The sequence below is a fragment of the Bradyrhizobium genosp. SA-3 genome, from assembly GCF_004212635.1.
Classification (GTDB): domain Bacteria; phylum Pseudomonadota; class Alphaproteobacteria; order Rhizobiales; family Xanthobacteraceae; genus Bradyrhizobium.
In genome coordinates, this window is the sequence record NZ_PSRT01000077.1 from 1 (window position 1) to 41,696 (window position 41,696).

The 41,696-nt window shown below is 63.8% G+C and carries 35 protein-coding genes and 5 pseudogenes; 15 read left to right on the top strand and 25 right to left on the bottom strand.

All coding sequences use genetic code 11. The annotated features are described in order from the left end of the window. Together groEL and CWO91_RS25185 are read right to left on the bottom strand one after the other, a co-directional pair. The coding region (gene groEL, locus CWO91_RS25180) for a chaperonin GroEL (protein ID WP_130217252.1) at positions 1–932 on the bottom strand (932 nt) is incomplete at its 3' end. A gap of 45 nt (positions 933–977) precedes the next feature. Further along, positions 978–1,292 carry a co-chaperone GroES gene (locus CWO91_RS25185; protein WP_091888887.1) on the bottom strand — a complete coding sequence of 105 codons (315 nt, stop codon included), beginning with the start codon at positions 1,290–1,292 and terminating at the stop codon, positions 978–980. 381 nt (positions 1,293–1,673) lie between these two features. Between CWO91_RS25185 and CWO91_RS25190 the strand changes: the two genes are divergently transcribed. Beyond that, on the top strand, positions 1,674–1,961 hold the full coding sequence (locus CWO91_RS25190) for an usg protein (RefSeq protein ID WP_091888885.1): 288 nt from the start codon (positions 1,674–1,676) through the stop codon (positions 1,959–1,961). A 7-nt stretch (positions 1,962–1,968) separates the two neighbouring features. On the opposite strand, the pseudogene CWO91_RS25195 reads toward CWO91_RS25190, so the two are convergent. Continuing rightward, positions 1,969–4,098, bottom strand: a pseudogene (locus CWO91_RS25195) (tetratricopeptide repeat protein). Between the two features lie 220 nt (positions 4,099–4,318). On the opposite strand from CWO91_RS25195, the gene CWO91_RS25200 reads away from it, so the two are divergent. Continuing rightward, on the top strand, positions 4,319–4,846 hold the full coding sequence (locus CWO91_RS25200) for a cupin domain-containing protein (RefSeq protein ID WP_130217254.1): 528 nt from the start codon (positions 4,319–4,321) through the stop codon (positions 4,844–4,846). A 142-nt stretch (positions 4,847–4,988) separates the two neighbouring features. Here the strand turns inward: CWO91_RS25200 and CWO91_RS25205 are convergent, their stop codons facing one another. Further along, a complete protein-coding gene (locus tag CWO91_RS25205; protein WP_130217256.1) occupies positions 4,989–6,239 on the bottom strand; it encodes a NupC/NupG family nucleoside CNT transporter in 1,251 nt (416 codons plus the stop codon). A 172-nt stretch (positions 6,240–6,411) separates the two neighbouring features. Here CWO91_RS25205 and CWO91_RS25210 point away from each other — a divergent pair, with 172 nt between their 5' ends. Further along, positions 6,412–7,650: an MFS transporter gene (locus CWO91_RS25210; protein ID WP_130217304.1), complete on the top strand. Its 1,239-nt coding sequence runs from the start codon at positions 6,412–6,414 to the stop codon at positions 7,648–7,650. Positions 7,651–7,774: 124 nt separating this feature from the next. On the opposite strand, the pseudogene CWO91_RS25215 reads toward CWO91_RS25210, so the two are convergent. The 5 genes and pseudogenes from CWO91_RS25215 to CWO91_RS25235 form a co-directional block, all read right to left on the bottom strand. Continuing rightward, positions 7,775–8,532, bottom strand: a pseudogene (locus tag CWO91_RS25215) (SDR family oxidoreductase). Positions 8,533–8,556: 24 nt separating this feature from the next. After that, on the bottom strand, positions 8,557–9,315 hold the full coding sequence (locus CWO91_RS25220) for a proteasome-type protease (protein ID WP_128932974.1): 759 nt from the start codon (positions 9,313–9,315) through the stop codon (positions 8,557–8,559). A 208-nt stretch (positions 9,316–9,523) separates the two neighbouring features. After that, positions 9,524–10,366 carry a transglutaminase family protein gene (locus tag CWO91_RS25225; protein WP_130217258.1) on the bottom strand — a complete coding sequence of 281 codons (843 nt, stop codon included), beginning with the start codon at positions 10,364–10,366 and terminating at the stop codon, positions 9,524–9,526. A 197-nt stretch (positions 10,367–10,563) separates the two neighbouring features. Next, complete coding sequence (locus CWO91_RS25230) at positions 10,564–11,508, bottom strand: alpha-E domain-containing protein (RefSeq protein ID WP_130217260.1); 945 nt, start codon at positions 11,506–11,508, stop codon at positions 10,564–10,566. A 4-nt stretch (positions 11,509–11,512) separates the two neighbouring features. Then, positions 11,513–12,931, bottom strand: coding sequence for a circularly permuted type 2 ATP-grasp protein (locus CWO91_RS25235; RefSeq protein ID WP_130217262.1), 1,419 nt, complete (start codon positions 12,929–12,931; stop codon positions 11,513–11,515). Positions 12,932–13,152: 221 nt separating this feature from the next. Between CWO91_RS25235 and CWO91_RS25240 the strand changes: the two genes are divergently transcribed. From CWO91_RS25240 to CWO91_RS25250, 3 genes are all read left to right on the top strand, one after another. After that, positions 13,153–13,890, top strand: coding sequence for a competence/damage-inducible protein A (locus CWO91_RS25240; RefSeq protein ID WP_130217264.1), 738 nt, complete (start codon positions 13,153–13,155; stop codon positions 13,888–13,890). Positions 13,891–13,932: 42 nt separating this feature from the next. Further along, positions 13,933–14,460, top strand: a complete 528-nt coding sequence (gpt, locus tag CWO91_RS25245; protein WP_128932978.1) for a xanthine phosphoribosyltransferase — start codon at positions 13,933–13,935, stop codon at positions 14,458–14,460. Between the two features lie 181 nt (positions 14,461–14,641). Beyond that, the gene (locus CWO91_RS25250; RefSeq protein ID WP_130217266.1) at positions 14,642–15,259 is read left to right on the top strand and encodes a hypothetical protein; all 618 of its coding nucleotides are present in this window, start codon (positions 14,642–14,644) and stop codon (positions 15,257–15,259) included. Between the two features lie 20 nt (positions 15,260–15,279). Here CWO91_RS25250 and CWO91_RS25255 read toward each other — a convergent pair whose 3' ends face one another. After that, complete coding sequence (locus CWO91_RS25255) at positions 15,280–16,302, bottom strand: methionine synthase (protein WP_130217268.1); 1,023 nt, start codon at positions 16,300–16,302, stop codon at positions 15,280–15,282. Positions 16,303–16,407: 105 nt separating this feature from the next. Between CWO91_RS25255 and CWO91_RS25260 the strand changes: the two genes are divergently transcribed. Further along, on the top strand, positions 16,408–17,016 hold the full coding sequence (locus CWO91_RS25260; protein ID WP_130217270.1) for a 2-hydroxychromene-2-carboxylate isomerase: 609 nt from the start codon (positions 16,408–16,410) through the stop codon (positions 17,014–17,016). Continuing rightward, positions 17,016–17,993 carry an NADPH:quinone oxidoreductase family protein gene (locus tag CWO91_RS25265; RefSeq protein ID WP_130217272.1) on the top strand — a complete coding sequence of 326 codons (978 nt, stop codon included), beginning with the start codon at positions 17,016–17,018 and terminating at the stop codon, positions 17,991–17,993. Before CWO91_RS25260 ends, CWO91_RS25265 begins: the two co-directional genes overlap by 1 nt. 148 nt (positions 17,994–18,141) lie before the next feature. Here CWO91_RS25265 and CWO91_RS25270 read toward each other — a convergent pair whose 3' ends face one another. The 8 genes from CWO91_RS25270 to CWO91_RS25310 all read right to left on the bottom strand — a co-directional run bounded on the left by CWO91_RS25270 (position 18,142) and on the right by CWO91_RS25310 (position 28,580). Then, on the bottom strand, positions 18,142–19,032 hold the full coding sequence (locus CWO91_RS25270) for a crotonase/enoyl-CoA hydratase family protein (RefSeq protein ID WP_130217274.1): 891 nt from the start codon (positions 19,030–19,032) through the stop codon (positions 18,142–18,144). 178 nt (positions 19,033–19,210) lie between these two features. Continuing rightward, entirely contained in the window at positions 19,211–20,632 is a 1,422-nt protein-coding gene (locus CWO91_RS25275) for an amidase (RefSeq protein WP_130217276.1), read from the bottom strand. Further along, entirely contained in the window at positions 20,625–21,797 is a 1,173-nt protein-coding gene (locus tag CWO91_RS25280) for a M20 aminoacylase family protein (RefSeq protein WP_130217278.1), read from the bottom strand. Before CWO91_RS25280 ends, CWO91_RS25275 begins: the two co-directional genes overlap by 8 nt. Positions 21,798–21,810: 13 nt before the next feature. Continuing rightward, a complete protein-coding gene (locus tag CWO91_RS25285) occupies positions 21,811–23,316 on the bottom strand; it encodes a M81 family metallopeptidase (protein ID WP_130217280.1) in 1,506 nt (501 codons plus the stop codon). Between the two features lie 292 nt (positions 23,317–23,608). Then, positions 23,609–25,258, bottom strand: a complete 1,650-nt coding sequence (locus CWO91_RS25295; RefSeq protein ID WP_130217282.1) for an ABC transporter ATP-binding protein — start codon at positions 25,256–25,258, stop codon at positions 23,609–23,611. Between the two features lie 128 nt (positions 25,259–25,386). Next, complete coding sequence (locus tag CWO91_RS25300) at positions 25,387–26,274, bottom strand: ABC transporter permease (protein ID WP_130217284.1); 888 nt, start codon at positions 26,272–26,274, stop codon at positions 25,387–25,389. A 19-nt stretch (positions 26,275–26,293) separates the two neighbouring features. Then, on the bottom strand, positions 26,294–27,235 hold the full coding sequence (locus CWO91_RS25305; RefSeq protein WP_165405692.1) for an ABC transporter permease: 942 nt from the start codon (positions 27,233–27,235) through the stop codon (positions 26,294–26,296). A 214-nt stretch (positions 27,236–27,449) separates the two neighbouring features. After that, on the bottom strand, positions 27,450–28,580 hold the full coding sequence (locus CWO91_RS25310) for a M20/M25/M40 family metallo-hydrolase (protein ID WP_130217286.1): 1,131 nt from the start codon (positions 28,578–28,580) through the stop codon (positions 27,450–27,452). A 270-nt stretch (positions 28,581–28,850) separates the two neighbouring features. Between CWO91_RS25310 and CWO91_RS25315 the strand changes: the two genes are divergently transcribed. After that, the gene (locus tag CWO91_RS25315) at positions 28,851–30,461 is read left to right on the top strand and encodes an ABC transporter substrate-binding protein (RefSeq protein WP_130217288.1); all 1,611 of its coding nucleotides are present in this window, start codon (positions 28,851–28,853) and stop codon (positions 30,459–30,461) included. A 110-nt stretch (positions 30,462–30,571) separates the two neighbouring features. On the opposite strand, the gene CWO91_RS44480 is transcribed toward CWO91_RS25315, so the two are convergent. Beyond that, entirely contained in the window at positions 30,572–30,856 is a 285-nt protein-coding gene (locus tag CWO91_RS44480; RefSeq protein ID WP_245471361.1) for a hypothetical protein, read from the bottom strand. Between CWO91_RS44480 and CWO91_RS25320 the strand changes: the two are divergent. Then, positions 30,752–31,997 (top strand): annotated as a pseudogene (locus CWO91_RS25320) (hypothetical protein). The gene CWO91_RS44480 and the pseudogene CWO91_RS25320 overlap by 105 nt on opposite strands. 17 nt (positions 31,998–32,014) lie before the next feature. Here the strand turns inward: CWO91_RS25320 and CWO91_RS43225 are convergent. The 4 genes and pseudogenes from CWO91_RS43225 to CWO91_RS25335 form a co-directional block, all read right to left on the bottom strand. Next, positions 32,015–32,152, bottom strand: a complete 138-nt coding sequence (locus CWO91_RS43225; protein ID WP_165405693.1) for a hypothetical protein — start codon at positions 32,150–32,152, stop codon at positions 32,015–32,017. A 53-nt stretch (positions 32,153–32,205) separates the two neighbouring features. Then, positions 32,206–32,340: pseudogene (locus tag CWO91_RS25325) on the bottom strand (MFS transporter); the annotation flags it as partial. Further along, positions 32,340–32,783 carry a phosphatase PAP2 family protein gene (locus CWO91_RS45510; RefSeq protein ID WP_130217290.1) on the bottom strand — a complete coding sequence of 148 codons (444 nt, stop codon included), beginning with the start codon at positions 32,781–32,783 and terminating at the stop codon, positions 32,340–32,342. The pseudogene CWO91_RS25325 and the gene CWO91_RS45510, both read right to left, overlap by 1 nt. A gap of 889 nt (positions 32,784–33,672) precedes the next feature. After that, positions 33,673–34,923, bottom strand: a complete 1,251-nt coding sequence (locus CWO91_RS25335) for a multidrug effflux MFS transporter (protein WP_130217292.1) — start codon at positions 34,921–34,923, stop codon at positions 33,673–33,675. A gap of 345 nt (positions 34,924–35,268) precedes the next feature. Between CWO91_RS25335 and CWO91_RS25340 the strand changes: the two genes are divergently transcribed. The 4 genes from CWO91_RS25340 to CWO91_RS25360 all read left to right on the top strand — a co-directional run bounded on the left by CWO91_RS25340 (position 35,269) and on the right by CWO91_RS25360 (position 39,335). Beyond that, positions 35,269–36,567, top strand: a complete 1,299-nt coding sequence (locus tag CWO91_RS25340; RefSeq protein ID WP_245471360.1) for a hypothetical protein — start codon at positions 35,269–35,271, stop codon at positions 36,565–36,567. A gap of 412 nt (positions 36,568–36,979) precedes the next feature. Beyond that, positions 36,980–37,705 carry a phosphatase PAP2 family protein gene (locus CWO91_RS45080; protein WP_130217296.1) on the top strand — a complete coding sequence of 242 codons (726 nt, stop codon included), beginning with the start codon at positions 36,980–36,982 and terminating at the stop codon, positions 37,703–37,705. Beyond that, positions 37,702–38,052, top strand: a complete 351-nt coding sequence (locus CWO91_RS45085) for a phosphatase PAP2 family protein (protein ID WP_165405695.1) — start codon at positions 37,702–37,704, stop codon at positions 38,050–38,052. Before CWO91_RS45080 ends, CWO91_RS45085 begins: the two co-directional genes overlap by 4 nt. 854 nt (positions 38,053–38,906) lie before the next feature. Further along, the gene (locus CWO91_RS25360) at positions 38,907–39,335 is read left to right on the top strand and encodes a twin-arginine translocation pathway signal (RefSeq protein ID WP_130217300.1); all 429 of its coding nucleotides are present in this window, start codon (positions 38,907–38,909) and stop codon (positions 39,333–39,335) included. A gap of 20 nt (positions 39,336–39,355) precedes the next feature. Here CWO91_RS25360 and CWO91_RS25365 read toward each other — a convergent pair whose 3' ends face one another. Both CWO91_RS25365 and CWO91_RS25370 read right to left on the bottom strand, forming a co-directional pair. Then, the gene (locus CWO91_RS25365; protein ID WP_130217302.1) at positions 39,356–40,558 is read right to left on the bottom strand and encodes an FAD-dependent monooxygenase; all 1,203 of its coding nucleotides are present in this window, start codon (positions 40,556–40,558) and stop codon (positions 39,356–39,358) included. 19 nt (positions 40,559–40,577) lie between these two features. Continuing rightward, positions 40,578–40,823, bottom strand: coding sequence for a zinc-finger domain-containing protein (locus tag CWO91_RS25370; protein ID WP_007602543.1), 246 nt, complete (start codon positions 40,821–40,823; stop codon positions 40,578–40,580). Between the two features lie 307 nt (positions 40,824–41,130). Between CWO91_RS25370 and CWO91_RS25375 the strand changes: the two are divergent. Then, positions 41,131–41,696 (top strand): annotated as a pseudogene (locus CWO91_RS25375) (hypothetical protein); the annotation flags it as partial.

A 41,696-nucleotide genomic window follows, 5' to 3' on the forward strand; every position in this document is an offset into this window, starting at 1 on the left:
TTCTCGAGCTTGATGCCGAGATCTTCCGAGATCGCCTGGCCGCCGGTCAGGATCGCGATGTCCTGCAGCATGGCCTTGCGGCGATCGCCGAAGCCCGGAGCCTTGACGGCCGCGACCTTCAGACCACCGCGCAGACGGTTCACGACCAGGGTCGCGAGGGCTTCGCCTTCGACGTCCTCTGCGACGATGACCAGCGGCTTGCCGGTCTGCACCACGGCCTCGAGCAGCGGCAGCAGCTCGTTGAGCGAGGAGAGCTTCTTCTCGTTGATGAGGATGTAGGCGTCGTCCATCTCAACGCGCATCTTGTCGGCGTTGGTGACGAAGTAGGGCGAGATGTAGCCGCGGTCGAACTGCATGCCCTCGACGACGTCGAGCTCGGTCTCCAGCGACTTGGCTTCCTCGACGGTGATCACGCCCTCGTTGCCGACCTTCTTCATGGCGTCGGAGAGGAACTTGCCGATCTCGGCGTCGCCGTTGGCGGAGATGGTGCCGACCTGGGCGATTTCGTCGTTCGAGGTGACCTTCTTCGAGTTCTTCTGGAGGTCCGCAACCACGGCTTCGACCGCGAGGTCGATACCGCGCTTGAGGTCCATCGGGTTCATGCCGGCGGCCACCGACTTGGCGCCTTCCTTCACGATTGCCGCCGCGAGCACGGTGGCGGTGGTGGTGCCGTCGCCGGCCGCGTCAGCGGACTTGGAGGCGACTTCGCGCACCATCTGGGCGCCCATGTTCTCGAACTTGTCGTCGAGCTCGATCTCCTTGGCGACGGTGACGCCGTCCTTGGTGATGCGCGGAGCGCCGAACGACTTGTCGAGCACAACGTTGCGGCCCTTCGGGCCGAGGGTGACTTTCACCGCATTGGCGAGGATGTCGACGCCGCGCAGCATCTTGTCGCGCGCTTCAACCGAGAATTTGACTTCTTTGGCTGCCATCTGGAATTTTCCTTGAGGTGTTTGACTGGAGGGAAAGAGAGGCTCTTAGGCCGCCTTCTTCTTGGAAGCGGGGACGTCGAGGACGCCCATGATGTCGCTTTCCTTCATGATCAGCAGGTCTTCGCCGTCGATCTTGACTTCGGTGCCGGACCACTTGCCGAACAGCACGCGGTCGCCGATCTTGAGGTCGATCGGGATCAGCTTGCCGGCTTCGTCGCGGCCACCGGGGCCGACGGCGATGACTTCGCCCTGGGAGGGCTTTTCCTTGGCAGTGTCGGGAATGATGATGCCGCCAGCGGTCTTCTCTTCTGCGTCGATGCGCTTGACCACGACGCGGTCGTGAAGCGGACGGAATTTCATGCAGTCCTCCTAAGCAATTGCACGAGTTGAGGATTTTTAGATGGTTAGCAGTCGTTGCCCGCGAGTGCTAGCACGGGCGAGGCAGAAATAGAACGGGAATTTTGCGGGGGCAAGGCCTTCTAGCAAAAAAATTAGCACCCGGAAGCGCGGACTGCCAGAATCTCTTTTCCATCGTTAACGGCGCGCCGGGCCCGTATTAGCACGGAGCTGCATCTGCTGCTAACGCATTGAATTTCAACAGCTTGTTAAACTTTTGGGCTTGAGATGAATTGTCAGTTTGCGTCACATTTCTCTCATGTGAGCGCATCAGTACCGGGTGGCTCGTAAGGCACACACCGACCAGGCCGCCCCTTGAATGCGCTCCTGCAAAGGAGGTTTGGCATGGGACTGAGGAGTGGGGGCGTTTCCGAGGATTTCCGGAAACAGATGCTGGGTTACGGGCTGACGACGGCGCAAATTCTCTATCGGATGCCGGATCATCCCTCGCTGCTCCAGACGTACGTCTGGCAGAACTACGACATGTTTCCGAAATTTCCGGCGCTGAAGGATTTCCTCGCCTTCTGGCAGGAGAAGCTTGACGGGCCCTTATTCTCGGTGACGGTAGCGCATTCCAAGCTGATCAAGCCGGCCGAGCTGCGCGCCGTAGATGGCGTGTTCCGGCTGCATTGAGAAGAGATCAGACGCTGCCGTTGCAATAGCGTTTCCACATCGCGCGATAGGCCTCGTCCACCGCTCGCGTGTATGAGGCAGGATTGCCGGCGGCCGCAGCGTCGATCTGTCCGGGCAGTTCGCGGCGCAACTTGTCGAGGTCGCCGATCTGCGCTGCACCGCTAGCTGCGATTTCGATATAGGCCTCATCGCCATCCGCGACCCAGTTCGGCAGGCCAAGCGCGGTGAGGATGGCGCCGCCGGCACGGCTGGGCAGACTGGTCCCGAGCTTCGCCACCACGGGCACCCCCATCTGTAAGGCTTCCAATGTGCTGACGCCGCCATTCTGTGGGAAGGTGTCGAGCGCAATGTCGACGCGATTGAACGATGCCAGATGTTCGCTTCGCAAGGTGGCTCCGAGCAGATCGACGCGTTCGGCCGGCAATCGGCAAGCTGCAAACCGCGCCAGCAGATTGTCGCGGACCAGTTGATCGTCCAGCGCAACATCCTTGATCAGAAGTCGCGAACCCGGCACCCGCTCGAGAATCCTGGACCAGACTTCCACCGCCTCGTCCGAAATTTTGCTGATGCGGTTGAAGACACCGAATGTGACGAAGCCGTTCGAGAGCGCCGGCGCCTCCGCCCGAGCAATCCCGGCCGGCAGTTGCGCCAGCGTCACGAAGCACGGCAGGTCGACGACGGTCTCCGCAAACAGATGCCGAACCGCGAAAGGAATCGCGACGGGGTCCGAGAACAAATAATCGATCGTTGGCAGCCCTGTGCCAGTGCCGTGGCCCCAACCATGCACCTGGATCGGTGCCGGCTTGCGCGCAAACACGCCGAGCCGGTTTCCTCTAGTATGGCCGGACAGATCGATCAGGATATCGACGCCATCGGCGCGGATCTGGGCGGCGAGGCGATCGTCGGTCCACTGCGAGGCGTCGCGCCAGCGATCGGCGAACCCTTGAAATTCGCTGGTCGTCGCATCCACCTTTGACGAACAAGAGTAGCACACGATCTCGAACTGCGCCCGGTCATGGTGTTGCAGGACTGGCTTGAAAACGAACGCGGCCGAATGCGCGTTAAAATCCGACGAGACATAGCCAAGCACCAGACGGCGATCCAGATCGCGGCCGTTGTCATGCGGTCCCGCCGCTTCTGAAGCGATTTTCGCGCCGATCCGCTCCCACCATACTTGCCGCGCTCGCTGATGCTGCTCAACGCTGGCGTCCGGCACAAAATCGAGCGTGAATATCTTGTTTGAGATCGCGCTCTGGAGGTCAGGCTGGATGTCAAGGGCTCGGTCGAAACTGGCGAGGGCTTCGTCGACTCGGCCAAGTCCGGCGAGACAAAGGCCGAGCACCGAGTGAGCTTGAATGGAATCGGGAGCCATCGCGAGAGCCTTCTCGCAATCGTGCGATGCCTGGGCAATTTGCTGGATCTGGAGCAGGACACCGGCCCGCGCGAGCCACCCATTCGCGTCGTTGGGTGCCAGCGCGATTGCCCGATCGCCGTCTGCCAGGGCTTCGTCAAATCGCTGAAGTTCCCGTAAAGCGATGGCGCGGTTCGCGAGCGCCGCCGCATAGTCGGGCTTGATCGATAGCGCCCGGTCCAAGCTTGCGAGAGCCTCGTCGTAGTTGCGCAGACGGCAGAGCGCCCAACCCCGGCCGTTGTGGGCTTCGGCAAGGTTGCCGTTGATTGCGAGCCCCTTGTCGTAGCTCTCGAGCGCTTCTTGGACGAGATCAAGGGCCACGCTCGCGTTGCCGAGATTGGACAGGGCCAGGGCGTAGTTGGGTCGCAAGGCGAGGGCCTTTCGATAGCTCTCGCGGGCCTCATCGTGACGTCGTAGCCCGTTTAGCGCGACGCCTAGGCTCATATGAGCTTCGGCAGATCACGGATCCACGGCAACCGCCCGGTTCAGCAGAATTTCGGCTTGCTGGTAGTTCTTGGCATCGGACTCCAAAGTGCCGAGCATATGCAGCGCGATGAATTGGTTGGGCGCGAGCTGCAGGAGTTGGCGATAGGCCGCCTGGGCCTCGGGGAGAAGCCCCATCTTGTGCAGCTGGAGTGCGTGCCCGAGCAATGGCAACACTTCGGCCTTTTGCCGTTTCTGAAGCCGGGCATTTTGAAATGCACGCTGACCTACGCTGTTGCCCATGAATCAATTCCCCCAGAATCTCCCGGCAAGATTAATTCAGCGTGAGAACGAATACGAGACGATGGCCGCTCGCCACGACAGCTTGGGACAAGCTACGACCGATCGGGTCGTCGAGTTACTTGCCTTAAGCCCTGCAATTGCTGGCTCGTCCAAGACCGGATAATCTGCCTTCGGGTTGCACCCGTCCGGCGGTGCGCGGCTCAGATCAGGGAGGCAGACAATGGCCAAGCAAAAGGCATCACGACCCGCAACGAAGACCGCGGTGAAGAAGCGGAGCGGCGCCAAGGCAGCGGCGCGATCCTCGGCGCGCAAGGCGGTGAAGGCGAAGGCCCGCACTGCCGCACCCAAGAAGCTCGCGCGTCCCAAGCAGCGCATCGCGATCAGCCATCACCGGGAGGAAGACTTCAAAGCCGACGGCCTGCGCGCCTACGCCAAATACCGCGACCTCGGCATCGCCGAGGCGACCCACGGCCTCGCGCAAGCGCATGTGATCCGCCTGCAAGGCCCCTGCAATCCGGCCGAGGTGTCGAAGCTGCACTTCCACGACGTCGACTTCCAGATGGTCTACGTGCTCAAGGGCTGGGTGAAGACCTACATGGACGGCCAGGGCGAGACCTTGATGAAAGAAGGCAGCGCCTGGACCCAGCCGCCGAAGATCAAGCACATGATTCTGGATTATTCGGACGACGTGGAATTGCTGGAGGTGATCCTGCCGGCGGAATTCAAGACGGTGGAGTTGAAGGCGTAGGCGCTCAACTGTCGCCATTGCGAGGAGCTCGCGACAAAATTGCGAAGCAATTTTGCGCTGATGCGACGAAGCAATCCAAACTGTTTCCGCAGATGCATTTCTGGATTGCTTCGCTTCGCTCGCAATGACGGGCAGAGAGAGCCTACGCCAATACCCCCACCACCGCGCCCATCAGGCACGTCGTCAGCGTGCCGGACACGATCGACTTCAGCCCGAGCGCGTTGATCTCCTCACGTCGCTCCGGCGCCATGACGCCGAGGCCGCCGATCATGATGCCGAGGCTGGCAAAATTGGCGAAGCCGCACATCGCGTAGAGCATGATCAGGCGCGAGCGCGGATCGAGCGTATCGGGTGGCAGCTTCGAGAAGTCGACATAGGCGATCAATTCGTTGAGCACGGTTTTCGTGCCCATCAGACTGCCGGCGGTGACCGCCTGGTCCCATGGCAGTCCCATCAGCCAGCATACCGGCGCCATCACCAGACCCAGCAGCCGTTGCAGTGAGATTGGGGCGCCGCCGATATCAGGCAGCAGGCCGAGGACGGCGTTGACGAGATAGACCAGGGCCACCAGCACCAGCAGCATCGCAACGATGTTGATCAGCAGCTCGATCCCCGCACTCGTCCCTTTCACGATCGCGTCCATCGTCCCGGAGACCTCCATCTCGGGATTTTCCAGCGCGCCGCCGGTGCGCCTGTCTGAGGTCTCCGGCACCATGATCAGGCTGACGAGGATCGCGGCCGGCGCGCCCAGCACGGAGGCGATGACGAAATGCGCGGCCGCATCAGGAATGAGAGGAGCAAGCAGCGTCGCATAGAGCACCAGCACCGTGCCCGCGATGCCGGCCATGCCGCCGGTCATCACCAGGAACAATTCGCTGCGCGTCATCTGCTTCAGATACGGCCGCACGAACAGCGGTGCCTCGACCATGCCGAGGAAGATGTTGGCGGCGGTGGACAGCCCGACCGCGCCGCCGACGCCTAACGTGCGCTCCAGGAGCCAAGCCATGCCCCGCACGATCGGCGGCAGCACCCGCCAGTAGAACAGCAGCGTCGTCAGCACGCTCATCACCAGCACGATCGGCAGCGCCTGGAACGCCAGGATGAAATCGGCGCCCGGCACCTTCACGTCAAAGGGCAGGGGGCCGCCACCGACATAGCCGAACACGAACGAGGAGCCGGCGCGCGAGGCCGCGGAGATCGCACCGACCGCGTCGTTGATGGCGCCGAAGGCGCGCGCGACCACGGGTAACTTCAGGAGGACGATGGCGGTGACGAAGGTGACGGCGAGGCCGATCGCCGCCTGCCGCAACGAGACGGCGCGGCGATTTTCTGCGAGCGCGAAGGCGATCAGCAGCAATGCGAAAATGCCGAGTGCCGATTGCAAGCGCAGCATGATGTCCCCAAAGCCCCCATGATTATGGCCGCGTCTGCGTCGCAAAGGCAATGCCGGGACATGCGGGAGGCGTCCCGCTGTTGACAAGCCGGTCCGCCTCAGTCACGCGGGAGCACGTCGAGACTAGGGGGCGGACGGTCCGAGGGTGACCCAAGAGACGATCCAAGAGGCGATGCCAGAGCAGCCGATACCAGCCAGTCGGCCGGTCAGTGCCTGCGCGCTCCTCGCCCACCGCGCCTTCCTGTTCTTCCTGCTCTCGCGCAGCCTGTCGCGCTTTTCCAGCCAGATCGCGGCGGTCGCGATCGGCTGGCAGATCTACGATCTCACCGGCTCGGCCTTCGATCTCGGCATGGTCGGCCTCGTCCAGTTCCTGCCGACCGCGCTGCTCGTGTTCGTCGCTGGACACGCTGCCGATCGGTACGAGCGCAAGCGCGTCGTCCAGCTCTGCCAGCTCGTGGAAGCGGCGACCGCGCTCTATCTGGCCCTCATCACCTATCTTGGCGCCGTCGGCGAGGTGCAGATCTTCATCGCGACCTTCGTGCTCGGCATCGCCGGCGCCTTCGAGAGCCCGACCACGGCGGCGCTGCTGCCGCTGATCGCACCGCAGGGCTCGCTCCAGCGCGCCACCGCGGTCTCCAGTGGCGCGGCGCAGGTTGCGACCATCACGGGTCCGGCGCTCGGAGGCTTTGCCTATGCGGTGGCGCCGCATCTTGCCTATGCCGTGATGGTGCTGTTCTGGATCCTTGGGATGATCCTGACCGGCTTCATCCGTCCGCGCCCGCAGGCGGTCGCCAAGGAAGGGACGAGTTCGGACAACATCTTTGCCGGTGTTCGCTTCATCCGCGGCAATCCGGCGATCCTCGGCACCATCTCGCTCGATCTGTTCGCGGTGCTGTTCGGCGGCGTCACCGCACTGTTGCCGATCTACGCCCGCGACATCCTCCAGACCGGCCCGGTCGGGCTCGGCGTGCTGCGTGCGGCACCTGCGGTCGGCGCGCTGTTGATGACCATGGTGCTGGCGCGTCACGCCATTTCGCGGCATGTGGGTCTGCGCATGTTTCAGGCCGTGATCGTGTTCGGCGTCGCCACGATCGTGTTCGCGCTCTCGTCCTGGATGTGGCTGTCGGTGCTTGCGCTCGCCGTCTTGGGCGCGGCCGACACGATCAGCGTCGTGATCCGCTTCTCGCTGGTGCAGCTATCGACGCCGGACGAGATGCGCGGCCGGGTTGGCGCGGTGAACTTCCTCTTCATCAACGCCTCGAACCAGCTCGGCCAGTTCGAGAGCGGGCTCACCGCCGCCCTGTTCGGCGCCATGCCCGCCGCCGTGCTCGGCGGCGTCTGTACGGTCGCGGTCGCGCTCTTGTGGATGAAGCTGTTCCCCAGCCTGCGCCAGGTGGAGAGTTTGGAGTAGGGGGCCTCCGCTCTCTCCACGTCATTGCGAGGAGCCCTTGCGACGAAGCAATCCAGAATCTCACCGCGGGGGCAGTCTGGATTGCTTCTCGCAATGACGATTGTGGAGGCGCCGCGTTCTTTAATTACCCCCGCCCGACGAACGGCATCTTGGTCGCCATCACCGTCATGGTCAGCACGTTGGCGTCGAGCGGCAGGCTTGCCATGTAAGCGACGGCATCGCCGACCGCCTTGGCATCCATGCGCGGCTCGTGCTTGGTGGTGCCGTCGGGCTGGAGCACGCCGGGGCCGTTGACCATGCGGTCGGTCATCGGGGTCGCCGCATTGCCGATATCGACCTGGCCGACCGCGATGTCGTACATGCGGCCGTCGAGATTGCTTGCTTTCGTCAGGCCCGTGATGGCGTGCTTGGTCGAGGTGTAGGCCGCCGAGAACGGTCGCGGCGCATGCGCCGAGATCGAGCCGTTATTGATGATGCGGCCGCGCGCGGGGTCTGGTCCTTCATGATCCGGAAGGCGTGCTGCGTGCACAGGAACGGGCCGGTGAGGTTGGTGTTCACCACCGCCTGCCACTGCTCGAGGCTGAGATCCTCGAAGTTCACGGCCGGCGCGCCCATGCCGGCATTGTTGAAGAGCACGTCGAGGCGGCCATAGGTGGCCTTCACCTTGTCGAACAGCGCGGCGATCGAGTCCGGCTTGGTCATGTCGGCGGTGACGCAGAGGCTTTTTCCCGCGGGGCCGAGCTTCGCTGTCTCCTCGAGCATGTCGAGCCGGCGCCCTGTGAGCACCACGGTGAAGCCGGCGTTCATCAGCGCCAGCGACGCCGCACGCCCGACACCGGTGCCGGCGCCCGTCACCACTGCGATCTTCTTTGTTTCACTCATTGTTTCCTGCCTTTTCTTTCGCTGTCAGGTTTTGGGTTCTTTTTCGTTCTTGTAGGGCGGGCGCGGAATGTTCTGATGCGCGGCGCGCAACGCCGCCGACCAGCGCGAGCGCAAATCGTGGAAATAGGGCTCGCCCGCCTCGATGCGGTGATTGAGATCGGCTTCGCAGGCGTCGTTGCGCACCACCAGCACGTCGATCGGCAGGCCGACACCGAGATTGGAGCGCATGGTCGAGTCCATCGAGATCAGGCCGGTCTTCAGCGCCTCGTAGAGCTCGACGTCGTAATGCATGGCGCGGTCGAGCACCGGCTTGCCGTATTTGTGCTCGCCGATCTGCAAGTACGGCGTGTCGGTGGTGCACTCGATGAAATTGCCGGCGGTGTAGATCATGAACAGGCGCATCCGGGAGCCCTTGATCTGGCCGCCGAACAGGAAGGAGACGTCGAAGGAGACATCCTCGGATTTCAGCGCCGGTCCTTCGGTCGCGTGCACCGCCCGGATCGCCCGGCCGATGCGCTGGGCCGCCTGGAACATGGTCGGCGCGTTCATCAGCGTCTCGACCTCGCCCGTGTCGGGGTCCTCCAGGCCTTCGGTCAGCGTCGACAGCACCGACTGGCTGATGGCGAGGTTGCCGGCGCTGGCGATCGCCATGATGCGTTCGCCGGGCTTGGAGAAGATGTGCAGCTTGCGGAAGGTCGAGACGTTGTCGAGTCCGGCATTGGTGCGGGTATCGGCGATCATCACCAGACCGTCCCGAACCAGGATTCCGCAACAATAGGTCATTTCCAGTCCCCGAACGCGTTTGCGCGGAATTACTAGCCAATTTCGGGGGAGCATGAAACCCCCGATTCCCCGAGCCCGGCTGTCATTCCGGGGCGCGCGCCAGCGCGAGCTACGGTGCGCGATTGCGCACCTGAGAATCCATTGGGCCGCAGAGTTAGTGGATGAATGGATTCCGGGCTCGCGACGTTGTCGCGCCCCGGAATGACAGCTAACTCTGCCACTGTGACTGCGATTGCCCGCCGCGGCCGGCCTGCTCGACCTTGACCGCCACCGCCAGCGTCTCCGTGCCGCCGCCGTAGCGGGTGCCGCGCACGGGGGCTGCGCCGAGATAGTCGAGCCCGATGGCGACGCGGACATGGGCGTCGGTGGCGCAGATGCTGTTGGCGGGATCGAAGCCGACCCAGCCGAGATCGGGCACATAGGCCTCCGCCCAGGCATGGCCGGCCTCCTGGTGCACAGTGCCGTCGGAGCGCAGAAAGTGCCCGGAGACGAAACGTGCCGGCACGCCGCCACTGCGCGCGCAGGCGATGAAGATATGCGCGTAGTCCTGGCACACGCCGCGCTTGAGCGCGAAGGCTTCGGCCGCCGAGGTGCCGCTGTTGGTCGGGTCCTCGTCGAAGGTCATGTGATCACTGATTTGCGTCATCAAGGTGTGCAGGAAGCCCAGCGTGTCGCTCTCGGCCTCGCTGCGCAACTGGCGCGCAACCGCGATCATCGCCGGATTGACGATGGTGAGGTCGGTTGCGCGCAGAAACATGCCGGCCGGAAAGCGCTCGTCCGTGCCGCGCAGCACGCCGCCGGTATCGTGGGTCTCGATCAGGCCCTCGGCGGTGATCTTGATGTCACTGAGGGGCCCGCAGGACAGCACATGGGTGACGTTGCCAAACGCGTCCTCGTGGGTGTCGAGCTTGGTGTCGGTCGAGACGTCGATCTGCCATTCCGCCACGTATTGCCCGTCATGGCTGCCGGGAGTCATGCGCAGGATCTGGATCACGCTGCTGGCCGGCGGCTCGTAGCGATAGGTCGTGGTGTGCTGGATTCGCAGGCGCATGGTGGACCGTGTCGTTAGTGGTTTAGGCCCGACTGTCGCCGCAAAGAAGCTCGTCATGCCCGGGCTTGTCCCGGGCATCCACGTTCTTCTTCGTCGCGCGAAAGCAAGTACGTGGATGCCCGGGACGTCTAGCGCGAAGACGCGCTTCGCGCTGTAGCCCGGCCATGACGGTATCCCATTTCGTCAGTCGGGGAACATCAGATCAAATACTGCTTCGTGATGATTTCGCCCAGCCTGGAATTGTCCGCGATGAATTCCTGAATGAATTCATGCACGCCGTGCTGGAAAATGTCGTTCATATTGCTGTGTTCCAGCCGGTTGCGGATGCCGCGGGCGTGGCGCTGGGCCGGGCCCTGGCGGCCATAGGCGACGCCAATCTGGTCGAGGTTGCGCACGAGATTGCCGTAGCAGCTTGCTAGCGAGCGCGGCAGCGTGTCGTTGAGGATGAGCAGGTCTGCAATCAGCCACGGTTTCAGGGTCTCGCGGTAGACCCAGTGATAGGCGGTCAGCGCCGAGACCGAGCGCAGGATCGAGCTCCACTGATAGAAGTCGAGCGGGCCGCCGACATGCTCCTCCTCGGGCAATAGCACGTGATACTTCACATCGAGGATGCGCGCGGTGTTGTCGGCGCGTTCGAGATGCACGCCCATCCGCGAGAACCAGTAGGCGTCGTTGCGCAGCATGGTCCGGTAGGCCGAGCCGTCGAAGCGCAGCGAGGTCTCCTGCACGAAGCGCAGGAATTTGGCGAGGTCCTCGCGCGTCGAGGTGCCCTTGCTCCAGACCGCCTGAAGCTCGATCCAGGCCGAGTTGATGGTGTCCCACATCTCGCTGGTGAGCGCGGTGCGCACCGAGCGCGAGTTCAGCCGCGCCGCCTCGATGCAATTCCTGATCGAGGACGGGTTGTCCGCCGAGAACGAGAGATAGTCGACGACGTTGTCCTCGTTGGCTTCCTCATATTGTTGATAGAAACTTGCGGCGACGCCGGCGGTGAGCAGCGCCGAGTCCCATTCATTGGTCTTGCCGATATAAGCGGCGGGAAGCGCGGTGACGCGCAGCGTCGCATCGATGGTGCGCGCGAGATACTCGGCCCGTTCGACGTAGCGGGCGAGCCAGTAGAGGTTTTCGGCGGTACGCGACAGCATCTCTCTACTCGTCCAAAATCCAGGTGTCTTTGGTGCCGCCGCCCTGGCTCGAATTTACCACCAGGGAGCCTTCCTTCAGTGCGACGCGTGTCAGCCCGCCCGGCACGATCGTGGTGCGCTTGCTCCCCGTCAGCACGAAGGGCCGCAGGTCGACATGGCGTGGCGCGAGACCTGACGCCGTGCAGGTCGGGCAGGTCGAGAGCGCCAGCGTCGGCTGTGCGATGAAGCCTTCCGGCTCACGCTTCAGCTTCTCGCGGAAGGCTTCGATGGTGGCCTTGGTCGCCGCGGGGCCGATCAGCATGCCGTAGCCACCGGAGCCATGGACTTCCTTGACGACGAGCTCGCCGAGATTGTCCAGCACATAGGCGAGATCCTTCGGCTCGCGGCAGCGCCAGGTCGGCACGTTCTTCAGGATCGGTTCCTCGCCGAGATAGAATTTCACGATATCGGGCATGTAGGAGTAGATCGCCTTGTCGTCGGCGATACCGGTGCCGACCGCGTTGGCGAGCGTGATGTTGCCGGCCGCATAGGCCGACATCAGGCCGGGCACGCCGAGCACGGAATCGGGGCGGAAGGTGAGAGGATCGAGGAAGTCGTCGTCGACACGGCGATAGATCACGTCGACCCGCTTCAACCCTTCCGTGGTCCGCATGAACACTTCGTTGTTCTTGACGATGAGGTCGCGCCCCTCGACCAACTCGATGCCGAGCTTGTCGGCGAGAAAGGAATGCTCGTAATAGGCCGAGTTGTAGACGCCGGGCGTGAGCAGGGCGACGGTCGGCTCGCCCGAGGCGCTCTGCGGCGCGACCGAGCGGAGCGCGGCGAGCAGCTCGTCTGGATAGCGTTCGACCGGCGCCACCCTGTGGCGAGCGAACAGATCCGGAAACAGCCGCATCATGATCTCGCGGTTTTCCAGCATGTAGGACACGCCCGAGGGCGTCCGCGCGTTGTCCTCGAGCACGATGAAGTCTTCTGCGTCGACCCGGACGATGTCGATGCCGGCGATGTGCACGTAGACGTCGTGTGGCACCTGCTGGCCGTTCATCTCGGGACGGAACACCGGGTTCTGGAAGATCAGATCGTCGGGCACGATCTCGGCGCGAAGAATGTCGCGGCCATGATAGATGTCGCGCAGAAACATGTTGAGCGCGCGCACGCGCTGCTTCAGGCCCTTCTCCAGCAGCGCCCATTCCTTGCCGGACATGATCCGCGGGATCACGTCGAACGGGATCAGGCGCTCGGTCGCCTCGGCTTCGCCATAGACCGCAAAGGTGATGCCGATGCGGCGAAACAGGAGCTCCGCCTCCTGGCGGCGATATTCGAGCGCCTCGGGAGGCGTCTCCTTGAGCCAGCGCGCCAGCTCCTGATAGGCAGGGCGAAGGTCCCCGCCGGGAATATTCATTTCATCAAACGCGACTGCCATAGATCCCGACTTGTCTCCCTGGCCATGCGGCAAGAGTGCATGACTTTCATGTGGTAGCAAGGGGCGGGCCAGCGCGATAAGCATGGAGGATGGGCATTTGCCGGGGATGCCCGGCGGCTTGCCTGAAAAAATGGCTGAGGACTGCTTATTTCGGCAGCAAAACCGCGTGACTTGAACGCGTTACCTCGGCAAAGTCGGCGCCACAGGTGAGGGACAGTTTTATGAGCGAGATCGTCACGGCGGGCATTCTGGTCATTGGGGACGAAATCCTGTCCGGCCGGACCAAGGACAAGAACATCGGCTTCATCGCCGAATATCTGACCAATATCGGCATCGACCTGAAGGAAGTGCGGATCGTCTCCGACGAGGAGGACGACATCATCGCCGCGTTGAATGCACTGCGGCAACGCTACACCTATGTCTTCACCACTGGCGGCATCGGCCCGACCCATGACGACATCACTGCCGACAGCGTCGCCAAGGCCTTCGGTGTCGGCATCGATCATCATCCGGAGGTGGTCGCCCGCTTCCGCGAGCGCTGGAGCGAGCAGGATCTCAATGAGGCCCGGTTGCGCATGGCCCGCATCCCCGATGGTGCCGAGCTGATCCAGAGCGCGACCATCCTCGCCCCCGGCTTCAAGATCGGCAATGTCATCGTGATGGCCGGTGTGCCCTCGATCATGCAGGCGATGATGGACATCGTCTCGCCCAAGCTGAAATCCGGCGTGCGCATGCTCTCCGAATCGGTCCGCGCCAATGCGCGCGAGGGTGACATCGGCAGCCCCTTGCGCGCGATCGCGGCCGCCCATCCCGACACCATCATCGGCAGCTATCCCTTCATGGACGAAGCGCAGAGGCCCAACACCAATCTCGTGGTGCGCTCGCGCGATGCGGACAAGCTCGCGGCGGCGATGGCGGCGGTGAAGGAAATGCTGGCGGGATTGAACATCACCCGCTAAAGCGCCCGGCTTGCTGGACGTTTTACGAAGCAGGAGACGACAATGGCTGGTGAAGCACCGGAACTGAGCGCGCAGGAGCGGGCGGGCAAGGCCTTCCCGGTCTCGTGGGACCAGTTCCACCGCGATTGCCGGGCGCTGACCTGGCGGCTCAACGAGGTCGGCCCGTTCCATGCGGTGATCGCGATCACCCGTGGCGGCCTGGTGCCGGCCGCGATCGTGGCGCGCGAGCTCGGCGTGCGCGTCATCGATACGGTCTGCATCGCCAGTTACGAGCATAACAAGCAGGGTGAGCTCCAGGTCCTCAAGGGTATTTCCGAGGCGGCGATGAAGCTCGGCGGTGGCACCGGCAAAGGGCTGTTGATCGTTGACGATCTCGTCGACACCGGCAAGACGGGCAAGCTGGTGCGCGAGATGCTGCCCGATGCGCATTTCGCCACGGTCTACGCCAAGCCGATGGGCCGTCCGCTAGTCGACACCTTCATCACGGAAGTATCACAGGACACCTGGATCTTCTTCCCCTGGGACACCGCGCTGTCCTACCACCCGCCGCTCCGCGACGGGGCGGCGTGAGTTTTCTCCACCTCGCCCCGCTTGCGGGGAGAGGTCGCGCCGAAGGCGCGGGTGAGGGGGACCCTCCGCGAGTCCTACTGTCACCGAATTTGCGGAAGCAGCCCCTCACCCCCGACCCTCTCAGCGCGAGCGAAGCTCGTCGCGGCCCCGTAAGAACGGGGAGAGGGAGTGGACCCGCACTATGCCCCTGCAAAACCGCGTCACGCCGACAGGCGACATCATCGCCACCCCGCATCGTGGCCTGTTCACCGGCAACCGCGGCATCATCCATGATCCCGCGACGAAGACGCTGCTGAAGAAGCGCTGGTCATCGCCGGCCTGGCTCACCTGCACTTGCGAATTCCGCGGCCGGCGCCGCGAGGTGATGGCACAGCGCAGCTGGACCGAGCTGTTCTTCCTGGACGAGGCCACTGCGCTCGCTGCCGGCCATCGCCCCTGCTTCTATTGCCGCCGCGACGATGCCAATCGCTTCCGAGCCGCATGGGAGAAGGGCAATCGCGTGCACGGCGTCCGCATGCACGACATCGACACGGTGCTGCATCACGAGCGGCTCGATCACGGCAGGAAGCGGCTGCACGCGCTGCTGGTGCCGCTGGACCAGCTTCCCGAAGGTGCGATGGTTCAGCAAGGCGAAGAGAGTTTTCTGGTGACGCAGGGCAAGGCGCTGTTGTGGTCACCGGCGGGCTATAGCGCGGTCGAGCGTCAGCTTGGCGAAGCGGCGTTGCTGACGCCGCCCTCAACGCTGCGCACATTGAACTCCGGCTACGCGCCAGTGTTGCATCCGACGGCGCTGCCTTAGCGCAGCGCCCGCCCTTGCCATCACCCGAGTTTCTCGCGCGCCAGCGCCGCACCGGCGCCGAGCGCCATCAGCTTGGCTTCCGCGATCTCCCGGCGCATCGGCGCCATGCCGCAATTGGTGGTGGCGATGATGTTGCTCTTGGGCAGGAATTTCGAGACCGCCTCGATCACCTCCACGACGTCCTCGGCGGTCTCCACCGTGTCGCTGGCGACGTCGATCACGCCGGCCTGCACGATCTTGCTCTTGAGCAGCGCCAGCAGGTCGAGCGGCACCTTCGAATTGCGGCACTCGATCGCAACCTGCTGGATCGGGCTCGCATCGATCGCCGGGAAGATCTGCTCATACTGCCGCCACTGGCTGCCGAGCGTCTCCTTCCAGTCGGTGTTGGCCTTGATGCCGTAGCCGTAGCAGATGTGCACGGCGGTGGCGCAGCTGAGGCCCTGCGCCGCGCGCTCCAGCGCCTTGATGCCCCAGTCGTTGACCTCGTCCATATAGACGTTGAAGGCGGGCTCATCGAACTGCACGAGATCGACGCCGTCGGCCTGGAGCGCCTTGGCTTCCTCGTTCAGGAGCTCGGCGAAGGCGAACGCCATCTTGACGCGGTCGCCGTAATAACGGTCCGCAATCGTGTCGATGATGGTCATCGGGCCGGGCAGTGTGAATTTCAGCTTCTTCTTCGTGTGCGAACGCGCGACGCGCGCCTCGTCGGCATGAACGCGGCCCTTGAGCCGGAGCGGGGCGACCACCTGCGGCACCATCGCCTTGTAGCGGTCCTTGCGGATGCCCATCTCGACCTTGTGGGCGAAGTCGATGCCTTCGATCTTCTCCAGGAAGCCGTGCACGAAATGCTGGCGGGCCTGCTCGCCCTCGGTGACGATGTCGATGCCGGCGTCCTCCTGGATCTTCAGCCAGATCAGTGTCGCGTCGCGCTTGGCGCGCGAGAGCTCTTCGCCCTGCGACTTCCAGGGCGCCCAGAGCATGTTGGGCTCGGCGAGCCATTCCGGCTTCGGCAAGGAGCCGGCGATCGTGGTTGGAAACAGCATGGCGGCCTCCCGGCGGGTTGTGTTGCGCCCCTTCCTGCCATGTCTTAACGTCGAGGTACAGAACGACAAAAGTCGTCAAACCCGCGACGCCGGACCGGAAACGCCATGATCGAATTCTTCTTCGACTGTTCCAGCCCCTGGACCTATCTCGCCTTCCACAACATCCAGCCGCTCGCGAAAGAGCTTGGCGCGGAGATTATCTGGCGGCCGATCCTGGTGGGTGGCATCTTCAACACCGTCAATCCGAGCGTCTATGCGCAGCGGGAGAAGCCGGTGCCGCTGAAGGCGCGCTACATGAAGAAGGACCTCGCCGACTGGGCCCGCTCGGCAGGCCTGTCGATCAAGATGCCGCCGACGGTGTTTCCGGTGAACAGCGTCAAGGCGATGCGTGGCTGCATCTGGCTCGGCAAGGACATGGTGCCGTTCGCCACCGCCGTGTTCGAGGCCTATTGGGGCGAGGACAAGGACATCTCGCAGGACGCGGTGCTGGCCGACATCTGCAGGAAGGTCGGCCTCGACGAGCAGAAATTCTTCGCCGGCATCGCAGAGCAGGGCATCAAGGACCAGCTCAAGGCGAATACGGAGGAGGTCGTCGCGCGCGGTGGGTTCGGCTCGCCGACCATCTTCGTCGGCAAGACCGACATGTATTTCGGCAACGACCGTCTGCCGCTGATCCGTGAGGCGCTGCAGCGTCAAAAGGCGAGTGCGGCCTGATGGTGCGCGCTGTCGTCTGCCGCGCGCTCGGGGCGCCCGAGACATTGCGGCTGGAAGAGTTTCCGTCGCCGCCGCTTGGGCACGGCGAGGTGCGCGTTGCGATCCGCGCCGCCGGCCTGAACTTTCCCGACGTGCTGATGGCGGCGGGCGAATATCAGCTCAAGCCGGAGCTGCCGTTTACGCCCGGCATGGAAGCTGCCGGGGACGTCATCGAAGTGGGGGCCGACGTGAGGGGCGTTGCCGTCGGCGACAAGGTCATCGTGAAGATGCGCCACGGCGCCTTCACGGATGAAGCCGTGGTGACGCCGTCGCAGCTCACCGCTAAGCCGTCCACGTTCGACTATGCGGAGGCTGCGACCTATCTCGCCGGCCACGGCACGGCCTATCATGCGCTGATCGATCGTGGCCGGGTCGCGCCGGGCGAGGTGCTGCTGGTGCATGGCGCCGGCGGTGGCGTCGGCCTTGCGGCCGTCGAGATCGGCAAGATGCTGGGCGCGACCGTGATCGCGACTGCCTCCAGCGACGAGAAGCTTGCGATCGCGAAATCGCGCGGCGCCGATCATCTCGTCCGCTACGATCGCGAGCCGTTTCGCGATGCCGTCAAGCGCATCACCGACGGCCGCGGCGCGGACGTCGTGTTCGATCCCGTCGGCGGTCAGGTTTTCGAAGACTCGATGCGTTGTATCGCCTGGGGCGCGCGGCTTCTGGTGATCGGCTTCACCGGCGGCATCGGCTCGGCAAAGACCAATCTGCTGCTGATCAAGGGCGCCAGCGTGCTAGGGGTGCGCGCCGGCGAAGCGGTGCGAAGAAATCCCGCGCTCGGGGAGATTCGCCTGAAGGCGCTGCTGCAATGGGCGGAGGAGGGCAAGCTGCGCCCGAACGTCTCGCATCGCCTGCCGCTGGAAGACTATGCAAAGGCGATGCGGTTGTTGATCGACCGCAAGGCGATTGGGCGCGTCGCGCTGGTGATGGATTGACGGTGTTGTAGGTGCCGTAGGGTGGGCAAAGCGACTTGTCCGCCGTAGCTCGGAGAGCGAAGGCGGAAGCGTGCCCACCATTCTGGTTTCGGTTGCTGGTAGATGGTGGGCACGGCGCAAGAGCGCCTTTGCCCACCCTACGAGAGCGCTATTTGTACTCCCGCTCGGTCCACCACGGGAAATAGTCCGGCATATCGCTGGACACCTTGTTCTTGAATTGCGCCGGACGCTTCTCCAGGAACGACACCACGCCTTCCTTCACATCGTCGGAGCGGCCGCGGGTGTAGATGCCGCGGCTGTCGACCTTGTGGGCCTCCATCGGATCGTCTGCGCCCATCATGCGCCACATCATCTGGCGGATCAGCGCGATCGAGACCGGCGCGGTCTTGGCGGCAAATTCCTTGGCAAGTGCGCGCGCGGTTGGCAGGAGATCATCGGGCGAGACGACCTTGCTGACGAGACGGCCGGAGAGCGCTTCCTGCGCCGGGAAGACGCGGCCCGAATAGCACCATTCCAAGGCCTGCGAGATGCCGACGATGCGCGGCAGGAACCAGCTCGAGGCGGCCTCCGGCACGATGCCGCGCTGGGAGAACACGAATCCGAAGCGCGCGGCATCCGAGGCGATGCGGATGTCCATCGCCAGCTGCATGGTGACGCCGATGCCGACCGCGGGACCGTTCACGGCGGCAATCACCGGCTTCAGGCATTTGAAGATGCGTAGCGTGACCTGACCGCCGCCATCGCGCACCTGCGGATCGCTGTAATCGACCTTGCCGTCGGCGAACCGCTTCACCGGGCCACGCCGCGCGTCGCGGTCGAATGTGTCAGCGCCGGACGAAAGATCGGCGCCCGCGCAAAATCCGCGGCCGGCCCCGGTGACGATGATGGCGCGGACATTGTCGTCCTTGTCGGCGGCGTCGAACGCGTCGATCAGCTCTGCTTGCATCTGCGCGTTGAAGGCGTTGAGCTTGTCGGGCCGGTTCAGCGTAATGGTGAGGATCTGCTCGGCGACCTCGTATTTGATCGTCTCATACGCCATGGCGGTTTCCTTCCCTGGTTTCTTTGTCGTTCTCTCTAGCACGTCATTCCGGGGCGCGCGAAGCGCGAGCTACGGTGCGCAATTGCGCCTGAGAATCCATCTCTCCGCACCAGTTGTGCCGATGAATGGATTCCGGGCTTGCGCCAAGAGGGCGCAACCCGGAATGACTGAACTGCTGCTATTTTGCCGGCGGACTTGGCCAGGGCTGCTGCGGGCCGCGCAGACCTTCAAAGGCCTTGGCCATGCCGAGCACGCCGATATCGTCGAAGCGGCGGCCAACGATCTGCACGCCGATGGGAAAACCCTTGGCATCGAAGCCGCCGTTGAGGGAGATCGCGGGGTTCTCCGACATATTCCACGGCACGGTATAGGCGATGTGCTCGAACGGCTTCATCGGATCGTTGGTGGGCGAGGCCCATTCCGCGGGGTAGTTCACATTCGGGGCGGTCGGCGAGATCACATAGTCGATCTCGCAGAACAGTTTTCCTGCGGCTGCGCGGATCCCCATGGTCTGGTTGAAGCCGCGGATGACGTCGACGCCGGACAGTTTTGCGCCGGAATTGCCCCACTTGAAGATATAGGGCAGCACCTTGGCCTGCTCGGGCGGCGTCAGCTTGGACAGATCGTCCCACATCCGTGCACGCCAGAAATTGTCGAGGCCGTCGAGCATCTCGCGCGTGAGAATGCCGTCGACCTCGGTGACGACGGCGCCGGCGGATTCGAACGCCTTGGCCGCCTTCACGGCGACCTCGCGCACCGGCTTGTCCAGCGGCAGGCCGACGCCGGGATCGAGCATCAAGCCGATGCGCAGTTTGCGCGGAGACTTCCCCAGCCCCTTCCAGTTGAGGGGCTCGGCCGGCAGGCTCATGCCGTCGCGCCGGTCGGGCTTGGCGATCGCGCTCATCATCAGCGCGCAATCATCGACCGTGCGGGTCATCGGTCCGGCGACGCGGCCGACATAGGTGGGGTCGATCGGCACGCGGCCGAAGCTCGGCTTCAGCCCGACGAGGCCACACCAGCCCGCGGGCAGGCGCACCGAGCCGCCGATATCGGTCCCGAGATGCAGCGGACCATACCCGGCTGCCGCGGCAGCACCGGCGCCCGCGCTGGAGCCGCCGGGGTTCTTGGAGAGGTCCCAGGGATTGCGCGCGAGCGCGTGGAAGCTGGAGAGACCGGAGGACAGCATGCCGTAATCGGGCATGGTGGTCTTGGCGAAGATGATCGCACCGGCCTCGCGCAGCCGCGCGGCGGGAGGCGCGTCCTTCTCGGCCGGCACCAGCTTGACGCTGGCTGCGCCCAGCGGCACCGGCACGCCCTTGGTTGCGATATTGTCCTTCACCGTGACAGGCACGCCGTCGAGCGCGCCGGACGGCTCGCCGCCGCTCCAGCGCGCGGTCGAGGCCTTCGCGGCCTCGCGCGCGGCCTCGGGGTCGAATGCATAGAGCGCTTTCAGATGCGGTTCCCACGCCGCGACGTGCGCAAGCACGTCCTCCAGCACCTCGCTCGGCGAGAACTGCTTGGCGCGATAGCCCGCGATCAGATCGACCGCGGACAGATCATGCAGGGAGGTGACCGTCTCTTCGGCGCTCTTTTTATGCATGGCTACCCACCGGCATGCGGGTCTCGATGATGCGGGCGAACATGCTGGCGCCGATCGGCAGGATCTTGTCGTCGAGCACGAAGCCGGGATTGTGCACGGGCACCGAGCCGTCGTGGCCAACCCAGAAATAGGCGCCGGGAATGGTCTGCAGCATGTCGGCAAAATCCTCGCTGCCCATCTTCGGCTGGGCGCGGGTGATCACGTTGGCGGGATCGACCACTGTGCGCGCGACCTCCTCGACCACCTTGGACTGCTCAACCTGGTTGATCAGGACGCCAAAAGTGTCGCGGATGTCGGCTTCGATCGTGCACTGGAACGCAGCTGCTATGCCGGCACAGATCGTGCGGATGCGCTCGCTGATCAGGGCGCGAACTTCGTCCGAGAAGGTGCGGATGGTGCCGCAGAGATGCGCTTCGCCGGGGATGACGTTGTAGGCGGAGCCGGCATGGATCTGCGTGATCGAGATGACGGCGGCCTGCAGCGGCTCGACGTTGCGGCTGACGATGGTCTGGATCGCCTGCGCCAGCGTGGTCGCGATGATCACCGCGTCCTTGGAGCGCTCGGGCATCGCGCCATGCGCGCCGTAGCCGGTGATGCGGAGGTCGAAGAAATCGGCGCTGGCCATCGCCGGGCCCGGCAGGATCGCGATCTCGCCGTGGTTGAGGTCGGGCGCGTTGTGGAGCCCATAGAGCTCGTCGCAGGGGAATTTCTCGAACAGGCCGTCCTTGATCATCGCGCGGGCGCCGCCAAGGCCTTCCTCGGCCGGCTGGAAGATCAAATGCACGGTGCCGTCGAAATTCCGGGTCTCGGCGAGATAGCGCGCGGTGCCGAGCAGCATGGTGGTGTGGCCGTCATGGCCGCAGCCGTGGAAGCGGCCGGGGATTTTCGAGCTCCATTTCAGATTGGTGTTCTCCTCCATCGGAAGCGCGTCCATGTCGGCGCGCAGGCCGATGCGCTTGCCGCTCGAACCCTTGCCTTTGATGACGCCGATCACGCCGGTGCCGCCGAGGCCGCGATGCACCTCGATGCCCCAGCTCTTCAGCTTGTCGGCGACGATGCCGGAGGTGCGCACTTCCTCGAAGCCGATCTCGGGATGGGCGTGGAGGTCGCGCCTGATAGCAGTGAGTTCGTCGGCATAGCCGTCGATGCGCTCGATCGTGGGCATGTGTCCTGTCCGGTTAGCGTGATGGGGGATGGAAGGCGGGGCCGTTCGGCTTGATGCGGATGCCCGTGCGCAGGCGCGTCCAGGGCAGGGTGGCGGTATCGGCCGGCATCGCGCCGGGGGCGGCGCAGATCAGCAGCTTCTCGGCGATCGGCTCGAAATCGGCGCGGAAGTGCACCGAGCTCTTGTTGACCAGGATCTTCTCTCGCGTCGGCTCGATGCCGACATAGCGGTACATCGCCTGGTCGGCGAGCTGCGCCTTGTGCGAGGAGACGACGACGCGGACGTCGCCGATGCGCAGGCACGCGGAGGGACCCATCTCCATCTCGCGGCCGCCGTAATAAGGACCGGGCGCGACGAAGCGGCCGTCGGACAATTTCTCGACCACGAAGGTCTCGCGATAGGGCTCGTCGCCGGGGATGCCGGATTTGCCGCCAAGCGACAGCGTCACGGTGGCGCCGACGCCGGCTGCATGCGCCGCCTTGGCCGAGACCGGATCGTAGATCGCCCCCGTCGCGGCGCTTGCCTTGTTGCGTACCAGCGCGCGCAGCATGCCTGTGGTGTCGGAATCCCCGCCAGCGCCGGGATTGTCCTGGGTGTCGGCGATGATGATCGGCTTGCTCGCGCTCCTGGAAAGCTCCATTGCATGGCGCACGCATTCGTCGGGCGACCAGATCTTGCCGTCGAAATCGTCCTCGTGGCTTTCGATCAACTTGAGAAGCGCATCCGCCGCGCGATCGGCGTCCGCTTGTGTCTTGCCATAGGCAAACACGCTCGGCCCGCAATCGCGGAAATCGGCCGCGGGGAAGCCCGGTGCGAAGGAGAGCGTCGGAATCGTATCGCTCTCCAGCGCGGCGAGCTTTTCGTAGATGCCTCGGGTCGGCTGGTCGTTGGTGCACTGCCAGCTGATCGGGATCAGGAACGGCAATTGCAGGAACGCCTTTGCGAAGCGCTGCTTGGTCTTCAGCAGCAGCGCCAGATGTCTTGCGCAGGCGCGGCCGGTCGCAGCCATGTCGATGTGCGGATAGGTGCGGTAGGCGATCAGCGCGTCGGCATGCTCGATCATCTCGGGCGTGACGTTGGCGTGCAGGTCGAGGCTCGCGACGAGCGGAACATCCTTGCCGATGACGCGGCGCACGCGCGCCAGGATCTCGCCTTCGCCGTCGTCGAGGTGCTCGGTCACCATCGCCCCGTGCAGGTCGAGATAGACGGCATCGAGCGGACCGGCGGCTGCGATGCCGTCCACCATGACTTTCACGATGCGCTCGAAAGCATCCTTGGTGACATGCGCCGACGGGCTCGCACCGCAGGCGATCGTTGGAGTGAGTTTCCAACCGTTCACTTCAGCGCTGTCGACGAAGCCGGCGAGACCGACATTGATGCGCCGCATCACCTTCAGCACGTCGGAACCTTCAGTCATCGCCGGCCAACCGCCGCCGTGCTGGAAGTCCGCGAACGTCGCCTTCGTCGGAGCGAAGGTGTTGGTCTCGTGCAGGAAGCCGCCGACGGCGATGCGTGTCATTACTCAGTCCAGCCCATTGAAAGTGCGCGACGTTAGCCTCTGCTTTGCTGCGAGAGCAAGGTGGGAAGCAATCGCGCCGTGCATAGGGTCAGATCGTTTTGGGAATGCTGCGGATGCGTATTGTTTGAGAAGGCGCTTTCAAATTCTCGGTGTCGTCCCGGCGAAAGCCGGGACCCATAACCCCAGGGAGGTGTTTGGCGAAGGCTCGTCGTTCGGGACTAGTACCACGCGCGCTCGATAGAATCCGCGGTATGGGTCCCGGCTTTCGCCGGGACGACACCGGAGAGCGTTGCTACAGAGTGGCCACCACACCCTCCGACACCGGCCGGAAGTTCGCAAAGTCCCAGTCGCGCCCCGGAGCCGCATCCAGCAGCGCCCTGGTGTAGGCCTCCTTCGGATGCGTCAGCACTTCGGCGGCGGGACCCTGTTCGACGACGCGGCCGTGCTGCATCACCACGACCTCGTCGCAGATTTGCGCCGCGACGCGAAGGTCATGGGTGATGAACAGGATCGCGATGCCGAGCCGCTTCTGGATCTCGTCCAGCAGTTCCAGCACCTGCGCCTGCACGGAGACGTCGAGGGCGGAGACCGCTTCGTCCGCGACCAGCACATCCGGATCAAGCGCGAGCGCGCGGGCAATGGCGATGCGCTGGCGCTGCCCGCCGGAGAACTGATGCGGATAGCGCGACACCGCATCGGCTGGCAGGCCGACCAGCTCGAGCAGCTCGCGCGCCCGCTTCATGGCAATGGCGTGTGCGACACCGTAATTGATCGGGCCTTCGGCGATGCTCTCGCCGACGGTGACGCGCGGATTGAGCGAGCGGTAGGGATCCTGGAACACGATCTGGATCTTCTGCCGGTGCGGCTGGAGCAGGCGGCGCGAGATGTCGGCGATCTCGCGGCCGGCGAGGCGCACGCCGCCGGAGGTCGGATCGATCAGGCGGACGATGCAGCGCGCCACCGTCGACTTGCCCGAGCCGCTCTCGCCGACGATGCCGAGCGTGCGGCCCTTGCGCAGCGTCAGCGTCACCTTGTCGGCAGCGACGACCTCACGGCCTTTGCCGAAGAAGGCGCGCTCCTTGTAGACCTTGCTGAGGTCGTTGGCCTCCAGCACCACCGGCTCGCGGGTCTCCTCGCGGGGCGACCGCGGCACCAGGCTCGGTACCGATGCCAAGAGGTTGCGAGTGTACTCCATGGTCGGATTGCGCAGCACGGTCTCGAGCGGACCGGTCTCGACCAGGCGGCCCTGCCGCATCACTGCGACGCGGTCGGCGATCTCCGCGACAACGCCCATGTCGTGGGTGATGAACAGCACGGCGGTGCCGTGATCGCGCTGGAGGTCGCGGATCAGGGTCAAAATCTGCTTCTGCGTGGTGACGTCGAGCGCGGTGGTCGGCTCGTCCGCGATCAGGAGTTTTGGTTCGAGCACCAGGGCCATTGCGATCATGATGCGCTGGCGCTGGCCGCCGGAGAGGCGGTGGGGGTAGGAGGCGAAGATGCGCTCGACCTGCGGCAGGCGCACCTGCTCCATCATGTCGAGGATGCGCTTCTTGCGCGCCTTGGCGTCGAGATTGGTATGGGCGCGCAGCACTTCGTCGATCTGGCGGCCGACCGGCACGACCGGATTGAGCGCGGTCATCGGCTCCTGGAAAATCATCGCCATTTGCGTGGCGCGGAGCTGGCGCAGGCGGCGGTCAGTTGCGGTGAGCAGCTCCTCGCCGACCAGCTTGACGCTGCCGCCGGTCGGCACCAGCGTGCCCTTGGGCAAGAGGCCCATCGTGGTGAGGGACGTCACCGACTTGCCGGAGCCGCTTTCGCCGACGAGGCACAGCGTCTCGCGCTCGCGCACCTGGATCGAGATGCCGTCGATGATCTTCGGCCCGCCCGGCTTCTTGCCGACGGAGACGATGAGGTTGTTGATGTCGAGGATGGTGTTGGTCATCAGGTCACTCCGTCGTCATTGCGAGGAGCGAAGCGACGAAGCAATCCAGGAATCTTTCCGCGGATGCAGACTGGATTGCTTCGCTTCGCTCGCAATGACGGAACAAGGGGCAGGGCCGGCGAGACAAATTACTTCCCCTCCCGCTGCTTCATGCGCGGATCGAGGGCGTCGCGGGCGGCATCGCCGATCAGATTGATGCTGAGGATGGCGATCGAGAGCAGCAGGCCCGGCCAGAAGATCAGCGACGGCTTGAGCTGGAAGTACTGGCGGCCCTCGGCCATGATGTTGCCCCAGGTCGGCGTCTCCGGCGAGATGCCGGCGCCGAGGAAGGAGAGGATGGCCTCGGTCAGGATCGCGGAGGCGCAGACATAGGTGCCCTGGACGATCAGCGGCGCGATCGTGTTCGGCATCAGATGCCGCCACATGATCTTCGGCAGGCTGGAGCCGACCGAGATCGCCGCCTCGACGTAAGGCTCCTCGCGCGCGGACAGCACTACCGAGCGGACCAGGCGCGCCACGCGCGGGATCTCCGGAATGGTGATCGCGATCAGCACGGTCCAGAGGCTGGCACCGGAGAGCGACACCACGGCGATCGCGAGCAGGATGCTCGGCATCGCCATCAGGCCGTCCATGATCCGCATCATCACGGCATCGACCAGCTTGAAGAAGCCGGAGACGAGACCGATCGCCAGCCCGATGGCGACCGAGAGAACCGCCGAACCGATGCCGATCAGGAGCGAGATGCGGCCGCCATAGATGACACGCGACAACAGATCGCGTCCGTAGGCGTCGGTGCCGAGCAGGAACTGCGCCGACGACGGTTTGAGCCGCTGCGACGGCGCGAGCTGGATCGGATCATGCGGCGCGATCAGCGGCGCCACGATCGAGATCACCACGACCAGCGCGAGGCAGACCGTGGCCGTCGCGATGATCGGCGTCGAGGTGAGGAATCCGAACCGCGGCCGCAGCGGCGACGTGATCGGAATGGACGACTGGGGAAGGCTATCGACCGACATTTTTGTTCTTACCCTTGCCTCAGTACCGGATCCGGGGATCGAGCAGCGTATAGGCGACGTCGATCAGGAGATTGACGACGACATAGATCAGCGACGTCAGCAGGATCATCGCCTGGATCACCGGATAGTCGCGCGCCAGCACCGCGTCCACGGTGAGGCGGCCGATGCCGGGAATGTTGAACACGCTCTCGGTGACGACCACGCCGGAGATCAGAAGCGCAAATCCGGTGCCGATGACGGTGATCACGGGCACCGCGGCGTTGCGCAGCGCATGCCGCATCATCACGGCGACCTCGTTGATGCCCTTGGCGCGTGCGGTGCGGACGTAATCTTCGCCGAGCACGTCGAGCATCGCTGCGCGCGTCATGCGCGCGATCAGCGCGATGTAGATGAAGGAGAGCGCGCAGGTCGGCAGGATGATGCGTTCGAAGAACGGGCCGAAACCATTCGAGATGCTCTTGAAGCCCTGCACCGGCACCCAGCGCAAATCGATCGCGAAGATCTCGATCAGGACATAGCCGACCACGAACACCGGCACGGAGAAGCCGAGCACGGACAGGCCCATCACGAAGCGGTCGATCCAGGTCCCGTGCTTCCACGCCGCGACCACGCCCAAGGGCACGGCGACGATAACGGCGAGGATGATCGTCGACAGCGCGATCGAGATCGACGGCTCGACGCGCTGGCCGATCATCTTCATCACCGGCAGGTTGGAGATCAGCGAGGTCCCGAGGTCGCCGTGCAGCAGCTTGTTCACCCAGGTGATGAACTGCACGATCAGGGGCTCGTTGAGGCCGAGCGAGGTGCGGATGCGCTCCAGCCGCTCCGGCGTCGCGTTGTCGCCGGCGAGAATGGCGGCGGGATCGCCGGGGGTGAGGCGGAGCAGCAGGAAGACGAACAGCGCGACGACGCCCATCACGGGCACGGCGGCGAAGATTCGGCGAACGAGATATCCGAGCAAGTTGGATCCGTCAGATTAGAGTCAAATCGTGGCAGGGTCTTTGGCAAGCCTGCCATCAGCCTAACATTTCAGCAATTCCCGTGCCATGCGGGCCGGAACCTCGGATGGTCGTCATGCCCGGGCTTGACCCGGGCATCCACGTCTTTCTTCGTGTTCGGTCGCAAAGGCGTGGATGGCCGGGTCAAGCCCGGCCATGACGGCGGTGTCCCCGGCATTACTCCAGCGTTGCCAGCAGCCCCGCCATCAGCCGGCCGCGTTCGGCCAGGCTTTCGACCTCGATATACTCTTCGAGCGTGTGGCCGTTGCCACCACGCACGCCTAGGCCGTCGAGAGTCGGGATCCCCATTGCGCCGGTGAAGTTGCCGTCGGAGCCGCCGCCGGCACTCGCATGCGGCAGGTCGGCGCCGAGCGACTTGGCGATGCCGCGGGCCTTTTCATATAACGCCATGGTGCCGGCGTCCGGTTCCCATACCGGACGCGTCACGCCGCGGGTGACCTTGAAGGTGACATCATTGGTTGTGCCTGACAGCGCCAGCATCCTCTCGACGCCGCGATCGAGATCGGCCTGGCGCTTGGCCATCGACAGCGCCTCGCCTGTGGCGGTCGTGGCAACGCAATTGACCCATTGTCCGCCATGCACGACGCCGACCGAGAAGGTGCAGTCCTCCGTCGTCATCGCGTCGATCGCGAGGATCTGCCGGGCCATCTCGCGGATCGCCGAGCGTCCCGACGACAGTGTCGCACCGGCGTGGCTCGGTCGTCCCGTCGCCTCGAGATTGAAACGCGCGATGGCGTAACGTCCGGTGGTGACACCGTTGTCGGCGCGGCCGGGCTCGGGCACCAACACGTATTTGTTGCGCGCGGCCTCCGCCTCGATGATGTCGCGGGTCGAGGGCGTGCCGACTTCCTCGTCCGGCGTGAACAGCACGGTGATCGGCAGCGGCGTGGTGAAGGCGGCGCGCGCCAGCTGCCGGATCGCTTCCAGCGAGAGATAATTGCCGCCCTTCATGTCGTAGATGCCGGGGCCGTAGCACTTATTGCCCTCACGCCGCCATTTCAGCTTCTCGATGGTGCCGACCGGGTGCACGGTATCCATGTGCCCGGCGATCAGGATGCCGGGCTCGCCCTGCTTCGGATGGGGAAAGCGCGCGCGGATCACGTCGCCAAAGCCCTGGCGGCCGGCGATGCGTTCGATCGTCGCACCCATGATCGCCATATCCCGCGCTGCGAAATCGAGCATGCGATTCACGGCGCCTGCGTCCCAGGTCGGGCTCTCGCATTCCACCCAGCCGCGCAGGCCCTGGAGCATCGCCTCGGGATCGAAGGGAAGATTGGCTGGATTCATCTCAATGTCTCTCAAGCTTCGAAAGATGGAACGCGCATTGCATCGGCGCGGGACAGGACAGGCTGAGAGTGTTGTAGAGCCAAACCGATCCTTGTGGAGCCCGTGCACACGCCGCGAGGGCTTGCAGCGAAACCGGATTGACGCGCTCGGCACGGTCTGCAAGTCTCGAAAAGATAAAGGCATTGCATGAGGTTAGTTCGCCCAAAGAACGAACCGGATGCTCAACCAATAATCTGCCTTTGAACAGTTTCACGTCAGGAGAAACTTTCCATGTTCAACTTCATGCGCCGGGGGCCTCGCGCGTTCGCCTCCAAACTTGCGCTGTCGGTCGTCGCGCTGTCCACGGCGATGGCCTCGCCGGTGTTTGCCGCCGGCAAGACCATCACGGCGGTGATGCATTCGGATCTGCGCATCATCGATCCGATCTTCACCACGGCCTACATCACGCGTGACCATGGCTACATGGTCTACGACACGCTGGTGGCCACCGATTCGAACTTCAAGATCCAGCCGCAGATGGCGGACTGGAAGATCTCCGACGACAAGCTCACCTACACCTTCACGCTGCGCGACGGTCTGAAGTGGCATGACGGTGCGCCGGTCACGGCGGAGGACTGCGTCGCCTCGCTGAAGCGTTGGGCCGCGGTCGACGGCATGGGCCAGAAGCTCATGGACTTCACCGCGAGCATCGAGGCGACCGACGCCAAGACCATCACGCTGAAGCTGAAGGAGCCCTACGGTCTCGTGCTCGATTCGATCGGCAAGCCGTCCTCGCGCGTCGCCTTCATGATGCCGAAGCGCCTCGCCGAAACGCCGGCAGACAAGCAGATCCCGGAGCAGATCGGCTCGGGTCCCTTCAAGTTCGTGCAGTCGGAATTCCAGCCGGGCGTGAAGGCGGTCTACGTCAAGAACACCGATTACGTGCCGCGCAAGGAGCCGGCGAGCTGGACCTCCGGCGGCAAGGTGGTGAAGGTCGACCGCGTCGAATGGATCACCATGCCGGACTCCCAGACCGCGGTGAACGCGCTGCAGTCGGGCGACATCGATTTCATGGAAAATCTCCCCTACGACATGCTGCCGATACTGGAGGCGAACAAGGAGCTCACGCTCGAGGTCTCGAACAAGTTCGGCTTTCAGACGCTCGGCCGGATGAACTTCCTTCATCCGCCGTTCGATAACGTGAAAGTGCGCCGCGCTGCCTTGCTGGCGATAAACCAGAAGGACGTGCTCGACGCGCTGGTCGGAAACGCGAAGTACCAGAAGATCTGTGGCGCCTTCTTCGTGTGCGATACGCCGCTCGCGACCGAGGTCGGCGGGGAAACCCTGGTGAAGGGCAATGGTATGGCGGAAGCCAAGAAGGCGCTCGCCGAATCCGGCTATGACGGTACCCCGGTCGTGATCATGGCCCCTGGCGATGTCACGACGCTGAAGGCGCAGCCGATCGTTGCGGCCCAGCTGCTGCGCGAGGCCGGCTTCAAGGTCGATTTGCAAGCGACCGACTGGCAGACGGTGGTGAGCCGCCGCGCCAGCCAGAAGCCGCCGAAGGAGGGCGGCTGGAACATGTTCTTCACCAACTGGGTCGCGGCCGACGTCTCCAACCCGATCGCCAATCTTTCGATCGGCGGCCAGGGCAAGAAGGGCGGCTGGTTCGGTTGGGCGGAAGACGCCAAGATCGAGCAGCTCAAGGACGCCTTCGTCCGCGCGTCCTCGCTCGACGAGCAGAAGAAGATCGCCGCCGACATCCAGAAGGAAGCCTATGAGCAGGTGATCTACATTCCGCTGGGGCAGTATCTGCTGCCGAGCGGCTGGCGCAAATCGCTGAGCGGCGTGCTCGACGGCCCCGCGACGCCGCTGTTCTGGAACATTGACAAGTCGGAGTAGGGGAAGGCGAGACCACGCGCCTTCCGTCTCCGCCACCACGCGGCGCCGCTGTCATCAGCGGCGCCGTTGCCTTTTGTCGACATTGCGTTGGCTGAGAGGCGGGAGCGATTTTAACCGTTCCAGTTTTCAATCATTGCTATTTGTTTCTGTCCTGAAATAGATGTGTCGTCCTCGCGCATCGCTTTTCCTTCTTTCATTTGATTCCCGTGCCGCTCGATTTTGCATTCCAGGCGATGGCCGAACGGTCCGATCGTGCGCCGGCGCGATGGCGCCGGCCTTTCCTGCACTGGCTGGATTCGGTCGAGACAGGCTGGGCCGTGCCGCTTCTCATCGCCTGCTTTGTCGCGATCTGGACGCTTTATCTCGTCATCGCGTACGCTGGCGGCGGCCTGCATCCCGATACGCTCGAAGCGTGGACCCTGAGTCGGCATTTCGCCTGGGGTTATCCCAAGCATCCGCCATTGACCGGCTGGGTCGCCGCTAGCTGGACTGCTCGGCAAATATTATTCGATCTTTCTCGTCGCGAGCTTCGCGTTTGCCGCGCTGGCGCACCCGGCGCGGCGCGCCTATTTCACCTCCGCTTCACCCTGGATCTCGGTGGTGGTCGGGCTCGCGGCGCTGTCGCCGCACGTCGTCTGGCTCGCGACGACGGGGGCGTCGACTTTCACCTATGCGCTGGCCCATGCCAACGGCAATGCCGTAAGCTCGCTCGGCGAGGCCAGGAATTTCCTGCTCGGGCTGGCGGCGGCCATGAGCGTGTCGGCCGTGCTATGGGTCTTGATCGCGGGCATGCGGCTGAAGCAGTTTCCGGCCGACTTCGCTGCAATGAGCCCGGGCCTGCGGCTTCTGTTCTACGTTGCCATGGGCACGATCACGCTGCCGGTGCTGACATCGCTGGTGATGGGCACTGATCTGCCGTCGCTGTGGGCATTGCAGGGGCTGTTCCTGTTCGCCGTTCTCGTGATCTGCGGCGCGCGCTATCCGATCGAGCGCTTCCACACCGTCAACCTCACCGTGATCGTGGCCGGCGTCGCGCTCGTTGCGGTCATGGTCGTAGCGCCGATCCATGCCGTCTATCGCAATGATCACGGTTACGAAGAAGGCCGGAATTTCTACGCGCAGGTGGCCGGCGAATTGACGCGCGAATGGCGCGAGCTGACCGGCACGCCGCTCAGCGCCGTGAGCGGTGATGATTCGCTGGCCTTTGCGACGGCGTTCTATAGCCCCGACCATCCGCATTGTGCACGGCCGTTCGAGCATCAACACATTTGGGGATTGCCGCGCAAGGCGACGCTGGACCGCGGCTGGGCCGCGCTCTGTTTCCGCGGCCAGGACTCTTGTGGCCGATGGATGGAATGGGCGTCCTCGAAAGCCGGACACGTCGTCAGGCGCGAGTTCACGGTGCAGGCCACGCTGTGGGGGCGGCCCGGTCTGACGCGGAAGGTGGTCGTGCTGATGGTGCCGCCGCGAGGAAGCGGGGCGGCACCCGAGAGCGCTGCGGACGATTTCAGCGCCAGCCGGCGGGCGACCGAATAGATTTCGTGATCAGCAGATCAGCAGTGGCTGTCGCGTACCTGCTCGAGCCCTTCGCTCGCCAAAGGCGTCGTCAACGTGGTCTGCTCAGTGTCCGGCTGCGAACGCTCCTGCTTCTGCCGTTCCGCCTTGCGGTTTTCGCGGTGTTCCAGTTCCATTAACGTGGCCTCTCGATTGCTGCGGTACAACATCGAGAGGGACGGGAAGTTCCTCACGCGATGGGGCGATGATGCGGCTTGAACAGCCGTCGCTTTTCCACCACCAGCACGATCGCAAGCGCTGTGAGCGTCGACAGGAAGAAGCCGATCGAGAACGGCAGCAGCGCGCCGTCGAAGCTTTGCCCGATCAGGGAGTCATGCATGCAAGCGAGGTACTTTTTGCTCCGCGGGGAATGACCAACGATTGACCTTCAATTGCTTTCGCGAAGGCAATCGCAAGAGCTGCAACGGCTACACCAGCGAAGATGTCCACAAAGTAGTGTCCACCCCACAAGGGCGTTGCTGCCAGCATGGCAACGCACATCATTAAAGCCCATGGACGCATCCACCACACGCCCCACCACGCCCACAGCGCGAGCAGAGCCGCGGCAGCATGGAAGCTGGGAAAGGTCACGATGCCGCCGATCTGCGAGATGTTCAGAACCTGTAGGCTGCTGCTTCTCACCACGGGCAGGCGATCGAGCTGGATGAGATAGCCGCTCGCCTTGAAGGTCGCGAACTCGGTTGGCAAATTGTACTGCTGATAGGTGCCGATGGCCGGTACCAGCGCAGAAATCAAAGCACACGGCACAAAGGGTGAGCAACGTCGCCATCGTGAACTGTTGCAATCGAACGTGGTTGTTCGTCAGTCCGAGAACGATGGGAACCGCGATCGGCGGCAAACCGATTGCACCATAGGACAAGCATGCATACGGCAGCAGTGCAGGCCAGGCTGTCATGAGCCGGTAATAGGCAGTCCAATCCAGTCCGAAGAATTTGTCCCAGGAGTCGAGCAAGGCATCCTGCAATGGCAAATTTGCAGATGCTGTGACGTAGGTCAGGACGGCCCCGAGCATGGACACAAGGCCCAACTGGGCGATGGAAATAAGAACGTACGCAATGCGCACGGCGCGTACTCGTGACAACACGACGTGACCCGCCGCCGTGAGACCTGCAACCGTCGCCATGCCGCCCAACAACTCGCCTTCAAGGGCCATCGAGAGTTTCAACAAGGCAAGGGATACACCGACGAATAGCGCCAGAATTGTAATAGTGATCCAGTTCAGCAGGTAGAGACCATAGGCTTCCACGCTTGCTTCTGAACTCGTTTGCGCTCCGGCGGATTGGGCGGGACTGTTTCTCACGTAAGCACGAACGGTCATGCGCCGCCATTTCCTGCATTTTCCGGGAAATATATGGCAGCACAACCTTTAATATATCAACAACCTGCCGACGTCGTTAGGCGATGGAACAACCCTCATTCCTAATCGAATCTCTATGACAACAGGATTCATTCCGGCAAAATTGAAATAAAGACATCGCATAACCTCAAGATCAGAGATGTCTGCACGAGCGACGACTTCTACTAGGAAGGCGTCAGGGTGCTCTTGTGGCGCCGACCGCTACGTTAAAGTGTATAGCAGCGATCGATAGAAGGCGCTCAGCAGAGCGCGCCGACCCGAACGTCCGAACGAGCTTCCTCACGCGATGGGGCGATGATGCGGCTTGAACAACCGTCCCTTCTCCACCACCAGCACGATCGCAAGCGCTGCGAGCGTCGACAGGAAGAAGCCGACCGAGAACGGCAGCAGCGTGCCGTCGAAGCTTTGGCCGATCGCCATGCCGACCACGATTCCGATCAATGTCGTGATCGAGCCGTAGAGCGAGGAGGCGGTGCCGGCGATGTGGCCCTGCGGCTCCATCGCGAGCGCGGTGAAGTTGGCGACCATCATGCCGAACGAGAACATCATCAGGGCGGAGAGCACCATGAACAAGGATAGCGGCAGCACGCCGAGGCTTTCGGTCAGCAGCATCACGCCGGCCACTGCTGTGTACAGCGTCAGTGCCCCGTGCGAGATCACGCGCATGCCGAGCCGGCCGACCAGCCTCGCGTTGAGGAAGCCGGCGACGGCGGTGCCGGCCGCGATCGCCGCGAAGGCGAGCGGGAAGTAATGGCCGAGGTGATAGATGCCGGTGAAGACCTGCTGGGCGCAAAAGACGTAGGCAAACAACGCGCCGATGACGCTGCCGGCGGCCGTGGCGTAGCCGATGGTCTGGCGATGGGTCACGGTCTGCCGGAAGGCCGAGAGCACGTCGGCGGGTGCCAGCGACCTGCGCTCGGACTCGGGAAGGGTTTCAGGCAGCCGCAGCACGCACCATGCGAGCGCGAGCAGGCCGTACAGCATCAGCACCACGAAGATGCCGCGCCATGCCGTCACCAGCAGCACCGCCTGTCCGAACGAGGGGGCAATCACGGGCACCGCGATGAACACCATCATCGCGAGCGACATCACGCTCGCCATGCGGCGGCCGACATAGCAGTCGCGCACGATCGAGGTCGCGATCACGCGCGTCGCCGAAGTGCCGAGCCCTTGCAGCGCGCGCGCCAGCAGCAGCGTCTCGAACGAGGGCGCCGCGACCGCCAGCACGCTCGCCACCGCATAGACCGCCATGCCGCTGAGCAGCACCGGGCGGCGGCCGAAGCGGTCCGACAACGGGCCCATGACGAACTGGCCGGCGCCGAAGCCGACCAGAAAGGTCGACAGCACCAGTTGAAGATGGTTGGCGACGGGAATCTTGAAGGCGGTGCCGATGTTGGGCAGGGCCGGCAGCATCATGTCCATCGCAAGCGGATTCAGCGCCATGATGGACGCGATCACGATGACGAATTCGGGAAAACCCATGGGACGGTGTCCGGAGGACACCCAATCGTCGGCATTAACGTCGGACAAGGAAGCTCACCTCTGAAACTGAGGGCGTTATCCATTCCGATGCTGCGTTGCACAACCCCCGTTTCGGGATGGCTGTCAGGCAGGGCCGGAGCGGACAAGAATTGGTGAGGAGCCGCCTTCCGTGGATTCCCCCAGATCGCGCAATCTCCACTGGCCGGAAACCAGTGATTCACCATCCCTTCCTAAAGATCGGCGTCCGGCGCGGCCCGCCCGTCCGGCAGGATGAAACCGAAACGCATTCTGCCCACAGTGCGGCCGAGATGAGGAGGCGCCGCAGCGGCGCCCAGAGAAACAAGCCAAACAAGGTATCCGCCTGTGTCCGAGATGTCCGGTGCAGCACGATGGTTGGAGCCCACAGCCGACACGGCTGCGAGGCGGAACGTCTGGCTTGCCTGCCTGATCGCGCTGACTGCGCTGCTGGTGCTCGGCAATCTCGCCAACGACGCCAGGCTCGATGTGAAATATGGCTGGGACGTCCGGGTCAATTGCGCGGCGGTCGATGCGCATGCCGACGGGCTCGATCCCTACTTCGTCAAGAACCTGAAGGGCACCAAGCTCTCTTATCCCTATCTGCCGGTGACGCTGGATGTCTTCCGCCCCCTGTGCGCGGGCGGCTTTCTGGTCGATCATTACAGAAGCATCTTTCTCGTCCTCGCCGTGCTCTGCGGCCTGCTCTTGCCCGGGCTCGGCCGAACGGGCACGAGCGCGCGCGATGCTGCGCTCAAGGTGCTGTGCGCGCTCGGCGCGTTCGTCGGTTTCGAATGGGTGCAGGCGTCGGGGAATTTCGCGATTCTGAGCGGCGTGCTGACCGCGATCACGCTGTCGCTCCTGCTTCGCCTGCCTCCGTCCGGAGAAGATTCGAGCTTTCCCTTGCGCCTTGCCGGCGCTGCACTGCTCGGCCTCGTGACCTCGTTCAAGCTGGTGTTCTGTCCCGTGCTGGCGGCGCTCTATTTCCTGCCGCTGCCGCGCAGTCGCAAGCTGGCGCTGATCGCGATGGCGGCGTTCGGCTTCGCATTGCCGGTCCTGATGTCGAGGCTGCTGTATCCCGATCTGTTCGCGAGCTGGCTGCTTGCGATTGCGGGTCAGATCCCGAACCAGCATGCCGTCGATCTCGTGGAGATCAATCCGTCGCTGCTGCTGCTGGCGCGAGACCTCATGTTCCACGCCGGCCTCGGTGACAGCAAGTCAGCGATGTTCGCGACCTACGCGCTCGCAGCCCTCGCGCTGGTGCTGGTGCCGTTCGCCCTGTCCGTCCTGCGCGTGGCCGCGAGCCAGCCGGCGCGGGAAGAGGGATCGCTTCTGATGCAGCTGGATCGCTGGCTGATGGATCATCCTCGCACGGCCACGCGCGTCACGGTGCTTGCCATGTTCGCGCTCTATCTCAGCTCGCCGCGCCTCAAGGAATATGCCTTCTTCGAGCTCGCGCTCTATGCCGCCATCCTCATCGTCGATCTTCCGGCCATGGCGCTCGCCGCATGCCTCTCGGTCGGCCTGCTCATTCCCGCACTGATCTCGCTTCTGGGAGCAGCATTCGAGGGCAGCTTCATTCTCCTCACGGTCGCGCTGATGTGCTTCTGGATCCTACTGCTCGATTTTCGCGCCGAGCCGAAGCGCCTTGAGGCGCGAACAGTGGATTCACGTTGAAGGGGCTCATGATCGCGCTGAATCGCTTCTGCGCGAATCCCGGAGATCGGACCTCGATCTCACATTCATGAAGGCATGGCAGGAACTGGATCGGGCCCGAAGGTCGGTCATCGATCTCGACCAATGCCGGTGTGGTTGAGCAGATAGCGGCGCCTAACAAAGTTCAGTGCGCGAGATCAACACCGCAGTATCCGCGTCGGTGTTAACGATCTCGTGGATGCTTGGTCGCGTTCCGAACACCGCCATAACCGCAATTAGTCGTCCAAGCGGGGGCGAGGATGGAGCTTTGCCAGGGCGCAAAGGATCATGCCCATCCGGCTAAGGTTGTCCTGATTAAATCTACACGCGCTCGTTGTCAGACTATTAAAGGTTGTATTGCCATACATGTCTCCGGAATTGCTGGGAATGACAAATGGCGGTTCAGGCATGCTCGGTCGGCGGTCTTCCTCGTTCGACAGGTACTCTATCAACCCCAGGGGCAAGCGCGGAACTCGCGGTTTGCCTTAACCTTTTCCAGCTCAACTGGGTTCTCATCGCAGCCGCGCTGGCCGTCTTCGTCGTTGGGATGCCTCTAGCCGGTTTTCAATTGCGGGTAAGCAGCTATCTGCTCTATTTCGGAATTGCCGGCGTGTACGGAGCGGTCGGTTATCTAAATCTGAAATCAAAACTCAGACGAAGCCCCCGCGTCTACACGCTCCTGTTCTTCATTGCTCAAATCGTTCTTCAGATTCTTCTTCTGGTGTCGATCGGCTATCTCGCGGCGACAGCCAACTTTCCAATGCAGGACACGAATCTGCTGGCCATAGATCGGACCCTAGGCCTGGATTTTCGCGCTTATCTGGCGTTGGTCAATCGGCCCGGTCTGATCGATGCTCTTGCAGTGACCTACGACTCCATTCGATGGCAACTGGTTCTGATCGTGGTTGTCGTTCCACTGCTCGGTCACTACAGGCGCGCTGCGGAGTTCTCGCTCGGATTCGGCCTGACGTTGGCTATCACGACCCTCATCTCCACGCTGTTCCCAGCGACCGGCGTCTATGAAACCGCAGGACTACACTCAGCGGACCATCCCAATTTCGAACCCTCCGTCTACAACGCGACGCTGCGCGAGCCCCCCTGGTGCGCGACGGCACAGTGAGGCTGCTCGATGCGTTTCAACTGGGGCCGCTTCTGACCTTTCCAAGCTTTCACGCGGTCTCGGCAGTCTTGTACATGTGGGTGCTCTGGCCGATCCGCTGGGTCCGGGGCATCGGCGTGCTATGGAACGGGGTCATGCTGGCCGCGACCCCGATCGGAGGGGGACACTATTTTGTCGACGTGTTCGCCGGGGTGGTCGTCGCCATCGCATCGATCTGGGCCATCAAACGCATCGGCGCACTTCTTGCGCCCGAGCAGGATCGGGAGAGTTCCATCTCGCAGATCTCCACCGTCGACCCATTCGCGATGGTCGAGCCCGACGGAGATCTGAGCCCGCAATCGTCGTAGTGCTGCATTGGAAATATGGTTGAAGGCGCGCATAAGCGGGTGTTGGCCAAGCCGAAATCCATCTGGTTGCTGCCTTCAATTTTATGCGGCGTTAATTGCCGCCGCGTAGAAATGCAACCTCGCTCTGAAGTTTCAGCAGGTTGTTGATTCTTCGCCAGCGGCCGCAGCCCTGCTTTGCCAAGGTCAGTGTTATGATTTTCGGACGCTGAATGCGTTGGCGAACCGTTTCACCCGGTGACTTGCAGCAAATGGCTCTTTAGCCATTCGTCCGTGTGAGATGTCACGGACGCTTCGCACGATGTTCTCACCTGGTGCGGGCGGCCGGACTCGAACCGGCACAGGCCTTGCGGCCCCACGGATTTTCATACCACTTCGGCTTTCGCCGCCGCCCTTTCGGCGTTCGTGGTCTGGACTATCCCTTCACCCTGGCGCTTGTCCGCTGTAGGTGCTGCCCGTCTAGTCTCTACACCTTCCCCTGGCGGGGGCTTGGCTCGGGATTGCCAGTGAAGGTTTCCCCGACTTTGAGCAGTTCTGCTCCTGAAGTTTCCTCCAGGGCACTCAATGGCTTAAGTCCGATGCGTCTACCAATTCCGCCACGCCCGCATCGGCCCATCTATACGGCGCATTTGCCCGACGGGCAAAGAGAATACAGCCGATTCCGCGCACGATTTGAGCTGCTTACCTCAGGGACTCCAGCTCGGATTCGGTCACGTCCGCGGCCCGCTGGCATTGCTGCTTTGTTGGCTCTACAGGTGGTCCTGCCTCAAGCGAGCGGGGTGCACGAGGCAAAGCCTCAATCCGGACATCTGTTGTTGCTTTAGGCATTCTCAATCCACGGGGACTATTCATCCGGCATGGCTGCTTCGTTTTCCTCTTCCCTGCGCTCCTGCGGCGGGCTTCTCGTGCTGCTCGCGGCCGGCGCCGCGCTGTCCGGCTGCGCCGGCATGAGCGAGACAGTCGCACCGGCCTTCGCCGATCCCAGCAAATACGAATTGTACGACTGCAAGCAGCTCGAGACCGAGCGCAAGGCGCTCGCGAGCCGCACTGCCGATTTACAGAAGCTGATGGACAAGGCCCAGACCGGCGCTGGTGGCGCGGTGGTGTCCGAGCTTGCCTATCGCAACGACTACATCGCGGTGCGCGGCCAGGCGCAACTTGCCGATGAGGCCTGGCGCCGCAACAGGTGCCGGGAGACACCGCCCGAGCCGACACCGCCCGCCGCGCCGCCGTCATCCGCGGCCGCTGCCAAGCCGGCCTCGAAATCCGGAAAAGCGATCCGCTGAGGCACTGACGGTGCCTCGCATCAGGGCCGCCAGTTGTAGATCCAATCCTGCCGCGCCAGCATGCGGTCCGGGCCCAGCGCGCGGATCGCAAGATCGCGCGCGATCGCGAGCGGCCCGCTGAAATGATAGATGCGGCCCTGCTGCCGCGCGGTCCGCTGCACCCGGCGCACGCGTGCCTGGCGCGCGCGGCCATATTGCGTCAGCGCAGCCGTGATGCCCGCGGTGCTCTCGGCCGCCTCGACGCTCAAATGCCGGGCGAGCACGGCGGCATCCTCGATCGCCATGCCGGCGCCTTGGGCTGCGAACGGCAGCATCGCATGCACGGCATCGCCGAGCAGCCCGATCGGGCCCTTGCTCCAGGGGCAGCCGTCAGGCACCCCGAACAGCGCCCATTTCCGCCAGGCGTCGACCGGGGCGAGCATCATCCGCGCCGCCGGCGGCCAGCGCGGGGCGGCGAAAGCCTCCATCACCTCGAGAGGATCGCCGGGCGTGCTCCAGCCCGGCCTGTTCCAGGTGCCCGGCAGCACCGCGACCACGTTGATCTGGCGTCCGCCAGCGATCGGATAGGCCACGAGATGGGCGTTCGGGCCCATCCAGAGCTGCACCCGGCGCGCGGTGTAGTCCTTCGGCAGTTGTGTCGCATCGAGCGTGCCGCGCCAGGCGATCAGGCCGGAAAAGCGCGGCTGCACTTCGGGAAACAGGTGCTGGCGGACCGTCGACCAGATGCCGTCGGCGCCGATCAATGCGCTGGCGAGATCGCTGCGGCGGATCGTGCCGCTGCGATGGACCACCGTCAGCCCCTTGGCGTGAGGCGCGACGTCCTCGAAGGTCGCGCCCAGCTTCAGGTCGATGTCGGGATGGTCGGACACCGCGCCCGCCAGCGCCGATTGCAGATCGGCGCGGTGCACCACCCAATAGGGGGCGCCGGCGCGCGCGGAAGCTGCCTCGCCGAGCGGCATGCGCAGCAGCTCGCCGCCGGCCCGGGCGCTCATGATCGAGACTGCTTCCGGGGTCACGGCGCGCAGCTTGAGGCGTTCGGTGAGGCCGAGCTCGACCAGCACGCGGCTGGCATTGGGGGAGAGTTGCAGGCCCGCGCCGACTTCCTCGAGGCGCTCGGCCTTTTCCAGCACGACGATGCGGAAGCCGCGGGCCGCGAGCGCAAGCGCGGCCGTCAGTCCACCGATGCCGGCACCGGCGATGACAATCGTTCGGGAGAGCGCCACCCCTGACCGATGAGACCGGTCAGGCCACCTTGTCCTTCAGCACGCATTCCGGCGGACGGGCTTCGCCCGCCTTCAGGTCGGCCGCGAAACGGTACAGGGTCGAGCAATAGGGGCAGATGATCTCGTTGTCGTTGCCGAGGTCGAGGAAGACGTGCGGATGATCGAACGGAGGGTTGGCGCCCACGCACATGAACTCTTGCGAGCCGATCTCGATGACGGGAACACCGGCATCGTTATGGAAGTGCGGGACGACATGGTCGGACATCGTAGTTCATCCTGGAGTGGCAATGGCGGCAGCTACAATCAACAACTGACGCGGCATCTTTAAGGCGCCGCGGACCATACTGGTGGGTGCAGATGATTGCTAGTCCAGCGGAACCGAAAGGTTCGCAATTGCCCCATGCTCATTTGCTCATGCAAATTCGACACAATCTTGAGGCCTGAGAGAAGCCCTTCTTTCGTCGGGGACGTTGTGTCGCAATTTTGGCATACTATGTCTGTCGACGAGCATAATTGCGACGAAAGACGAATCGTCAGGCGTCAGCGATTTTAGGACCGTCCAGGCTTTCCGCATGAAATGGCTGCGAATCAGCACAGCGTTGACCGGTGTCGCGGCATGCAGCTTCATGCTCGCGCAAGTAGCACCGCACGCCCGCGAGGCCGGCGCGATCCTCGCCGCCCAGGACGACCCCGCCGTGCTCTCCGAGCTCAAGCTCGATGCGCTGCTGCGGCAGAACGAGCGCCTGGTTCAGGACAACATCGAGGCTGCGCTCGCCGCGGGCGACGCCGATCTCGCCGACAGTTTCGTCGCGCTTGCGCGTGATCGCAACATCGCGCTGCCGGACGACCTCCTGAGCCGCGTCAACGATGCCGTCAAAGCCGAGAATTCCACCTCCCATTTCGCCAAACGATTTGCCACCGGACTCGTCACCGGCAATGCCGACGACGTCGCGAGCCTGTCGGGAACGGTGGCCGGCGATCTCTTCGTGATCGGCGACATCAGGGACGTCGTCCGGGAAGGCAAGCACCTCGCCATGGGCGAGGACACCGACCGGCTCGTGCTGGGACTGGCGGCGGCGGGCCTTGCGGTGACGGCGGCAACCTACATCTCGGTCGGTGGTGCCGCGCCGGTGCGCGC

Bases quoted from the DNA above. Each gene is read 5' to 3' on its own strand.
- CWO91_RS25225 (WP_130217258.1), bottom strand. From the start codon at position 10,366: ATGCGCCTGCGAATCCAGCACACCACGACCTATCGCTACGAGCCGCCG.
- CWO91_RS25210 (WP_130217304.1), top strand. From the start codon at position 6,412: ATGCCAGAGCAGCCGATACCAGCCAGTCGGCCGGTCAGTGCCTGCGCG.
- CWO91_RS25370 (WP_007602543.1), bottom strand. From the start codon at position 40,823: ATGTCCGACCATGTCGTCCCGCACTTCCATAACGATGCCGGTGTTCCC.
- CWO91_RS25190 (WP_091888885.1), top strand. From the start codon at position 1,674: ATGGGACTGAGGAGTGGGGGCGTTTCCGAGGATTTCCGGAAACAGATG.
- CWO91_RS25360 (WP_130217300.1), top strand. From the start codon at position 38,907: ATGGCTGCTTCGTTTTCCTCTTCCCTGCGCTCCTGCGGCGGGCTTCTC.
- CWO91_RS25310 (WP_130217286.1), bottom strand. From the start codon at position 28,580: ATGAATCCAGCCAATCTTCCCTTCGATCCCGAGGCGATGCTCCAGGGC.
- CWO91_RS25260 (WP_130217270.1), top strand. From the start codon at position 16,408: ATGATCGAATTCTTCTTCGACTGTTCCAGCCCCTGGACCTATCTCGCC.
- CWO91_RS25270 (WP_130217274.1), bottom strand. From the start codon at position 19,032: ATGGCGTATGAGACGATCAAATACGAGGTCGCCGAGCAGATCCTCACC.
- CWO91_RS25255 (WP_130217268.1), bottom strand. From the start codon at position 16,302: ATGCTGTTTCCAACCACGATCGCCGGCTCCTTGCCGAAGCCGGAATGG.
- CWO91_RS25185 (WP_091888887.1), bottom strand. From the start codon at position 1,292: ATGAAATTCCGTCCGCTTCACGACCGCGTCGTGGTCAAGCGCATCGAC.
- CWO91_RS25295 (WP_130217282.1), bottom strand. From the start codon at position 25,258: ATGACCAACACCATCCTCGACATCAACAACCTCATCGTCTCCGTCGGC.
- gpt (WP_128932978.1), top strand. From the start codon at position 13,933: ATGGCTGGTGAAGCACCGGAACTGAGCGCGCAGGAGCGGGCGGGCAAG.
- CWO91_RS25250 (WP_130217266.1), top strand. From the start codon at position 14,642: ATGCCCCTGCAAAACCGCGTCACGCCGACAGGCGACATCATCGCCACC.
- CWO91_RS25205 (WP_130217256.1), bottom strand. From the start codon at position 6,239: ATGCTGCGCTTGCAATCGGCACTCGGCATTTTCGCATTGCTGCTGATC.
- CWO91_RS25300 (WP_130217284.1), bottom strand. From the start codon at position 26,274: ATGTCGGTCGATAGCCTTCCCCAGTCGTCCATTCCGATCACGTCGCCG.
- CWO91_RS43225 (WP_165405693.1), bottom strand. From the start codon at position 32,152: ATGGAACTGGAACACCGCGAAAACCGCAAGGCGGAACGGCAGAAGCAG.
- CWO91_RS25315 (WP_130217288.1), top strand. From the start codon at position 28,851: ATGTTCAACTTCATGCGCCGGGGGCCTCGCGCGTTCGCCTCCAAACTT.
- CWO91_RS44480 (WP_245471361.1), bottom strand. From the start codon at position 30,856: ATGCAGGCCGCCGCCAGCGTACGCGATGACGAGATAAAGCGTCCAGAT.
- CWO91_RS45080 (WP_130217296.1), top strand. From the start codon at position 36,980: ATGGCGGTTCAGGCATGCTCGGTCGGCGGTCTTCCTCGTTCGACAGGT.
- CWO91_RS25200 (WP_130217254.1), top strand. From the start codon at position 4,319: ATGGCCAAGCAAAAGGCATCACGACCCGCAACGAAGACCGCGGTGAAG.
- CWO91_RS25235 (WP_130217262.1), bottom strand. From the start codon at position 12,931: ATGGCAGTCGCGTTTGATGAAATGAATATTCCCGGCGGGGACCTTCGC.
- CWO91_RS25220 (WP_128932974.1), bottom strand. From the start codon at position 9,315: ATGACCTATTGTTGCGGAATCCTGGTTCGGGACGGTCTGGTGATGATC.
- CWO91_RS25230 (WP_130217260.1), bottom strand. From the start codon at position 11,508: ATGCTGTCGCGTACCGCCGAAAACCTCTACTGGCTCGCCCGCTACGTC.
- CWO91_RS25285 (WP_130217280.1), bottom strand. From the start codon at position 23,316: ATGACACGCATCGCCGTCGGCGGCTTCCTGCACGAGACCAACACCTTC.
- CWO91_RS25265 (WP_130217272.1), top strand. From the start codon at position 17,016: ATGGTGCGCGCTGTCGTCTGCCGCGCGCTCGGGGCGCCCGAGACATTG.
- CWO91_RS25240 (WP_130217264.1), top strand. From the start codon at position 13,153: ATGAGCGAGATCGTCACGGCGGGCATTCTGGTCATTGGGGACGAAATC.
- CWO91_RS25275 (WP_130217276.1), bottom strand. From the start codon at position 20,632: ATGCATAAAAAGAGCGCCGAAGAGACGGTCACCTCCCTGCATGATCTG.
- CWO91_RS25280 (WP_130217278.1), bottom strand. From the start codon at position 21,797: ATGCCCACGATCGAGCGCATCGACGGCTATGCCGACGAACTCACTGCT.